The organism is Methanolobus halotolerans (assembly GCF_004745425.1).
Lineage (GTDB): Archaea > Halobacteriota > Methanosarcinia > Methanosarcinales > Methanosarcinaceae > Methanolobus > Methanolobus halotolerans.
Genome location: NZ_PGGK01000003.1, coordinates 1 through 57,671, shown reverse-complemented (window position 1 = coordinate 57,671; position 57,671 = coordinate 1). Strand labels below are relative to the sequence as shown.

The window sequence follows — 57,671 nt, the reverse complement described above, 5'->3', positions numbered from 1 at the left end:
TTATCTCTGCATCCGGCAGGGCATCATCCACTATCATGGAAGTGTCAACAGGTACCGCTATCTTTGATCTGCCTTTGCACTCGAAGGATGCAAAGATGGTCAGTAATTCGTCGCCTGAAACAAAATTCCCCTTCTCATCAACTGCCATCATCCTGTCAGCATCACCATCATGTGCTATACCAAGCCTGGCATCGAGCTCTTTAACTACTTTCATCAGCATCCAGAGGTTCTTCTCGTTCGGTTCCGAGTTTCTGGCAGGAAAATGGCCGTCGAGCTGGGAATTGAGCGTGATCACCTCACATCCCATCTCCCTGAGCAGGAACGGGGTTATCGTACCACCGGCACCGCATCCGCAATCAAGGACAACTCTCATGGATGAGTTGCCGACATTGCTGAGGATCATGTCCATATGGTCCCTAACAGCATTGTAGTATGATGTTATGGTACCGACCTCATTCCATTTTACGTGTACGAAGTCCCCATCCCTGATAATGGATTCTATATTTTCCTGCTGCCTGGAATCAAAGGCCATTCCGTCGGGGTTCCACAGTTTTATTCCTATATCTTGCGCAGGGTTGTGAGATGCCGTTATCATAACACCGCAATCATAATCCCGTGTTGCATATGCAAGTGTGGGTGTTGTCACAAGACCAACACGAACCACATTACAACCTGAAGAAACAAGTCCCGCAATCACTGCATGTTCTATCATCTGACCTGCAATCCGGGGGTCCCTGCCGATGACCGCGGTCTTTTTTATCTTTCCGAGGGCCATCCCTACTTTAAGAGCCAGGTCCACAGTGATATCTTTATTTGCCACTCCTCTTATTCCGGATGAACCAAACAATTTCATTCGATGCCTCTGTTTCATTTGATGCTTCATTATTTATTGTCAACAGTGATATTCATTCCACAGTTACGCTCTTTGCAAGGTTTCTGGGTTTGTCGATAGAACAATCCTTTGCAAGTGCAGTATAATATGCAAGCAGTTGGAGTACTACAGAAGAAAGCACAGGTGATGTCATTTCATGCGATGACGGTATCCTGAGGACTACGTCTGCATATTTCTCGATCTCGGTATCGTCATCATTTGCAACAGCTATCACGGTCGCGTTGCGAGCCTTCACTTCTTTGATATTGCTGAGTATTTTGTCATATGTGTGCCCTTTGGTTGCGATGGCTACGACAGGCGTATCTTCTGTGATCAATGCAAGAGGACCATGCTTGAGTTCTCCTGCTGCATATCCTTCAGCATGTATATATGATATCTCTTTGAGTTTCAGTGCCCCTTCAAGTGCTATAGGGAAATTGAGATAACGTCCGATAAAGAAATAGTCTCTCTTGTCGGCAAACTGCTCAGCACATTCCTTTATCTTTTTCTTCCTGTTAAGGATTTTCTGTATCTGTCCGGGAAGACGTTTTATATTCACTATCAGATTCTTCGAATCCTCTGCTGTGAGTACTCCTCTACCTCTCCCCAGATAGATGGCAAGCATGTAGAGCGTAATAAGTTGTGTTGTGAATGTCTTTGTTGCAGCGACCCCGATTTCGGGACCTGCACGTGTATAGACAACACTGTCTGATTCCCTGGTAATAGTACTTCCTACAACATTGGTGATGGCGATGGCTCTGCATCCGTAGGATTTCGAGCTTCTCACAGCTGCCAGTGTGTCTGCTGTCTCTCCTGACTGTGTGATGGCAATAGTTAGTTCCTCTCCGCAAAGGACCGGATTGCCATACCTGAACTCCGATGCAGTTTCAATATCCGTATGGATTCCGGTGAGCTTCTCAAAAAGGTATTTCCCCAGTATTCCTGCGTTCCAGGAGGTCCCACAGGCAATTATTGTTGCCCTGCGCAGTTGTTTGATCTGCTCCGGGGTCAGGTACAGTTCATCCATCTTTACCGTTCCCTCCAGTTCCAGCAGCTTTCCTGCGAACGTTTTCTGAATGGATGTGGGCTGTTCATGTATCTCCTTTAACATGAAATGTTCATATCCTGCCTTCTCTGCAGCTTCCAGATCCCACTCAACGATATGCGTATCCTTGGACAGCAGGTTTCCCTGAGGGTCGAATATTTCGATGCAGTCAGGACGAACAGCTCCTATCTCATAATCGTCCACATAAATTACATTTTTTGTATGTTTCAGGAAGGCTGTCACATCTGAAGCTGCATAATATTCGTTTTCACCAATTCCAATCACAAGGGGACTGTCCTTGCGTGCGAAGACCAGACTCCCCGGCTCGTCAGAACATAGCGCTGCTATAGCATAGGAACCTTCAAGTTCTCTTGTGGTTTCACGAATAGCGGTCAGAAGATCTGTTTTTTTTGCCCCGTTGTGCATCTTGTAGTTCAGCAGATGTGCGATGACCTCGGTATCTGTATCTGATTCAAAGACATATCCAAGTTCAATGAGATTTTCCTTGAGTTTAAGATAATTTTCGATGATACCGTTATGCACAACCGACACACCGGATGAAACGTGTGGATGGGCATTTCTGGTCTCGGGTTTCCCGTGAGTTGCCCATCTGGTATGGCCTATTCCTACGTTTGCAATTATCTCTTCAGGAAGAACCATTTCAAGGTCTGCTATCTTCCCAACTGTTTTGTAAGTTTCGAGCAATTCATTAAGGACTGTTATCCCTGCAGAATCATATCCTCGATACTCAAGTCTTTTAAGCGACTCTATTAAGATGGGCACTGCAGATTGCTTGCCTACGTACCCCACAATTCCACACATATCCCCTCACCTCAAATGACTATTGAATTTACCGGAAGTGCTTCTGATATGATCTTGCCCGAGTTGACCCGGCAGTTGGGAGAGATCATCATTCCTGCCTTTACAAGCACGTTGCTGCCGATCTCCGTATCATCACCGATGATGGTTCCTAACTTATCGGCAAAATACAGGCCTCCTTCAATATCAATCATCATCTTTTCTTTTTCCTCAGTAATAAAATGCGACTCTACTGATGTATTGCTCCCGATGATCGAGTTGGAGATGGTAGAATGTGTGCTTATACGGGCATCATTCATGATTATGCTGTTCTGTATGCTAGTGAAAGAAGCAATTGATACGTTATTACCTACACTTGTGGAAGGTAGTATGACCGTATTAGGGCCGATATCGCAATTATCGCCTATCATAACAGGACCTACAATGTAGCATCCTGAACGTACGGTCGTGTTCTTTCCTATGGAAACACTCCCTTTTATAATAGCACCTTCTTCTACTGTCCCATCCTTAATATCGGTTTCGAATTCTCCCAGGACAATTGGATTAGCCTTAAGGAGGTCCCATGAAAAAGCCGCATCCAGCCAATCAGAATAGGTATTTGTCATCATGACCTCCATTCCTTCATCTATCATTATCTGGAGAGTATCCGTTATGGCATATTCGCCGAATGTTGATAATGGTGTCCTTTCGATCAGGTCGAATATCTGGGGTTTGAAAAGATAGATGCCTGTATTAATTAAATGGCTCACCATCGACTGAGGCTTTTCTACGATCTTTTTGACACGCTGGCCTTCAGCAACAATTACGCCGTAACCGGTTACATTCTCTTTCTTACATGCCAGGATAGTTGCATCACCGTTTGCACCTTTTATCAGGTCACTGATAGTTTCAGGCTCGATGATATTATCTCCGTTAACAACCAAAAAAGCCTGATCATCCGTACTGATCTCTTTCCTGGCCTGGAGTATGGCATGAGCCGTACCGATCTGAGCTTTCTGCTCTATATAATGTATCTTTACTCCAAAGTCGATCCCATCCTCAAAATAGTCCATGATACGCTCTTTTTCGTATCCTACTATCAGGATTATGTCTTTAACATCGTTTTTGGCAAGAGCATTTATGACGTGTTCCAGAATTGGCTTGTTTGCCACGGGAAGCATTACCTTTGATCTGGTAAGGGTTAATGGGCGACATCTTCTCCCTTCTCCGGCTGCAAGAACGATAGCTTTCATGGAGTATACTATGTTCTTTATAACAATTTATAGCTTACCTTGCGGGAGAATATGCGCACTATGAAAATACAGTGATTATCCTTTTATAATGCAATATATAAAAAAAGAAGGGTTATGGCCTTACGGCCAGTTCTCAAAGGTCCTCTGTAGACCTTGTTCATCTTGTGAGCAGCATTTCAGCTGTCTCTGGTTTATATTTCCAGTCTCCGGGCAGTACTTTTGTGGACTGGTAGTACTTGACTAGCCTTCTGATCTTGGATTCAGTGTTCTGGAGAGAACGCTTGTTGTGGACGTCCTTGTGGTTGTCTCTGATGTGCTTTCGCATACCGATGGCCTTCACAAGGAGATTGTAAAGATCTTCAGGTAAAGCAGGTGCCTCATCTTTCTCTTTAAGGATACCGGTGATCTTTTTATCAGTGACTAATTTTACGTCAGGTACGCCATACTTGTCCCTGAGTATCATTCCTATTTCACTGGTAGTTATGCCCTGTTTCCACAGATCCATCACAACGTTTGTTACTTCTTCTTCATTCATTGTGGACCATGCAGGTGGTTCAGTACGAAGTGGTCTTGTAGACCCGGCTTGTCCTTTCTTCCGGGTGTGCATTTTTGCCATGCAATTCCTCCTTATAATTATTATATTTGATTAAATCAGTTAGTAGTTGACCGTACTCTTTCAGCCCATGTGAACGAACAGGAGAATCTTGATAGTACGGCAGTCAATTCTATGAGTGGCGAAGTGTGCTTAACAAAAAGCATTATCAAATATATATGTTGTGATTGAAATACAGTGGTCAGGTCAGGTGGACAAAAGCATGCTTTACTGCCACAGAAAAAGGATTATATCCGCCCCTCCCTGATTAACTCTTCTGTAGATAGACTCCATCTGCTCTTCATGTAACGATATCCTTGTTTTATTATCTGTTGCATTCATAATGTTTAAGACTGTTTGATCGATCTCACCGGACATGTCTTCTTTCAGGTAGGCGGATATCTCATCTTTATTCGTATCGATCATGTTGTCTTCAATAGTATCGATCAGGTCCAGTGATACACTTTCACTGTCGAGAGGTACGATGGTTTCCAGTCCGAAGACATCGTTTGCAATATATTTGGTGTTGTGCAGGGCGATAAGAATCTCTGGATTGCAACTGTTTATGCTGTCAGGACTTGAGATAAGGGATAACTGTTCACTTTTAAGGCTCATATCTGTAGTATTGAGAGTCTGCAGATATTCAGCAGGGAATATGATGGTTGTTATTGCCTCTGCAGCTCCCCGGGAAGCTGTATCGATGCTCTTATTGTATCCGTCATTCAGTTCTTTTTGTGTATCGGGTGAAGTAATAGCAGCAAGGAGAACAGAGTTATTCATGGACTTAAAGAATTCTTCTCTGGAAGGTGAGTAACCCGGAGGTAGTGAAAGTTTAGCACTTTGCTTAAATGAGTTGACAGGAGGTGTATCACCTATCTCGATCTCACTTCCCAAATGATATCCGCTGACCAGCTTCCAGTGAGCTTCAAACCTGTATTGGTAACGTTTTCCTATCATTGCATCAAGATATGATTCTATCGCCTCCTCTGTGCTCACAGAGTGGACCCTGGCCATGGGATTGAGGTATACGTTACTGCCATTTTTCTCAAGTGTGATTCCAAGAACAAGGTCTTCAGCAATAATGTCAGCAAAGGTCCGATGCTTCTGTTCTCTTCCGTAAAGTGTCTTTTCTGCATTGTTTGACATGGATCCTTCAGGCAATGTCAGGTTATAACCTGCAATCTCTGATGGTTCGAACATGTATTCGAATTCATCCGCTCTGGAGCTTAACAGGGAGCTAAGAATATGTGTATTGATGTCCTGTGTGGAAACGTAGCCTGCAGACTTATACTGCTCTTCTGCCATGAGGGCAGGCATAAGGATTACAGCTGATATGGAGATTAGAATTAGGAAGAATATTGAATCAAGATTTGACGAGAATGCGCTTTCATCATTCAGGAACTTCATTTGAACTTTCCTCCTTTTATTCATATCCACCTGTTCTTCCACATCCTCACACTAAGGGTGCCGGGTACACAACTGGTACTACTACCGAGCTCTATCACGACAGGGACAGAGGCTGCAATGATATCTCTCTGTTTGCTTCCGCTACCACTGCGTTCTATTATCCACTGGTGCTTTCCATCATTGGTGGTAATCTCCACATAAAAATCAAGGTTTCCTGAAAACCTCTGGAAGAACAGTTCGTGCATTTCCTGATCTATGACCGGCATACAGATTCGATCAAGGGATTCTGCTGAGATAAGGTCTGTACGGCTTCCTTGTATCTCCGGGTAATCTGCTATGTCCTTTGCTATCATCGAAGCCTGTCTGTAGTTCTCCATGGCAAATGAATTATCGTCAAAGGTAATGTATGCTTTTGAAACGATGGCAGCAAATACGACAAATCCTATGACTACCAATGCCGTTGATATTATGTCGTTATGCGGTTCCATGAAGGCCTTATCGTCATTGATAAACAAGGATATACTCAAGTTCTCTGACCTCACTGTTATTTACAACATATATTAAGCTTTTAACAATGTGGACTTTTGTACTTGTATTTAAATTTTTTTCTTTTGTTGCAAGAGATGTGAGCAAATCTGTGACATTGGAGTATGTGAATGGTGGCATTATGGGCTGAGTTCTGTTCCCGCTGGCTGAAAAATGATCAAGGAGCTCATTTCGTATCTCACTTTCATTATAAGGAAGGGTCTTATAGGCAAGCGGTTTCACGGCGTATATGAGCTTATCATCTTCTTCGTACGATATCCCTGCATATTCTCCGGACACTGACGCATTCAGCTGATCTGTGAATCGTCCGCTCCGGTCGTAAGTATCAAAGAAGTAACTTATATTTGCAGATGCCATCCCGTAGTGACTCTGTCCAACGGAGTCAATGGCAGACCTGAAGTCCTGTGCCATTGCATCAAGCTGTCTTTGCTTATCGGCTTGCTGGATCTCTGCAGTCAGATGATATACTGCAGCCAGTATGATAATGCTTGCAAATATCAGGGCTGTTTTTGAGAGAATGAGGTCGATCCATGCCGTGCTGTCATTTGTAAAATTTTTTAAAGTATTACATTGAAAGTTGTCAGGTGAATAATTATTGACCTTCTCTGGAATTTTCATATACTTTCACAAAAATTCTATTGTCAGAAGTCCTTTTAACACTTTCCAATGTTATCTTGTGACTGCCCGGACCAAGCACTGCAGTACCATTCAGATATTCATTGGAGTACGAGGCTGTGGATTCTCCCATGAACTGCCTGCTGTCCATCCTAAAGTAATAGTTTCGTGCATCTTCTGGCCATTTCTCTTCCCTGTCAGGTACGCCTCCCAGTACCAGGGTGACCTTTGCAGGTATATTGATATCAAGTGTTACCCGGCTACCTGCCCCATTGGCAGATATCATCCCGGCATTTGAATCTATGATTGATATCGCGGCTTCTGTGTCATGAATACTCTTTTTTTCCATTGTGGCAGAAATGGCTGTCCAAGACAGAAATACCAGGACAAGAAGTATGATCGCAGCGGCTGTGAATCTCATTGGCAGGGCATCTGAGGCCCTATCATCAACGAATATACTGGTATTGAGATTTTTCTTTTGCCACAGCGCCATTTTTCCGTTCCGGATCTAGCAGTTCATTTTTTGTATAACTTCTTCAATAGTCAGAAGTTCCTGTTTACCACTGTCCATGTTCTTGAGAGTGACCTTTCCGGCCTCTACCTCGCTCTCGCCTATGATCAATGCATAGTGGGCACCAATGTGATCAGCATAGGAGAGCTGCGCTTTGAAACTACGCTTCATCAGGTCTAAATAAACTGGCATATGAAAGCGCAGTTTTGTAGCTGTTTCAACAGCTTCAATACGTGTGGAATCCATTGCAATGATGACTACAGGCTTATCGTCATCCGGCTCTATATCACATATTTCCATGATCCTGTCAAAACCAAGTCCAAATCCTGTGGACGCTACATCCCCTCCTCCGAAAAGCTTGATGAGCTGGTAGGAGCCGCCTCCGCATACCTGGTTTTGGGCTCCCAGGCCTTCAGCATATATCTCGAATACCATACCTGTGTAATAGTCCAGACCCCTTGCAATGCCGAAATCTATGATATAATCAACTCCGTAAGCTTCCAGAAGTGTCAGCAATTCCTGGTATTCTTCAAGCTCTGGAATATCCCCTGTCAGTTGTCTCGCCTTCTCAATGGCTTCGCTTCCTGTAAGTGATATAAGCTCCATGAGTTCAAGCCGCAGGTGTCCCGGTGCATCGATTTCTTCAAGATAGTCTACCAGTCCTGTATCATCTTTCTTGTCCACGAGTCTCATTATTCTGCTCTGCTGCTCGGTCTTAAGTACACTGAGAAGATGTCTGATGATTCCAAGATGATTCACGTGCAGACTGCCTTTGATACCCACTGCCTTGAGCATTTCACTTGCAAGAGCGATCACTTCTGCATCAGCATCTATTTTGTTGCTGCCGATGAGTTCAACACCGAATTGCCAGAACTCTCGGAAGCGTCCTTTCTGCGGGCGCTCGTACCTGAAGCAGTTCTCAAAATAAAACAGTTTTAGGGGTCGCTGGTTTGCCTGCATCTCATTAACGTACATTCTCATAACAGGAGCTGTGAGTTCCGGACGAAGTGTCATTGCTCTGTTTCCTTTATCTGTGAAGTTGTAGAGCTCTCCTATAATACCATCTCCTGATTTCAGTGTGAAGAGTTCAAGGGCCTCGAAAGTCGGGGTTATTATTTCCGAAAATCCCCAGTTCCTGACAACTTTTCGCAATATGTTCTCAACATTTCTTCTTCGCCTGGTATCTTCCGGAAGGAAATCCCGTGTGCCCCTTGGTCTGCTTATCTTCATAATGGATCAACCTGATAGTAAAGATTTGATATTTATTCGTGATATTTATAATACATTCTTAGTTTTGATTGGATAGTATAAGATAGCCTATTTTAGATTTTCGATTAGTTTGAATCCAAGCCTTCTTTTTTGCCCGTTTAGTTCCCGGACCGATCTATAATTCAAATGTTATTCTCTATTTGTGCTATATGCAAGATAACTGTATGATACTCTAATAATTTATTTATTTAAGACAGAACAAAATAACAATATTTAAATATTCCTTTTCCATGTCTCTTTCAAATATTAACTAAGTACGGAGATATGATCATGGTGCCCGGAGCAGGAAGAGTAACAGGTTCTTTTTTCAAAGATACCAGGGCCTATGTGCCTTTTGCAGTGATCGGCGTCTTCATATTATTATGTTCGACATTTGTTTCCTTTTACATGGCAAAGACAGACTATGGCATTGCAGAGACTATCTTCGAGAATGATGTAAACAATATGGAAATGAAGGCTGCTGATATGGCTGCTGCGGATCTGTCAAGATGCCTTAACTATGCCGGCATGGAAGCTCTGCAGTGGCAGGGGGAACACCCTGTCATCAAGTCAGAAGATGCGGCATATGATGAATGGGGGGAGGACGGTTTTTCTGTGGACCCGGCTTCAAGGGATGTCGAGCCGGGCAGTAGTCTGAATGTTACGGTAAATTTACCTGCTGATGCATTTAAAGCCATATCTTGCTTTTTTGCCGACAAACCAAGAACTTTGATCATTAAGGGTCCTTCCGGGATAGAATACGGGGCTATCACCTACAATGAATTGCATTCCTTCTGGGGTCGCTCGGAGTTCGAAGAGGAGATAGCTATGCCGGAAAATGCGGAAGATGGTTATGCTTATCTGCTATTCATGTACGGGGATGAGGTCAAAGCAACGAACTGGTTCCGTGTGGGAAGCAATCCCCTGAAGGATGTTACAGCTTCTCATTTCAATGATCTTCTGGAGAGTAACTACCAGGGCGACCTGCATACTTTCAGTAACTATGCGATAAACGTGGAACAGAACATATCTGCGTCCAGAATAAAAATCGGGACCATCAACGGTACCCTGAAACGTGAGATAGGACGCTCTGAAGCGGAGAATACGGATTATATTCTCTATTATACCATGTCCATCAATGACCTTAACTATACGCTTGTTGACCTGAGCACCGGGGAAAGTCACAATCGTACAATGGATGTTTCAACAGTGATAACTTCCAGGGAACCTCTGCTTGCGGAACTGACATCCGAGTACGAGAGAGCCCTGAGCAGTGGAACGACCTCGGATATCGTGCTCGGGTCAACCAATATCAGGACGTTCACCTACGGTCCGTGGCAGCACTACCTGAACGGTCCCCTGAATATCGTCACGGGTCCTTCTCTCACATCCTCTGTGAATGCAGGTACACTTTATACCCAGAAACGTATATTCGACTCTGTAGATCCCTGGGCACTTACATACACCACTTACTACAGTGGGAAGGTACTCTACAATGATATCAAACAGGATACCAGCTCCTATGGTGAGGATAAGGGAAGCAACCTGAGTACCACATACGAGGATCTGTCAGATGACGGCATCTTCAATATGAGCGTTTCAGACGGGATTAACGAGTCCATGGAGGACGCAAATACTACTATGGAAGAAGTTGAAAACAACTCCTGGATAGTCGTCTCGGTCTCGAATTTCACAGATGAGGTTTACAGTAACTGGATTTACAACGATGCCGATGTGTGGACAGATGATGATTATCCGGATCTGATACATGATGTGACTCATGAAGTTTATAGTGGCACAATACAGGGTCAGGTTTTCAGGGATGGGTTTAATGAAATAACTCCTTATGATTTAAAGGCAGGGCCAAACACTTATGATTCTGTTACATATGAACCAGGGGAGTCGAAAACTGGTAAAGATATCAGCTGGAAAGGACACTACCCTGTCATTATTTCACATACCTGTGCTCTTACACCGGATTATAACTTTGCAGGTACCTTAAATGTAAATCACAATGTCAATATTGATGCTTCATCACACAAATGGTATTTCAATTCTGTGCAGGTGGAGCATGTGTCTACTGATATAGTCTGTGAAGGAGTGGATGTCACTTATACGTATCTTGGCAATGATAGTTTGATTGATTCTGAACGGGCAGATGCTTATCTTTCAAAAGAAAACCACTCATTCGATTGGCATGTTACCTATAATCTAAAGTTCAAAATTAAAACCCGCTGGAATATTAATTATGATTATCACTGGTCTTACAAAACCTACAGTACCGGTGCAGATGGTATGGGAAGCTGGAACTTTTATTCCGGTGATTCCTCCGGCTCACTGACAAACAAGCTTCTTGAGAATCGTGCTTTCGTTACTCACAGCCAAACTGAAAGCGAGAACATAACTATAATCTACCACCAATATCTCCCCTCGGGTGGTTACAACGGCATAAGCTCTCATGATCCGGGAAGTGCCAATGATTACAGGAAAAAAACAGTTTTGATTGATGGTGTTCCCAAGGAAGATACAGACTGCAGTGATGCGGCTGATAAGTACCGTGACGAGTTTGTAGATATATACAGCATAGAAAAAAATCATCTTTTATATCCTGATGGAACCAATCTCTCAGCCGAAAAGGTCTACTGCGATATCCCCGACTGGCTTCACAGGAATATGACTCAGGAAATGGAGAACATGTTCGATGCCATCAATGAAGACAATCCCACAAGGGAAGTTTCCCTGCTCGGTGAGAACCTTGGCAGGAATCCGACCACACTCATCAAGGATGCATCACTTGACCTGGCCGCAGAGATGGCAGGCGACACAAAACGCAGTTCATTCATCGATGAGTCCCAATACATGAATGGAAGCCAGTACAACACAAGCAGTGATGCCTGCCGTCTCATCGTAAAGAACGAAGGCTACGACCGCCTGCTCACAGAACTTGAGGAAAGGAACAAGAACGTAGAAGATTCATTTGAGAGCTACATCGATGATTCTTTCTCCAGCCAGCAGGGCCATTCCATCCTGGACCTTGTCAAGAATGCAGTCTCTACTGACGTGCTCTTTAACAACCCTGCAATGGATAAAGCATCCACAGCCCTTTCCAGCGAGATGGGCATCATCGGGACCATGGAGATCACCGGTGAGCCCCAAAGCAAGTACAACTGGACCGAGAACATGACACTCCTTGTGGACCAGTACCCGGATTATCTTTACCACGACCCGGAGTTTGATGTGCAGAGCCAGTATGAGTGGGTTGATGAATCCGGTAAGAAAGTGTATCCTCTGGGCGTGCGTAATGTCTGTGTTTTCTCAACAGGAATTGGTGATGACATTGCAGCAATGCTGGAGTCTGCTACATCACCTCTGAAAGATGCTGTCCTCAGTCCATGAGCCAGAGTATCTCTGACATGAATGTGGAGGTAGATTCATTGATAGAGGATATCGGTTCGGAGAGTGCAGCACTAATTGCTAATGATATATCTCCAGACATGACTCTTATAGAAGAGAATCGCACAAGACTGATGACTGAATATAGCACCAGTATCAGGGAACAGGTTCCTGATCTGGTTGCCGAAGAAGTCGCAAAAGATCCGGTTCTGGGCAAATGGATTGATAAGTCGGAGGTCTCTTCGATAACGGAATCTTATCTTTATACCCTTTCTGGTGAAGAGCTAATTGATATGGCTGCGAATAACACCTTGCAGGATGAGATACTCGTCAAGCTCAGTGAAAAAATCATAGTTGACAATCCCGCAGTAGCTTCTGATGAAATGGATGCGGTATTATACCGATTAGAAGCTGACATGAGGATAGGCGTAGCAAATGGAGTATGTGAGGCAGTCAGGCTCAGTCAGGAAATGATTGACGAGTGCTTCACAAACATAAACACCGGGCTACAGAACAAGCTTGACGAATCAACGGAGAAACTTTCTGGAGAGCTAGCCGAAAAAATGGAAAAAAGGCTGCAGAAGTCTATGAAACTTGTGCCGTGTGGTCTTCCGGTGATTCCTCCGCACTGGGTGTGTACTGTGAATGTGTGGGAGTATGAGGTTGTAGGGAAATACAAAACATTCGAAGTCATCGACAATGACAATGAGTGTATGTTCAATCCCTATTTTGGGCATGAAGCGCAGGTGTACGTGAGGACTGAAGAACGTATTCCACATCCATTTAAAAGAGACAATGGTGAAAATATCATTTGGATTGGATATAATTCTCCTATTGAATTTAGATTTAGTGGCTACGCTGCTACAATAGTAGGTCCAGGTCCAAAGGGTGTTGGTGATAAAACAGGCGATAGGGAAGAAAAATCAGAAGCTTATGAAGAATTACTGTCTGAATGGGAGATATAAGATGAAAACAAAAGTACTCATTATGATTTTTTTAATTAGTTTTGTGGCAACGCCTACGATTACTTCAGCTACTAGCTCTCATATTTCTATTGATGTTTATTACAATGATCAACTATATCCAGGTGCTTCAACTCCAAAACCATTCGTCAAAATTGGTGAACCATTCAAGGTTCGATTTGATGTAACATGTTTTAGTCCTGGAGTTCTATCAGTAAAACTAACAGAGTTAGCAGATGGTAGTTTTGAGATAATTGAAGGTCCAACTTTGAAAGTGGATAAATATACAGATGATAAATTTGAGATGAATGAAAATCTTTCTTATGAATGGATACTTAAAGCTACAGATGAGTGGGCAGGAGGTAGTATGCCTCTCGATTTTGTGAGGTAGTATGCCTCTCGATTTTGTCTATCAATTGAATGATTTTGATACTTTAAAAGTATTAACTAAAGGTGAATTCACCGCCGCCTACGTCACAATCTCTAACGAATATTACGACGGTCCCGAGATCACAGAAGTCTCCACTGTAGAATCACCACCCAACGCGAGCAGTTCTCCGGCAACTCCTGCATTCAGTGTTCTGTGTGCTGTGTTCGCTATAGCTTCAATTGTTGTTCTCAGGAAAAGACATGAATGAAAAAAATTGCTTATGTCGGGATATTGATATGTGTTTTATGCATGCGAAATCAAAACAATTAAATACCACGTCCAATGTACTCAGTTATACATTATTGATTGATTTTTTTACAGAGGTATAATTATGGACCATACAAAAATATTACTCGATGAAAACGAAATGCCAAAACAGTGGTATAATATCCTTGCGGACCTGAAGGTGGAGCCGCCGTTGAATCCGGCGACCAATGAGCCAATGGATCCTAAGGATCTTGAGCCCATATTTGCAAAAGCGCTCATAAAGCAGGAGATAAGTTCTGAGAAATATATTGATATTCCAGAGGAGATCAGGGAGATATACACACTCTGGAGACCATCACCTCTGCACAGGGCACACAGGCTTGAGAAGGTACTGGGTACTCCTGCAAAGATCTACTACAAGAATGAGAGTGTCAGTCCTGCGGGAAGCCACAAACCAAATACTGCGATCGCACAGGCATACTACAACATGAAGGAAGGCACTGAAAGGATTACAACCGAGACCGGTGCAGGCCAGTGGGGTAGCGCACTTTCACTTTCCTGCAACTATTTTGACATCGAGTGTAAGGTATACATGGTGCGCTCAAGTTTTTACCAGAAGCCATACCGCAAATCGCTTATAAACCTCTGGGGAGCTAATGTCGTACCATCTCCAAGCAATGAAACACAGTTCGGAAGAAAGATACTTGAGACGTACCCTGAAACCACAGGCAGTCTCGGTATAGCTATCAGTGAGGCAATTGAAGAAGCAGCGCTCAATGATAATACAAAGTATGCTCTTGGAAGTGTCCTCAATCACACCAGCCTGCACCAGACAGTTGTAGGCCTCGAGACCCAGGCACAGTTCGATAAGACCGAAGATTATCCCGACATCGTTATCGGATGCTGTGGTGGTGGGAGTAACCTTGCCGGCGTGAGCCTGCCTTACATCAGAGATAACATTGCCGGTAAGACCAATACCCGGTTCATAGCTGTGGAACCTTCCGCATGTCCGACCCTAACATCCGGACAATTCAGGTATGACTTCGGTGACATGGCACAGATGACACCACTGCTCAAGATGTACACTCTGGGATCAGAGTTTATACCACCAGCTATCCATGCAGGCGGTCTGAGATACCATGGAGCATCACCCATTGTAAGCAAACTCGTTGCAGACGGTATAATGGAAGCAATCTCCTACCACCAGGTAGAGGTATTCGATGCCGCGGTCACCTTTGCACGTAGTGAAGGAATAGCCCCTGCTCCTGAGTCATCCCATGCTATAAAATGTACCATTGACGAAGCCCTGAAGTGCAAACAGACAGGTGAAGAGAAAACTCTCCTTTTTAACCTGAGTGGTCACGGTCACTTCGACATGAGCTCATATGACAAGTATTTCTCAGGTGATCTGAGCAATGAGTGATTAACTTAGCAGACTTACAACTAAAACTATCCGTGGCATGTTTATCATGCCGCATAGTTCATTTTTTTCTCTGCTCTTAATGAAACTTATCACTGTACTTTTTATAGGATATAATGAACTCTGCATGTGGCCATATGAGCGGTATCGTGACATATGCAAGTCCGTCTTTCCACTTCGGATGCATTCTGACATCATCGATCAGTTTAATTTTGCTGTCCCTGAGAATCTTAGCATTAGTATAATCCTCGAGCCATAGTTCGAACCTCTCAATGGTGGATATATGCTCCGGAAGAGTATAATTGTGCGCCATATCCACAACCCAGCCCAGATACATCTCTGCCTTGTCCTGATCATCGATCTCGATGTAGTGATTTGCAAGTTCGCATGTGAAATGACACCATGGGCCATAACCACCATTGTTACGCCCCCAGTACTCAGGATACCTGTTAAGTCCGCCGATCTCGTTGTCCCACAGGAGCTTATGTATCCTTTTAACGGTAGTCATGACTTTGACATCGTTGTCCTTGATGAGTTCAAAATAGGCCGGAGCATACTCCGCCGCATCAATATCAAGTACCGTTGATGCAAAAGGGTCATATCCGATTGGCTTGCTGTTTTTATCCTTAACTCGGATACATTTGATAAAAGAACGTCTTCTTGGGCTGTAAAGCCGGGTAAGTATGGATTCTTTGATAATGTCCGCCTGCTGCTCCCATTCGGAAACATTTTTGCCCAGTACTTTACCCATACTGACAGCGGCATATATCCCGGCACAACATGCACAATTGGCGTATATCTCAAAACCATGTTCATAAGCGGGATATTCATGGATACTATTGATGGTATGGATCAGGTCAACTTCTTCATTCTTATTAAGCAGGATAAAACTCACTGCTTTTTCAATCGTCTCCCAGTATCTCTCTATAAAAGCAGTGTCAGCCATCTCTTTAAAGAATGAACCTCCGGTTGCCTGAAAGTATTTTCCAAGTACGAAGAGTACGAGACCGTTGCCGTCGATCTGCAGATCCTTATAGCTGGCATCGTTGCCATCGACATCGTACCTCTGTGAGAATTCTCCCAGGGGTTTCTGGGAGTTGAGTACGAACTCAAGTCCTTTTCTGGCTTCAGCCATCAACCCTGCATGTATACAGCCAAGGATTGATATGGAATGGTCTCTGGGATAGATGAAGGGGTAACGTGTACCTGGTGGGCTGGCATAAAAACCACCATTTTCATGCTGATTGCTTTTAAGTATACGAACACTGTTCTCGTATAATTTTTCCGCTTCTATCCGATTCAAATGACTCACTCCTTATCCGGATGTACTATCTTGTAAACATAGAATGACCTTTCAAGAAGCTCCTCTATAACCTCCTTTGCCATTCCTGCCTTTTCAAGAGCCTCTTCGTTATATTGCTTAAATTCGCCTTTTGGGGATTTCGAGCCAAGGTTGTATAATTCAGCTCCCGCAAGTGCTGCCCTCTTCGTGCTGTAGCTATGTTGCAACACTCCCATTACATGTGTCAGGGCAGGATATTTCCAGGGTTTGTCGGAAGCATTTTTCAGTTCATACATCTTATTGACGATATCGTTAAACTCGGCAGGGTATCCATATATTTCAATGAACTCGGTAATCTCACTGCCAAAGGGACATATGGGCAAATAGTTAATGCTGTTCTCTCTTGCACCCTCAAATCCCGGTCCTTCAAGAGTTGCAAGTTCTTCTCCGATTTCCTGCAGCCAGCGTATAGTCTCAAGTGGCCCGTCCTTATCCACCATTTTTACCACCCCTACCAAAAATGCCTGTGGAAACATATTTTCCAGTCTTATCATTTGATCACCCCTTCTTTGATGGCAGTTGATTGTTATAGTCAATCCTACAACAGATCTACCAGAAGTGTAAATATTTGATTTTTATTTTATAATAGAATATTGATTTTTGAGAGTATAAATACCTGTTCTATTTAGCATACTATTAACAAAAAACAAGTATGCAACTGATTATTCTATAATTTCCTCACTATAGTATTATCTCCTTTACAGCCATGTTCCACCCCACCGGTCCGATACCCTCTACCCTTTTTATTTCCGGGTCTTTGATCATCGGATCGTGTTCACCGTTCTGTTTCTGCACGAGCACGGGGACATCCACTGCCCGGAGCATAGGCAGGTCGTTCAGGCTGTCTCCCAATCCTACTGTCCTGATTTCCCCGTATTCTTTTTTATACAGCCGGGTAAGGATGTTGACTGCTTTTCCCTTGTCATTGTCACCCAGAATATGCCAGTATCTCCCTCCTCTGGTATAGTTGAGACCCTTTTCCTGTATTTCCTGTTTAAGCCGGTTTGCTGTATTTTCGTCTCCATTCAACCTGAAGGCTTCATCATACTCGCGCATCTTTGCCAGCCTTGCTGATGCGATATCAAGCCCGGTGTCTTCACTTACACCTTTGTCGTCCATGTCCCCGAAGCCCGTAATATCCATATTTTCGTAAGTACGGATGTCTGCCAGAACATGTCTTAGTGTACCATAGGCAGTTCCCAGTTCAATGATATCGTAATTGCCTTCTGTTTTAGAGGTGGGGACATCCCCGCTGAAATAGTCTTTTGGAATAAATATGGCTCCGCCGTTCTCGGATATGAATGGATGTGACGATTCAAGTTCATGTACATATACTTCGATCTCTGCACGGGTTTTGCTTGTACAGAAAATGAGTGGAATGTTTCTTTGTTTAAGCATTTCTATAGCTGGCCTGGCAGGTTCATAGGAGTATGTATTATGATCTATCAAAGTACCGTCAAGGTCGGTGAATACAATATACTTCATTCTTCCCTCTCCTTTAATAAAGGAATTATCCTGGCTGTGTAGCCACAGGATAGGTCATCTGTACAAGATATCAATAGTCGCAAAACCCTTTCTTCCTTAATCTTTGATCCAGTTATAGTATATATTATTTGATTCGTCTCATATAACCTTTTCAGGACTATCCTCATATAGTTTATGGGATAGAAAGTACGCATATTGCCTGACGGATATTTTCAGGACAGGTCCTTTTTTTCTGAAGATTCAGGACCTTACAAAGATGTAAGTATCGGGTAATTTTATTAGACATTATTCACCTTTTATTCGGATAACATGGAAATAAGATCTCTGGAGATTCCGGAAGAGGTCCTTAGATTTTACCTTGATTCCGGTATTGAACATTTATATCCTCCACAGGCGGAAGCAATCGAGAAAGGCTTACTTGACGGCAGGAACATCCTTGCTGCCATACCCACGGCATCGGGAAAGACACTTCTTGCAGAGCTTGCCATGCTCAAATCCATTTCAAAGGGTGGCAAGGCGTTATATATCGTACCTCTGAGGGCCCTGGCGTCCGAGAAGTTCGATCGCTTCAGGGAATTCTCATCCATAAATCTAAGAGACCATGGAAAGGACGGCGGGGTCAGGGTCGGTATATCTACAGGGGATTTTGAATCAAGAGATGAGTGGCTTGGCTCCAACGATATCATCGTGGCTACATCCGAGAAGACCGATTCTCTCCTACGTAACGAGACAGCATGGATGGAAGAGATTACCACTATTGTCGTGGATGAGGTACATCTTCTTGATTCTGCAAACAGGGGTCCTACGCTTGAAGTAACGCTCACCAAACTCATGAAGCTCAATCCCGAATGCCAGATTATCGCACTGTCCGCGACCATCGGAAATGCTTATGAGGTTGCAGACTGGCTCGGGGCAGGGCTCGTGCTCAGTGAGTGGAGGCCTACGGACCTGATGGAAGGTGTCTATTATGGTGGTAACATCAATTTCAGGGGTTCTCAAAAACTTATCGCGACCGCTTCAAAGGATGACACTATCAACATAATTCTCGACACCCTCGAGGAAGGGGGTCAGTGCCTTGTATTTGAAAGCAGCCGTAAGAACTGTGTCGGCTTTGCTAAAAAGGCAGGTTCTAAAGTATCGGAGTTGCTGGACAGGCCTACACGCAATGCGCTTGACGGGATAGTTGAAGAGGTTCTTGAGGCAGGTGAGACCGGGGCGTCAAAAGTGCTGGCCCAATGTATAAGGAACGGTACCGCTTTTCATCACGCTGGACTCAACTCTGCCCATCGTAAACTTGTGGAGGACGGTTTCCGTGCAAATATAATCAAGGTCATATGCAGTACTCCAACCCTTGCAGCAGGGCTTAATCTTCCTGCAAGACGCGTAATTATCAGAAGTTATAAACGTTTTGATCCGAATTTTGGCATGCAGCCAATTCCGGTCCTTGAATATAAGCAGATGGCAGGCAGGGCAGGGCGTCCTCACCTTGATCCATATGGTGAAGCGGTCCTTATTGCTAGATCATATGGTGAGATGCAACAGCTTTTTGACAACTATATTGATGCGGGTGCGGAGGACGTCTGGTCAAAGCTTGGTGCTGAGAATGCCCTGAGGACCCATGTACTGTCCACTATAGTTAACGGTTTTGCGACTACACGCGACGGGCTCATGGAGTTTATAGAAGCAACGTTCTTTGCACATCAGAACGACACCAGGGGCCTGATGGAAGTTGTCGATGACTGCCTTGATTTCCTTAAAGACCATGGTATGCTCGAGGGCGATATTCAGCTTATGGCGACACCCCTTGGAAAACTGGTGTCAATGCTTTACATCGACCCCCTCTCGGCAGCTATCATGAATGAAGGCCTGGATAAAGCAAAGGATATAACAGAACTTACGTTGATGCATCTTATCTGTAAGACACCTGACATGCGGCAGCTTTACCTGAGATCGGGTGATTACGAATTGATAAATGATTTTGTACTGTCACATGCAGAGGAGTTCACAGAGGTGCCGAATCAATTTAAGGATACGGATTATGAATGGTTCCTTGGCGAGGTCAAGACTGCTCTTCTTATACTGGACTGGATCAATGAGAGATCCATGGATGACATAAGCAAGAGCTTTAATGTGGGTGAGGGGGATATCCATGCCTTCGCCGAACTTGCGGAATGGCTTATGCATTCCCTTTCGCGCCTTGCCAGAGTCCGGGGACACACTGTTGCGGACATGGCAGGTGTGATCGAGAAAAGGATACATTACGGTGCACGTCCCGAGCTGATGGAACTGGCGGGAATACGCGGTATCGGCAGGGTACGTGCACGCAGGCTCTATGATAGTGGTCTTCGGACCATCGATGATATCAGAAAGGCCGATCCTGTCATTATCGGTAGCCTCATAGGTACAAAGACGGCAGAGAAACTTCTCATGGAGATAGGTATGCACATAAACATGGTATCTGACAATTCCGGACGAGCAGAATCAAGGACTATGGACTCTCTTCTCGGGAATGAACAGAGTACCTTCAGCGATTTTGAAAAGTGAGCTTTTCAGGATAAGCTCTTTTGAATAATCTATATATAATGAACTGGTATAGTCTGGAAAATAGTGTATTCTAAATGACAATTACATTTAATGAAATTACATTCAAGGGATTATCATGCTTTACAAAAGACTATCGCAACTAAGCAGGGAAGAAAAGGATAAGCTCATCAATCGTGGAGGAGAGCTTGCAGATGTAGGGGAAACGGTAGCTTCCATTATCAGGGATGTAAGGGACAATGGAGACGAGGCCCTTCGAAGCTACACAAAGAAGTTTGACAGGGCTGAAATCGAAGATATCGAGGTTTCCCCTGAAGAGGTGGATGAAGCGATCAGCAGTATTGATGGGTCGTTACTGGAACATCTCAAATTTGCCGCAGAAAATATCCGCAAGTTCCATCAGGCACAGATGCCGGAAGGGATGTGGTTCATGGAACTTTCTCCGGGTATAGAGCTTGGACAGAAGTTCACACCCCTGGAAAGTGTGGGAGCTTACGTGCCCGGTGGAAGGGCTTCCTATCCATCCACTGCCCTGATGACGATCATACCTGCCAGAGTTGCAGGTGTGAAACATGTTGCGATGTGTACTCCTCCCGGGCCCGACGGGAAGATAAACTCTTTAGCCCTTGCGGCAGCCAGGATTGCAGGTGCAGACCATATTTACAAACTGGGTGGTGTGCAGGCTGTTGCTGCAATGGCATACGGCACTGAGAGTGTTCGCCCGGTGTCCAAGATAGTCGGTCCCGGAAATGTTTTTGTCACCGCTGCAAAGATGCAGGTGCGGGACAAGGCCGAAATAGATTTCCCTGCAGGTCCCAGTGAAGTTCTCATCATTGCCGACGATTCTTCTGATGCTGTAATGGCGGCATCGGATATCATCGCACAGGCAGAACATGACCCGAACGCGGTTTCCGTGTTTGTGACTCCATCGAAAGAACTCGCTGAACAGGTTTACAGGGAAGTGCTGGAACAGGCTGCAAGGGCTGTAAGGTCCGATATAGTAAATGCTTCTCTGGAAAATGCTGCGGTACTGATAGCCGATTCTATGGAAAGCTGTATTGAGTTTTCCAATGATTTTGCACCTGAGCATCTTGAGATTATGGTGGCTGACACGGACTCTGTCCTTAATTATATAGATAACGCAGGATCTGTGTTTGTGGGTAACTATGCACCTGTTCCCGTTGGGGACTATGCATCCGGGACAAATCACGTTCTTCCGACGGCAGGTTACGCAAAGATATATTCCGGGCTAAATATCCTCCACTTTCTGAAGTGCTCCAGTATACAGAAGATCAGCAAAAAAGGTCTTGAGACTTTGAAAGATGCAGTTATTTCCATTGCTGAGGAAGAAGGTCTCATGGCACATGCTGAGTCAATAAGAACTAGGTTCAGGAACTAACATTCTTCTTTTTTTACCTCTTAAATAGATAATTATTTAATAGGTAAGCACATACACTAATTTAGTAAGTTCTTTGTATGAAGAACTCAATGTGAGGGAGTTTCATGAAGATTAGAGTTGTAAGTTCGCGAGAGGAAATACCAAATCTGAATCCAAGTGAGAAGGTTATTCATCTTGCTTTCAGGCCATCAAATAGAGATATTTTTTCCCTGGTACAGACATGTCCGAAAGTTGAGGTCATACAGATACCAAGCTCTTATCGCCGTACGGTTTCCAAGTCAATAGAAATGTTCTTGGAAATGCAGGGCATAAAGCTCATAGAAGGGGATGTATGGGGACATAGAAAAGATATAAATGAGTACTACAGCGTATCTCCTGCCCTCCTTGATAAGATAAAGGAGCTCAAGTCCGAGGGTATGTCTGATGAGGAGATAGTGAACAAACTGGAACGTGAGGGCAAACTGAACAGGGATATGCTCTTTTACATATTGGGCAAGAAATGACCTGAGTTCAGTATGGCCGTTGTATTATTGCCTGGTATTGTTGCGATATGCAAGTATCGGTTGATGCTCATCCGGTCATCACATGCAAAGCCAAAAGAGCAAACCGGCAAAGCAGGGATGGGGATATAGAGGATTTTTGCAATTTATTTTCAGAAACACTCTTTTTATCTTTTTCATAAATCATCTGAAGACTTGTCCATGGGTTTATCCATGTTATTTATGCCGGCATACATGACTTTGAATGGTTCTTTTCTGAGGCCTTTGTGATAATGTTTTCAAAAATAAGGAATAGTTTTACTTTAGTGCGCTTTGATGCTATGGATATATTTTCGAATGAATGGGGAAGGATGAGGGTATTTGGCTCATTCTCCTGCAAGGAGTAAGCAGGTAGCTCATGGAATTGATTGGTATATTTTCCCCTGACATTTATGATATTGGTTTATTTTACCTCGGAATTGTAATTTTAATTGCAATACTAATCCCGAGGTTCTTAACGGATTATATGATCACAGCGCCAATTGCCTATTTGTTAATATCTGCCAGTGTATTCTTCTTTTTCCCGGAAGGCGTGCTGCCTCATCCTGAAGAAAGTCCTTTTCTGGGTAAAAGGCTCACAGAGATGGGAGTAATTATTTCGCTTACTGCTGCCGGACTCAAATTAACCCGGCCTTTCGCCTGGCAAAGCTGGCGTTATGCCGCACGACTTTTGATTATAACAATGCCTTTGACCATTGCTCTGATAGCACTGTTCGGATGGAGGTTTTTAGGATTTGCACCTGCTACTGCTATGCTTCTGGGAGCTGTCCTGGCTCCCACTGATCCTGTCCTGGCCTCAGATATACAGACCACTCCTCCGCACAAGGAGGACACTTCAAGTACCAGGCTGGCACTGACCTCCGAAGCAGGACTAAATGACGGGTTAGCTTTCCCCTTTACCAATATGGCCATTGCAATGGCGCTGGTGGGAATCGATCCTTCCATGTGGTTCACTGACTGGCTGGTTACCGACTTCTTTTACAAGATCATTATGGGTACCCTTGTGGGGCTGGTCACCGGCTGGTTACTGGCAAAAGTGATTTTCAGCTGCCCAAAACCTCAATGTCACAGCTCAGCAATATCTACCAGTTTATTAGCAATTAGTCTTACACTGTTGCCTTATGGTCTGGCTGAAATGCTCAATTCATATGGTTTCATTACCGTTTTTGTGGCGGCATGTGCTTTCAGATATCAGGAAACAACACATGAATACCTGAATGTACTGCATGATTTCTCTGAAGAGATCGAGAGGACTTTGGTAGTTATTCTGTTTACAATGCTGGGAATATATATCAGTCACGGATTACTGGATGATTTCCAATGGTACATGATTCCTGCTGCCCTTTTGATCGTACTGGTCATACGGCCTTTAACAGGGCTCATCGGTCTGACTGGCACGAGTCTCCAAAGGTCCAGGAAATATCTTATCTCGTTCTATGGTATTCGGGGAATAGGCTCCATCTACTACGTGCTCTATGCCTTTGATCATGCCGGATTTGAACAAAGCAAGGAGGCTCTTGCCCTGGTTACCACGGTGATCATCCTCTCCATATTCATACATGGTCTTTCATCAAGACCTGTTATGAAGCGATGGGACCCTGAGTAAAAGTTTTAAGGAAAAACGGTTCAGGCCTAACCTGAATGTATGTCATTCAGGTCGGCATGAACTGCATCTCTTAACTGCTCACGCAGGTCTGGTATCGCAGACAGTGCACGTTCCCAGTCCGGGAGAAGGGTGGCAGATGGATCATTCAGATAGCGGGTACCTGCCTCCATGAGTATTTCGGCAAACATGTCCACATATTTCTCTTCCAGATGCCTGCTGTACTGAAGCCCGTTACAGATAGCATCCGCATTGTACTGTCTGATCAGGTCCTGCGCAGATCGTATGTATTTGACCTGTATTCCCCTGAGAAAAGTTTCAGAGATATTGGTGCTTGTTGTTTCATTCACTACGCGCAGAAAGGTGACCATGATGTCGTTCACCATTTTTCCCAGACCTTCTGAACTGGTCTTCCCCATTTCCTTGTGTTTATGGTCATAGAAACCAAGGTCTGTCTGGCATATTTTTTTCAAGGTTGTGTTCCTGTACACTTCTGCAAGCAGGCCAACCTCCAGTCCCCAGTCGGAAGGTACCCTGATATTAAGTGCAAGGTCCCTTGTAAATGCAAACTCGCCTGAGAGCGTGTACCTGAAACCCTGCAGGTATTCGAGTACATCTGATTCATACTGAACATCCTTTACAAGCATATCAAGCAGGGGGCGAACAAACAGGCGGTACACACGCCCATGCATTGTCTTCTTATCAAGATTGATCCTTGCATAGTATCCCTTATTGAAATAGAAGTTAAGCTGAGGATTCATTATCGGATAAAGCATTTTTGCAGGGAAATCCTTGTTATAGGTCACAATGTCCGCATCATGAAGCACTATTGCATATGCGTACAGGCTTGCTATCCCGACTGCTAACCAGGCGTCTTTTCCCTTTCCGCTGAACTCGGTGATATCGAGCTCACTATCTTTCATCTCCCTGATGATCGCTGAGATACGCGGCCCGTTGCACCATACGATCATATGGTCCAGATCAAGATGCTTAAAAAAGTCCACAGTTCTCTCATACTGGTCTTTATCATCTGCAGCAAGCGCGACAACAACTTTTTTAATATATGAACATTTGTTCAGTTCAGTTATGATGTGGGCCAGAGGTGGATTCTCTATCTCTTCGTACAACATCGGTATAACCACAACAGCAGGCCTGATAAAAGACAAGTCATGCAGATGTTGCGACATTCTTTCAGTGTCGCTATAAAAATTATGTATAGTCGTTATCTTCTCCTGATAAAAGTCCATTATTCTCCCCCGGAACACTTAACTATGACATTTTATGGTGTTACTGTAAATAATATTGTTGTCAAAGGACATAAAATATATCTCTGTAAAAAGTTGGCTGGAACAATTAATATATAAGTTGACAAGTTCATTACAATCAAAGTAAGACAGACAGGATTTCGCTAACATGACCCAATATGGAAAAGTATATCTGGTCGGCTCAGGACCCGGAGACCCCGAGCTTCTGACAATGAAAGCCCGCAGGTTGATCGATTCGGTTGATGTTGTGGTCTATGACCAGCTTCCGGGAAAGGTAATAATAGATTCCATTCCTGCCGGCACGGAAAAGATAGATGCGGGAAAGTATGCAGGAAATCATACTTTGAAGCAGGATGAGATAAATGTCCTCATAATCGAAAAGGCCAAACAAGGAAAGAGTGTGGTCCGCCTTAAAGGCGGGGACCCTTACATGTTCGGACGCGGTGGTGAGGAAGCACAGGAGCTCATTGAAGCGGGAATTGAGTTCGAAGTAGTGCCTGGCATTACCTCCGCAATAGCGGCACCTGCATATGCCGGAATACCCATAACGCACAGAGATCATGCTTCCATGGTAACATTCGTCACCGGTCATGAAGACCCTACAAAGGACGAGAGTGCTCTTGACTGGGAGACCCTTGCGAGATTTGAAGGGACACTTGTGATATTCATGGGTGTCCGGATGCTCCAAAGGAATGTAGGCGAGCTTATTAAATACGGCAAAGATCCAAAGACCCCGGTCGCACTTATAGAAAGGGGTACTCGTCCCGATCAGAGAGTTACTGTGGGTGTACTTGAGAATATCGCAACCCTCGCAACAGAAAGAGGTGTGATGGCACCTGCCATCACGGTCATAGGGGATGTTGTGCAGCTCCACGGAGAACTCGGAGAGCAGATACTGTCTGTTTTTGAGTGAGGTGTACACATGAGTGAACTGCTTGGTAAACCAAAAATCGCAATCATGAGGCCTAAGAGGTATGTGGAGGAATCAAGGGAACTGGCCGAATCCATGGGTTTTGAAGCTATCATGGTGCCTATGGTAGAGATCGCTGAGATGAAAGATGCCGGCTTTGAAGATTTTGTGGAAAGGATACTTGAAGGCAAATCCGATTATGTAATCTTCACCAGTGCCAATGGTATAGATTTCACCCTGGGGAAGATACCTCCGGAATCCAGAGGGAAGTTTATAGCAGCTCTCAATTCTACAAATGTGGTGGCTATAGGACCTACTACCTGCAAGGCACTGGAAAAGCTGGGCATAGAGGTCATGGGAATGCCAGGTGTCTACAGTTCCGAGGGTATTGTTGATTACCTGTGTGCTGATGTGGCCGGCAAGATAATAGATACTGCAAGAAGCTTTTATGGTTCTGCTCATCTGATAGAAGGCCTGCGTAAGTGCGGTGCCATGGTCTACGAGACGAATGTCTATACCCTGGAAAAGCCTGAAGGGAGCGAGCAGGACATGCTAATGGATGCTACTTTAAAAGGTGACATATCTGTTTTTGCATTCACAAGTTCCATGATGGTACGCAACTTCTTTGAACACGCCAGAAACTGTGGCTCGGAGGAGGATGCCGTTCTGGCATTGAACAACTCCATGGTGGCTGCAATAGGAGGTCCGACTGCTAGGACTCTTGAGAGTTACGGTGTGAATGTGTCCGTTATACCCGGAAAGTTTACTTTTAAAGAGGTATTGAAAAAGGTTCAGGAAGAACTTTCCTGAACATACTATATTGCTAATTAAACAATGTCTATTCCCTTTGAAGGATATCGGGAAGTATACCATAGATATAATATAGTATTACCATATAGGTGGGCGCATATTATATTATAGTAGATTCACTTTTGTTCTTTTAAGTCGGGAGCACTCATCATGATAGGTATTTCAAAACTATATTGCAGGACCGTAGAACCTTCTGACGCATTGCGCTACGGGCGTGACTCAAAAAAGCTTCCATCTCATCTGCTCCAGTTTTCCAGGGATAAGAAACCCGTTGTTGTGTGGAATGTCACCCAGCGCTGTAATCTTCGTTGTGTCCACTGTTATGCTAAGTCAAAGGATATGGAATACCAGAATGAGCTTAGCACCGAACAGGGGAAGGAACTCATAGACGATCTCGCAGACTTTGGTACTCCTGTCATTCTCTTTTCAGGCGGGGAACCCCTGATGCGTAAAGACCTTACGGAACTTGCGGCATATGCTACCTCAAAGGGCATCCGGGCGGTCATTTCCACCAACGGTACTCTGATCACCGGGAAAAAAGCCCGTGAGCTTAAAGATATCGGCCTTTCCTATGTAGGAATATCTCTGGATGGTATGAGGGAGACCAATGACAGGTTCAGGGGAATGGAAGGAGCTTTTGATAAAGCCTTGCAGGGAGTACGTAACTGCCAGGCTGCAGGCATAAAAGTTGGGTTGCGTTTCACTATCAACCGGCATAATGTAAGCGATATACCTGCCATATTCGACCTGCTTGAAAAAGAAAATATTCCTCGAATATGTTTCTATCACCTTGTCTATTCAGGCAGAGGTTCCGGGATGCGGGATGAGGACCTCTCTCTGGAAGAATCCCGGAGTACAGTGGACATGTTGATGGACCGGACACGGGAACTCCATGATAAAGGTAGGCAAGTCGAAGTGCTGACAGTTGACAACCACTGTGATGGCCCGTTCATATATCTGCGTCTACTGAAAGAGGATCCGGAACGTGCGGAAGAGGTATTAGAACTGCTTCAGATGAACCGCGGCAATTCCACCGGTATAGGTATAGGATGCGTATCATGGGATGGTTCCGTTCACCCGGACCAGTTCTGGCGGCATTACAGTTTTGGTAACGTAAAGGAACGCAGGTTCAGTGAGATATGGACTGATGTATCTGACCCGCTCATGTCAGGTCTGAAGGAACGTAAATCCTGGATAAGGTCTAATGCTGACAGGTGTGCTAAATGTAAATGGTTCGATATCTGTAATGGAAACTTCCGTGTGCGGGCAGAAGCTGTGTATGATGACACCTGGGCCGATGATCCGGCATGTTACCTAACCGATGAAGAGATCGGGTACAGTAAAAATGAATAATTCCTAATCTATTCTTTTTTTTTTTTGTTTTTTCTATTACATATACGGTGCCATGTAACTGAGATATACATATGTCAGTATACCGGCTATAATAGCAAGTAATGCCATCTTCATGGCAAGCTGTACCAGCATTGGATTCACCTTCCTGTTGATGTTTTTATGCAAAGCCTGTTATATTAATGCTGGTCTGTCCACGTATAAAAGAGATATGGCAGTGATTGTGACACAATAGAAACAGCCTTGTTCAGATCTCAATACAGTTCTGCCATACGCCGTGTATATTACAGTATTCAAGTGCACAGAAAGCCTTGAAATCATCGATGTTGTTCACATGGAAATTTGCAACAGGGTTCGTATGGACAGGTTCAAACTCCATTCTACCTAGATCTATCGTCCTGCCTTCCTTTGTAATACCATAAAGCTCAATCCACTCGATGTGATGTTCGACCGTATTTGGATGTGGCACTTCCTTTCCTACGATCACACGTACAAAATCCGTTTTTGCCTGTCCATGTTCCCTGATGATCTCTATTTCAGGAACATGATTCTCTTTACCTTCTTCTTCTCTTCCTTTGAGCATTTCTCCAAAATTCATTTTCTAATCCTCTTTTAGTCTCTTAATATTTTCTAATATTTTGCTCAGTGTTCATTCAAGGTTGGATAGATTTAGATAAAGTGTTTTCGGTATCTCACTTTATTACAGAAGTTTTTTGTGTTTCCTTTTTCCCTGTTTATGGGCGTTATTTGGACCGGATTCGTAAAGTTAATATAGAATCATGTAAAACTCAAAATACGGGCACAAAGCCTGTCATAGGTAGGACTATAATAGCTTAATTGTCAGTATCTGTTTGCCATCCCATCCAGCATGCTTCATTCGTACACCAATTGCTTGCTACTGACTCCATCGGAATACATATTTTCCGGGAACGGTTATGTGGCTGCACTGCCTGCCTATAATCCTTCGTACAGGCATGTGCTCTACGTAAGGTCATAGAGTGTTCGCTTTCAAGTCAGCTCTTTCTCGTATAGATCACAGGAAGTAACCGGAATCCTCACGTATCCACTGTTAAGCTCCGGTTCACATATCCCTGCTATCCTGTTAGATAAACGGTTGCAAGCGTGCAACCATATGTTTAAATAATCTTAGACCACTGTAAGATAAAATGCGTTATCACTTTATCATATTTATCGGAGAGTTCTAATGACGGTTCCCAAAGAATATGTTTCCCATGAGATCGAACCAAAATGGAAAAAAGCATGGGATATGTCTATGTATCATTTCGACTGGAATGAAACGACAAGACCCCAGTACATTATTGACACCCCTCCTCCATACCCGACCGGGAATTTCCATATTGGTAACTCCCTTAATTGGTGTTATATCGATTTTGTGGCACGTTATAAGAGAATGTGCGGATATAATGTAATGTTCCCGCAGGGCTGGGACTGCCACGGTCTTCCGACCGAAGTTAAGGTTGAGGAGATCCACGGAATAACCAAGAATGAGGTCCCAAGGGAAGAATTCAGGCAGATGTGCCGGGAACTCACCCGGGGCAATATCGAGAAGATGCGGGAAACTATGCTGAATCTCGGTTTCTCGACCGACTGGAGCAATGAGTTCGTCACAATGGAGCCTGCATACTATTCCAAGACTCAGAGGTCTTTCCGGAAGATGTATGATATGGGTCGCGTGTATCAGGCAGAACATCCTGTCAACTGGTGTCCGAGATGTGAAACAGCAATTGCATTTGCTGAAGTTGAGTATGAAGCAAGGGGCACCATGCTCAATTTCCTGAACTTCGATAAACTCAAGATTGCTACTACAAGGCCTGAACTGCTTGCTGCATGTGTTGCTGTTGCCATCAACCCGGAAGATGACCGCTACAATGAATATGTGGGCATCAATATGAAAGTCCCTCTATTCGGACACGAGGTCCCGGTCATAGGTGACAGGGAAGTTGATCCGGCATTCGGTACCGGTGTTGTCATGATCTGTACATTTGGTGATAAACAGGATGTCCGCTGGTGGATGGAACATGATCTCCCGCTTCGTAAATCAATTGATAGGAACGGTCTCATGACATCTATTGCCGGTAAGTATGAAGGGATGGCGATCCCGGAGTGCAAAGATGCTATCATCGAGGATCTCCGGGCAGAAGGTTATCTTTTAGAGCAAAAGACCCTTGACCAGAATGTAGGCATGTGCTGGCGTTGTGATACTCCCATTGAGATCCTTTCAGAGCGTCAATGGTTCGCTAAGATCGATACTGATGCGGTCTCAAAGGCTGCGGACGAAGTCATGTGGCTTCCCCCCTATATGAAAGTAAGACTCAATAACTGGATAGGGACCATGGAATGGGACTGGTGCATTTCCCGGCAGAGGCTCTTCGCGACTCCGATACCTGTTTGGTATTGTAAGGACTGCGATGAGGTACTGGTCGCAAAGGAAGAGTGGATGCCAATTGATCCGACCAGACAACAACCTCCGGAAGCATGTGGATGCGGATGTACTGAATTTGAAGCTGAGGAGGATGTGCTGGATACGTGGATGGACTCGTCTATAACCGCATTGCATGTATCGGGATGGCTATCAGACCATGATATGAAGCTGCCTACCCAGCTACGTCCGCAGGGTCATGATATTATTCGTACCTGGGCATTCTATACAATACTGCGCTCCATGGCACTGACGGGCAAGAGGCCATGGGATTCAATTCTGATCAACGGTATGGTCCTGGGTGAGGACGGTCACAAGATGAGTAAGTCCCTGGGTAACGTTATCTCTCCTGAGGAGGTCATTAAGGATTACAGTGCTGATTCATTCAGACAGTGGGCTGCTATAGGCGGTTCCCCCGGTTCTGATGTGATGTTCCGCTGGAAGGATGTTGTCTCAGCATCTCGTTTCTTCACCAAGGCATGGAGCATCTACAGGTTCGCAATGTCCCATCTTGAGGATTATGAACACACTGATATGGAAGTCAGCGAGCTGAAAGTGGTCGACAGGTGGCTCCTGAGCAATCTCAATAGGCTGATACTGTCAGTAACTGACAGTATGGATGCATACCAGTTCGATGAGGTTTTCAAGGCAATACGCGGATTCACATGGGATGTCCTTGCAGATAATTATATAGAACTTATCAAGTCCCGTCTTTACGGAGATGATGAAACAGCAAAGAAGGCTGCAAAGTACACCTTGTTCGTGACCATGGATTCCCTAGCAAGATTACTGGCTCCGTTCGCTCCATTCTTCTCGGAGGAGATGTTCTCTCGCATAGGGGAGAGAAGTGTGCATTTACAGGCATGGCCTGTGAGCAGAGAAGAACTGATAGACCCGGATATTGAAAAATCAGGTGATTTCATAAAAGAGGTTGCAAGCAATGTCCGAAGATACAAGTCAGAGAAAGGTATGGCATTGAACACTTCTCTTGAGAAAATAGAGATATACGGCACCACCATGGACACAAGTGATCTGGCCGGTGTGACGAATTCACCAATTGAGATGATTGAAGGTGAACCGGATTTCGAACACGTGCCCGTGAACGTAAAACCTAATATGGGTAAAATAGGTCCTCTTTTCAGAGGAAAGGCGAAGGCTATAATCGATGCTTTGCTGGATGAAAATCCTAAGAAGATAGCCGATGGGATCTCAAAAGGTAAGATCGTGATCACAGTTGACGGTGAACCTGTCGAACTTGAACCTGATTATGTAGAGGTCGAGAAGGAAGTCGTATCGGCGGGAAGATCGGTAGATGTGCTTGATGTTTGCGGAGTTCCTGTCGTTATCGTAAGGTGATACACGTAAATACAAGGAAGTCAGGTCCGCCCTTTGGACGTATGTCTCTCCGCGCAACATTTAAAAGTCACGCGACCATATCAAGTTCAGTTACAATAACCTGCTTCCAGGTGGTCAGTTGAAAGTAAAATCCAGGGTGCAAATAAGGAAATCAGATAAGATTAAATTACTAAAGGAATTAAGTTCCACATTCGGTGATGTGGTTGACACATTTGCGGACAGGAAGTTTGAAACAGCGACGGCAGATGAGGTCCCTATTGTCATAATAGAGGGTGATGTGCTTCTTTTTAAGATCGGGGACACTTACTTTCCGACTGTGAAGGGAGTACTTCAACTTGGCCTGAGGAAGAACATCGTCGTGGTGGATGCAGGAGCCGTGCGTTTTGTTGTCAATGGTGCTGATGTCATGTGTCCCGGAATAGTATCTGCGGATGATGATATCGAAACAGGTGACCCTGTAATAATTGTTGAGGAGACTCACAGTAAACCACTTGCAATAGGCACTGCCATGATTCCCGGAGCCCGGATGCAGGCAAGTTCCGGTAAGGCTATAAAGTCTGTTCATTACGTCGGTGACAAGTTGTGGAACCTTGACATCTAAAAGAAATCATTAATATACAATGACAGGGAATATAATTAAAAGCAACAGTCTGAAGCATCTGTCCGGTAACAATTTAAGTAGTATCGATATTATTAACAAGCATCAATGTTTTTGAATACATGAGGGTGTATTATGGCAAAGATCATGAATAAGTTATTTGGTGGCAGTACCAAAACCACAACCGTTGAGGATGAATATACGGAACTCGATCTCACTAAGTATGAAGAAGTGCTTGACGACGAACCTGCAGAAACCTATATCAGGGTTGCCGAACTGACAAACCTGAATGAGCTGACCGCGCTTAAGAGAGAGATATACGACGGTAATATTGTAATGATCGACATCTCAACTATAAAGGCCGATAAACTCCTGCTTGACCGCGCACTAAAGGATCTCAAGGACGTAGTGATCGATGTTCACGGCGATATTGCAGGAATTAAGGATGATCAGGTGCTTGTCACGCCAACCGGCATAAAAATCGACAGATCGAAGATACTTGGTGGAAGATATTGAGTGAAGAAAGTTCCTGCCACGATTTTGTAACCGCAACTTCCTGTCCTCTTTGTCAGAAGGAGTTGATCATCAACTGGCAGGGTGATGATATTCCTTATTTTGGTGAGATAATGTATGTTGCCGCAAGGTGTGAGTGCGGCTTCAGGTTCACTGATACTATTATTCTTACGCAGAGCGATCCTGTAAGATATGAGCTGAAGATCGGTAAACTTGGGGATCTTGGCAGCAGGGTAGTTCGTTCTACTTCTGGAACCATACGCATACCAGAGTTGGGGATTGATGTGGAACCGGGCTCTATGTCCGATTCATACGTAACGAATATCGAAGGTGTACTGGACAGGATCCTGAATGTGGTGGTCACTGCAACCAGGTGGGCAGAAGATGAAGGCGATGATGAGAAATATTCCAGAGGGCTTGAAATCCAGCAGATTCTCAGGGATGCCATGGATGGCACAAAAGAGCTCACTGTAGTCATCGAAGATCCTCTTGGCAACAGCGCGATCATTTCCGAAAAGGCAATATCAAGGCCGCTGACACCAGAGGAAGCTGCAGAGCTCAATACCGGGATGATAATCTTCGATACATCTTCCTCCGGGACGCAGTCAGATGTGTGTGATTCAGACCATTCGGCCACTGACTGAAGTTCCTGTTCACTTCTGTGAATTGTCCTTAATATTCCCAGTTCCTTTTATTATTTAAATTAATTTTTTGTTAAAGATGCCGATACCTTAAATTATATTGCAAGCTGATACCTGTCTATTAGCAATTTTAATCAATTGTGGGAGAAGTCAGATTTGCCAGCGGAAGACTGCCGACCGGTACAAATGCCCCTGATAGGGGATGATGCGCCCTCTTTCAGGGCCAGGACCACATTAGGGGTGGTCGATTTTCCAGAGGACTATAAGGGAAAATGGGTAATATTCTTCAGCCATCCCGGCGACTTCACACCGGTCTGTACTACCGAGTTCATAAGATTTGCGACCATGCAGCAGGAATTCAGGGAACTTAATGCTGAACTGCTTGGACTATCCGTTGACAGCAACCAGTCACATATAGCCTGGCTTGAGGCTATCCGGGAGAAGATTGAGTACAAGGACCTGAAGAATATAGATGTGATGTTCCCTGTAATTGAGGATATGAGCCTGGAGGTTGCCAGGAACTATGGTATGATCCATCCCCATTCTAATAACACTCCCGAGGAGTTGCTTGAGAGATTTGAACGTTCGGGTGGAAAACTTAGCCTGCAGCAGTTCAGCACTGAAACGATTCGTGCAACATTTATCATTGACCCACAGGCAAAGATACGTGCAATGCTATACTATCCGTTCTCCAATGGGAGAAACATATATGAGATCAAGAGATTGCTGCAGGCCATACAGAAATTCGATAATGATCACGTGTACACCCCGGAAAACTGGCATCCTGGTGAGGATGTGATCGTTCCCAATCCGTCCACGTGGGTTGAAACAAAAGAACGGCAAGAACGTGTAAAAGAAAGCGACAGTTGTAAGCCCTGGTTCCTTTGTATGAAAAAAGATAAACAGGAATGACCATTCGTGTCATATTCCTGTTTCTGCAGATTCTTCTGTCTGAAGTTCCGAAGGAAACGCCTATAAGCAATGTACTTGTTTATGTAGCCAAAATCAAGTTATCATATCAGGTGATCTATATGGCAGAACAAGAGAAAGAGGCTGCACTTCCTTCGAAGGCAAGTTTTAGTGAATGGTATAACGACATCCTGCATAAAGGAGAGATAATGGATGTGCGTTATCCTGTCAAGGGATTGTACGTATGGTATCCTTTTGGTTTCAACCTTCGGCGAAATGTCTATGATCTTATTCGGGAATTGCTTGATAAGGATCATCAGGAAACTTTATTCCCTCTTCTGATCCCGGAAAACGAGTTCATGAAAGAGGCTGAACACATTAAGGGTTTCGAAGATGAAGTGTACTGGGTGACCCATGGGGGTATGTCTCCGCTTGACGTTAAACTGGCACTGCGCCCGACAAGTGAAACTGCGATCTACCCGATGTACAAGTTGTGGGTCCGCTCTCATGCCGACCTTCCTCTTAAATTATACCAGATCGTCAATACATTCAGGTATGAGACAAAGCATACACGTCCTCTTATAAGGTTGCGGGAGATCACATCCTTCAAGGAGGCACACACTGTCCACGCTACATGGGAGGATGCAGCGGTTCAGGTCGATGAAGCCATCAGGCTGTATACTGAATTTTATCGTAAGCTTGCCATTCCGGTCCTGCCTTCGAAAAGGCCTGACTGGGACAAGTTCCCGGGGGCGGATTATACCATAGCCACTGATGCACTCATGCCTGACGGCAAGACTCTTCAGGTTGGTACCGCCCATCACCTGGGTGACAATTTTGCCAAGACATTCGATATCCAGTACGAGAATCCGGAAGGTGAACAGGTGTATGTTCATCAGACATGTTATGGTATCTCGGAACGCTCTGTTGCGGCACTGATATCCATACATGGGGATGACAAGGGACTTGTAATACCTCCTGAGGTGGCTCCTGTGCAAGTTGTGATCATTCCTATTATTTTCAAAGAAGCAGCAGATGTCCTTCAGGCATGTGAAAGCGTAAAAGGGAAACTGGAGGCTGCAGGCATACGTGTTAAACTGGATGCAAGTGATAACCGTCCGGGTGCCAAATACTACAAATGGGAATTGAAAGGAGTTCCTGTAAGGCTGGAAATCGGTCCCAGGGACCTTAAGAACAATGCAGCTATGATGGTGCGCCGTGATACCGGTGAAAAGCAGCAGATATCTCTTGATAATATCAGAGATGAAGTCCTTTCAATGTTCTCTGTTATTCAGGACAATCTTTATGAGAAGGCAAAGCAGGGACTTGATCAGCGTATAATGGAATGTATAAGCCTTGCTGATATCAAAGAGAATCTGAGCAAGGGTATTTCGAAGGTATTCTGGTGTGGCGACAAGGACTGCGGACTCAGGCTCGAGGATGAGGTCGGTGCAGGTATACTTGGTATTCCTTCCCCACAGGAAAGTTGCCGGGGTAAATGTGTAGTATGTGAAACTGATACCGACACCAAGGTATATGTTGCGAGGACCTACTGATTCCCTCACTGTCCGGAAAATAACATATATACCCTCTAAAATAGGTTAGTTGATAATTATGGACTCCCTATCACCAGAGAATGTCAGGTTACCTGAAAAGCCATTGTTCGTATGTGTTCTTGCAAATACCGCGACTGCCTATATAGAGGGACTTTCGGCAGCAGGAAAAACTGCAAAGCTTACCGACTATACTCCTGCAGGGGATGCGGAGGTTTTGCATAAGGGGACGATAATTGATATTCCCGTTCTGCCTATGACGCCTCCATATGACACTCCTACTCCTGCACTCATCACAAGGGCTGCCCTTCAGCTGACGGGTGTGCCTCAACTGCTGGTTAACGCCGGCCTGAGGGTCCTGCCTGCAAAAGAGGTTCCTCTTGTGGACATAGGGGGTAAGCCCGGTGAAGATATCCGTGGGTCTGCTGCTGTGAAAGATGTTGAAAAAGTATTCAGAAATGCTTTTAATCTGGGGCAGGGACTTGCTCAGAAGCACGATCTGATCATGATCGGCGAGAGTATACCTGCAGGAACAACAACAGCAAATGCGGTGCTACAATCGCTTGGTTATGACGGGAATGTAAGCAGTAGCTCATCGTCGAATCCACTTAAGCTTAAAAGGGATGTAGTTGAGGCTGCTCTGAAGTCATCAGGCATCACATTCGGTTCACTGCGTGATGATCCTTTCAAGGCTATCGGCTGTGTGGGTGATCCCATGATGGTTGCAGTTGCAGGCATTGCCGCAGGCCTTGGCAACACGCGCCTGATGCTGGCAGGTGGTACTCAAATGGAAGCCATCTACGCTTTGATCAAGCACCTGGGATACCCAACTGATAATATCATGATCGTGACAACGAGCTATGTTGCAGCTGACGGGTCTGCCAATTTCGGGGAAATTGCCGGGCAGCTGGGTGCCCGATGCTACGGTGTCGACCCTGGTTTTGGTGAATCCGAATCTCCTGGCTTAAAGCAATACGAACGTGGTTTTGTCAAGGAAGGGGTCGGTGCCGGAGGTGCAGTCTATCTTGCTCTTATGCACGGATATTCCAGGATCGACATACGTATGGAAATTGAAAAACTCTGTCTGGAGCTTTGCAGGCTGGGAGACCTTGACAGGATAAAATGTGAGCAGAGTTAACTCCGGTCATCTGTATAATACTCCAGACTGTCGGAGTACCGCCAAATATATCATGGATAAGATTTATTCTGGGGGTACTACCTGAATACAAGGGGCTGTGGCCTAGCCCGGCATGGCGATGGGCTCCAGCGGATAAATGATGAACAACGGGTCTACTGAGGCTTACCCGACGGGGTCGGCCTGTGAGGAACCGTTGGAGCACTGATAAATGCTCTTTAACAAATGCTGTATTTTGCAGCAGTTCGGAGATACCCGTCGATCGTGAGTTCAAATCTCACCAGCCCCATTTTGTTTTTTCTTATCCTGACTTACCGGGCCTGATTTGCCTAAAATTTTATATGCTGACAATTCTAATATATTACCGGACATATGTTTTTGTCAGAACATAAATGCAGAAAAGGTCGAATAACCATCATATTTATATCGAGACGCATTTATTAATCTGGAATGTGCAGTAAAATGGAGTATTGGTGCATGCAGAAAAAAGATAAAGTACTCATAGTGGATGATGAACAGGCCATAGTGGAGTTAATGGGACTCTATCTGAAATCAGATTATGATGTTATCAATGCTTATAATGGCAGAGAGGCACTGGAAAGGATAAAAGCCGACAAGCCAGATATAGTCCTTCTCGATGTGATGATGCCTGACATGAATGGTTATGAGGTCTGCCGAATCCTGAAAACCTCCGTTAAAACTCAATTCCTGCCTGTGGTTATGGTTACGGCATTGTCAGGCAAGGATGATCGCATAAAAGGCATTGAGGCAGGGGCTGATGAATTCCTCGGTAAGCCTGTCAACAGGCTGGAGCTTGTTACAAGAGTAAGGTCACTGCTTCGTATAAAGCATCTTCAGGATAAAATACTGGCTGAAAGGAATGATGCCATGAACTATCTTGATGGGGCTGGTTTTATTGCTGTTGTTGTTGATCCGCAGTTGAAAATAAACCTGATCAATAAAAAGGGCAACGAAACCTTTGGTTATGGAGAGTTTGAACTGATCGGTCAGGATTTCCTGAGTACTCTCATAAAGGAAGATGTGAGGTCCGATGTAAGAGCTACTCTTGAAGCGGCTGTTTCGGGCGAAGCTGCCCTGCCTGTGTATTCCGAATCAAAAGTGCAATGCAAGGATGGAAGAGAAATACTGGTCCGCTGGTACGATTCTCTGCTTACGGATGATGATGGCAATGTGACCGGTATCATGTGTTCCGGTGAAGATCTGAGCATATTGATGACTGAACAGAAGTAGACACGCATGCTGATGATAATCTCTTCACCTTGAATCTGCTTTTTAACATAATACTTTTTATTGTTTTTATTAGTAAATTTTTTATTAGTAAATACGTCTGCTGTGAGCAAAATGTCTTTTTTGTGCAGTGGTGGCCTGGGATATTCTGACTCTGTTGATGTAGCCTGATTATGGCAACATGTATAATTATTTTGTTTATGAGCGGGCAAAAAAGTTTAAATCATATCAGGTTGGTACTAGTCCTGTTTCATTGTCGGGATCTGTCCCGTGGGAATGTGGCTTCTAAGAAAGCTGAACCGTGAAACAAGAAAATGAAACAGGTGAATATATTGTCCAGATCATTTTACGGATATATCAGAGATGCATGGAAAGACCCTGGCGACACTTATGTCAGTGAGCTTCGGTGGGAAAGACTTCAGGAATGGAGAAAGGAAGGGTCGGTAACAAAAATCAGACGGCCTACTCGTATTGACCGCGCCCGCTCACTCGGCTACAAGGCAAAGCAAGGAATAGTGGTTGCCCGCGTACAGGTACGCAGAGGCGGTCTCAGAAAGTCAAGGTATGTGCGCGGAAGGCGTACACACAATATGGGTAAGAACAAGATCACTGCAGGCAAGAGCATTCAGAGGATCGCTGAAGAGCGTGCAGGAAGAAAGTTCCCTAATATGGAAGTACTGAACTCCTACTGGGTAGGAGAGGATGGTAAACTGAAGTGGTACGAAGTAATCCTCGTAGACCCCAGCCATCCGGTTATCAAAAGCGATAAGAACCTCAACTGGATCTGCAACAGTTCCCACAAGGGACGTGCTCCGCGTGGTAAGACAAGTGCAGGTCGCAAGGGTAGAGGTATGATGACACGTGGTACCGGTACCGAGAAGACCAGGCCAAGTATCAGGTCAAACCAAAACAGAGGCAAGTGATTCATTATATCGGCTTGCGTGTGATCGCGCATTCGACTGAAGACCCTTCCAGGGTCAGAAAGGCCCTGGATTTCTTTTTACTCAATTCCACTGGCAGAGGGGAAGATAACAATATCTCTGCTGCTGTGGAGATTATTGATGCGGAAGGTCACTACGGCAATCCCATTAGGATTTTCAGTGCGCAGATCTCACGCAAACAGGATTCAAAAGCTCTTGCAGTATTCATCAGGCAGCATATGTCTGATGACGATGTGGAGCTTCTTAGGTCAGAGATGCCGGACCGTCTTGACGATGAGCAGGTATTTCATATGAGGTTTGACAAACAGGCAGCCTTTGAGGGCCGGGTGGAACTGACCTCTTCCTCGGATGCCATTGCAAGTCATGTGAAAATAGCTACCTATCCCAAGAACCGGGAAAACGCCGGAAGGATCGTGGAGGAATTATTTGGTTGAATCCGGATTCTATGACCTTAATGTTTATTCTGTTCCTGACGACAGTGACAAGGTCTGTGAATTAGCTGCGATAGCAAAACATCTGGGATACAGTGGAATTGCTATCAATGATCCTGATCCTTCTATAGATCGGAGCTATCCTGCTGGTCTTGCTGGTATCGGAATTTTCTCAGGGGTGCAAATAAAGATCCAAAATTCCTCGAAGCTACATGGTATTGTTGAAAAGTTCCGCAATAGGGTAGACATCATTACAGTGCACGGTGGCAATGAGAGCATTAACCGCGCTGCTGTTGAAAACCCGAAAGTGGACATTTTAACACAAATGAACGTAGGCACAGAAAGCGGGTTCAATCATGTGCTGGCAAAAGAGGCGAGCGATAATAAGGTAGCTATTTCTTTTGATCTTGGAGACCTTATAAGGCTCAGGGGGGGAAGCAGGGTGCATGTGCTTAGTAATTTTCGGAAGGACCTGCAGCTCGTAAGGAAATATGATGTGCCTTTTCTCCTGACTAGCAGCCCCCGCTCATGGTATGATATGCGTGCTCCCCGGGAACTTATCGCTCTGGCATCACTGTTTGGCATGTCCCGTGAGGAAGCTATATCAGGCCTGACTGTAATTCCTCAAATGCTTATTTCAAGAAGCTGTCCTCCTGTGGGATACCTCTGTGAGGGTGTGCAGGTAATCAGAACCGAACTTATAAGCGAAGGAAGCGAAGGACTGAACGGGGATGATGTCAGGTGAAGATACTCCCTCCGACACTGCGTGCCAGGAAAAGATATCTGGCATTCGAGATCATTGCTGAAGAGCCTGTCAGAAGAGATGACCTGATAAGGGAATTATTCTCCGCTGCCGGTTCCCTTCTTGGCGATGTCGGTGCAAGCGAGTGTGCTATCAGACTACTTGCCTTTGAGGATTCCAGGGGAGTTGTCCGATGCTCGCCTGAAAGGACAGATAACACCCGTGCTGTGCTTGCAACTATCCGGGATGTAAAAGGTACCAGAATTATATGTCATGTTCTCGGGATCTCGGGAACTGTGCAGGGTGCAACAAAAAAGTATTTAGCGGGTGCGGATGTATTTAATCCGAAAGAACAGTCACATATAAATGAGTAGAATGCATATTTCAATTAGTAAGACTACAAGTTACTGTTTACTATTCTAATACAGGAGATGAACTTAAGATGCAAATGACACCACAAATGGGTTATGATCGTGCAATTACTGTTTTCAGTCCCGATGGGCGTCTTTTTCAGGTCGAGTATGCCCGGGAGGCAGTTAAGAGGGGTACGACTGCGGCGGGTGTGAAGTCGAAGGAAGGGGTTGTCCTTCTTGTCGATAAAAGGATCACAAGCAAATTGATCGAAGCAGAATCAATCGAGAAGATATTCCAGATAGATGATCACATAGGTGCTGCTACATCCGGTCTGGTTGCAGATGCCCGTGCGCTGGTAGACAGGGCAAGGGTAGAGGCTCAGATCAACAGGGTATCTTATGATGAGCAGGTAGGTGTAGAGGTGCTTTCAAAGAAGATATGCGATCACAAACAAAGTTACACTCAATATGGTGGTGCCCGTCCCTATGGTACCGCTCTTCTGATCGCAGGTGTGGATGTTTCCAGGCCCCGCTTGTTTGAAACGGATCCAAGCGGAGCACTTCTCGAATACAAGGCAACTGCGATCGGTGCCGGAAGGAATTCTTTCATGGAGATATTCGAGTCTGACTATGATGACGATATGGACATGGATGCCGCTATCATGCTTGGTATGAAAGCGCTTTACAAGTCCACTGAAGGTAAGCTCAATGCAGCTACGCTGGAAGTAGGCCTTGTGACTCTTGAAGAAAGGCAGTTCAGGAAACTCTCTGAGGATGAGGTCGAAACATATGTAGGCCGAATCCAGGAAGAATTGAAAGATGAATTCAAGGGTGAAGAAGAAGAGGACGAAAATACAGAGAACCCGGAAGAAGGGTCCGAAGAATAATAGTTATTAAGGTTTAGGTCAGGGTGAAAAAAAATGGTGTCACTTGATGAGGCAGTAATAGCAAGGCTCAAGAAAGGTAAGAATCAGTTCGAGGTACTGGTGGATCCTGATAAGGCGTTTGCGCTGAAAAGGGGCGAAGATATTAAGATCGAAGATATACTCGCTGTTGAATCTGTATTCTCCGATGCTCATCAAGGAGACCATGCAGCTGAATCCGACCTTGAGAATACTTTTGGCAGTTCTAATGTCATGGAGGCTGCCAGCCAGATCCTGGAGAATGGTGAGCTTCAGTTAACTACGGAGCAGCGAAAATTCCTGCTTGAAGAAAAGACCCGACAGGTTGTAACTGTCATAGTACAGAATGCGATCAATCCTCAGACAAAGACCCCTCATCCGCGGGCAAGGATCGAGAAAGCTATGGAGGAGGCAAAGGTCCATATCGATCTTTTGAAGAGTGTGGATGAACAGGTCAATATAGTCATGAAGGCCATTCGTCCTATCATCCCCATCAGGTTTGAGGAGGTCGATGTGGCAGTAAGGATACCTGCAGAGTATGCTGCAAAATCCTATGGGGATATCTCCAAGTTCTCAACCCTTTTAAAGAACGAATGGCAGAGTGATGGTTCCTGGGTTGCGGTTGTAAGGATGCCTGCTGGTTTGCAGAATGATTTCTACGGTCTGGTAAATCACCTGACCAAAGGGGATGCTGAAACAAAATTATTATGAGGATGGATAATGGAGCGAGATATTGTATTTCCGGGCCAGTTTTTGTCTGAGAACAAGGCAGACTCAGGACCTGGTACATATGTGAAGGATGGAAAGGTCTATTCTCTTTTATACGGGATCAAGAATGCAAGAAACAGGATATCTGTGGTCCCGTTCGCAGGAAAGTATATTCCTTCGAGCAAGGATTTTGTAATTGGTACTGTGATCGAGCTAACCCCCTCAAACTGGATATTTGACATCTGTTCTCCTTATGATGGTCTGCTACATGTCTCAGAATATCCGAAAAGGGTGGAATCTGGCAAGATGCCCGGGATAATGGATGTCGGAGATTCTGTACTGCTGCGTGTTAAAGATGTAAATCCATCCATGAAGGTGGAACTTTCAATGCGTGAGAGGGGATTAAAACCTCTTAATGTGGGAAGGATTATCAAAGTTGTTCCTGCAAAGGTTCCCCGGATCATAGGTCATGGCGGTTCAATGGTCTCAATGCTTAAAAAAGAAACAGACTGTGAGATATTTGTTGGTCAGAACGGGCGCATCTGGATAAATGGAAAAGACAGCGATATGGATCGTCTTACCGAAGCCATAGATATGATCATGCAACAGTCACATACAACAGGGTTGACTGACAGGGTTTGCCGGTTCCTGAGGAACAAGGAAGATGCTGATACTGATGAAGATCTTGCCGAGGCCGAAGAAGTAGAAGAAGATGAGAGCGGGATTCCTGAGGATACCTACAGAAAAGTAGATGCACTTCTGGAAGAAACGGATGAATGATCCGGGTAGTCCTTTTTGCAAAATGCGACCAGCCGATTTCTTGAATATTGGAGAATTAGTATGAATGATAAACCTGAAAAGTTCATTGATGAGAATGGTTTACGCCTCGATGGCAGGCAAATTGATGAAATAAGACCGATGACGATCAAGATAGGGGTGCTTTCCCGTGCGGATGGCTCCTGCTATATGGAATGGGGCAACAATAAGATCCTGGTGGCGGTTTATGGCCCCAGGGAACTTCATCCGAGAAGACTGCAGAAATCAGATTCTGCCCTGATAAGATACAGATATAATATGGCGGCTTTTTCTGTTGAGGACCGTATACGTCCGGGTCCGAGCAGAAGAAGTACTGAAATATCAAAAGTAAGCCGCGAGGCATTCGAACCTGTGGTGATGACAAACCTTTATCCAAGTGCAGTTATCGATGTCTTTGCGGAAGTACTGCAGGCTGATGCCGGTACAAGGACCGCTGCGATCAATGCAGCTTCAATTGCACTTGCAGATGCCGGAATCCCTATGAAAAGCCTTGTTGCTGCATGTGCTGTCGGAAAGGTCGATGGCAAGCTGGTACTCGATCTAAACAAACCTGAAGACAACTATGGTCAGGCTGACCTCCCGATAGCAATGACCCAGGACGGGGAGATCACACTCCTTCAGATGGATGGGAACCTTACACAGGAAGAGTTCAAGCAGGCTCTTGAAATGTGCAAGAAAGGTTGTCTCCAGATTCTCGAGATGCAGAAAGAAGCTCTCAAGGGCAAGTTTGGTGAAGACGCTGCAATCGAAGTGCCTGAGGATATCGATGAAGAGATCGATATTGAGGTCATGGTCGAATGCGACATAGGGGAATCAGAAGATGAGGATCTTGAAGAGGCCGATGTTTCCGGTGAATCAGGGGAAGATGAGGACTCGGAAGACACAGAGGCTGAGGAAGAAGATCATGAGGTTATAGAAGAAGAATTTGTCGACCTCGTTGAAGAAGAAACGGCCGATGAAGAGGAGATTACTGAGGGAAGTGAGATCCGTGAGCAATGAAGTAATGTCTGTGTTGAAAAGAGATTATATTTACAATCTGATGCTCAAGGGAAAACGCACCGATGGTCGTTCCTTTGACCAGGTTAGGGATAGTGAAGTAAAAACAAACGTTATTGATAAGGCTGAGGGCTCTGCATGGGTCAAGCTGGGAGAAACAGAGGTCCTTGTGGGAGTGAAACTCCAGGCCGGCTCTCCTTTCCCGGATTCAAAGGGCGAAGGGGTCATTATCACGAGTCTCGAACTCAATCCCATAGCTTCTCCTGATTTCGAGGCGGGTCCTCCCAGGGAGAATGCCATTGAGATGGCTCGTGTGACCGACCGCGGTGTCCGTGAGTCAGGCGCAATTGATTTAAGCAAGCTGTGTATTACGGAAGGAGAAGAAGTATGGATAGTGTTCATTGACATCCATGTTCTCAATAATGCCGGAAACATCCAGGATGCTTCTTCCATGGGTGCTATTGCAGCCCTGCTGACCACCACTATACCTGCAGAACGTGCAGGAAAAGGTGAAGATACACCTCTGCCCGTCAAGGATATGCCTCTGTCAGTCACAGTGATTAACATTGGTGGTTCACTGATGGTCGATCCGGGGCTTGATGAGGAAACAGTGTGTGATACCAAAATAACTGTTATCTCAAATCAGGACGGCTCGATCTCAGGGATGCAAAAGAGTGGTGACGGAGCATTGACAGATGAACAGTTGCTCAAGGCTGTGGAAATGGCATGTGAGAAAGCAGCCCAGTTACGTGAGGTTCATCTCTCGAACATCCGGGATTGATCATTAATATCGCAATTTCATATTTGATTCAAGGAGATTAGATTCATGGCTAAAAAATATACGAGAAAAGGACGTGTATCCAGATCTGCAGGCAGGTTTGGTGTACGATATGGTAGGAAGGACCGTAAACTGGTAGCGGATCTTGAAGAAAAGATGCGTATGCCCCATACATGTGCAAGATGTGCACGTCCGACAGTTGGCAGGGTTGGTACGGGTATCTGGAAGTGCAGTAAGTGTGACTACACATTTGCAGGCGGTACGTACCTTCCTCAAACCAGTGTTGGTAAGACAGTCACTCGCTCCGTAAGAAAAGCTACTGAAAAAATAGAGTAAGGTGAGCATGGATTATAAGTGTACCAGATGCAAACGAATTGTCGAGATAGATTACGAGTATACGGGTATTCGCTGTCCTTACTGCGGGCACAGGATACTTGTAAAAGAGCGTCCGACATCAATCAAACGCATCAAAGCTGAGTAGAAGTAGATGCAAATTACTTCTTCTCGCAAACCTTCAGCCAGCACGCGTAGTTTATGTAAGTTGCTGGCATCTTTTTTCCGTTGCGATTATTTCAATCGCGGTAAGATGAGTATGGGTGAGGTCCTGGGTCATGCAGATGATTCCTCTCTCATGATCGTGGGTGAGTATCACGGGAATCCCGGCAGCATCACTATATATGATCCAGAGGGGTTCTGCGCTCTCTCATTACATATCTCATTATCGACATCCGGGAAGCCTTATCCACGCTCCCGGCAGGCAGGACCTTCTATAACAGGAGAAGGGGAGCTTGCTTCGATATTCTCCGAATTGGTCAAGTCGGATGTGGATAATGGGTCTTCCGGCTTATTGAAGATGGTGATCTCGGACGACCTGATCAATTTCACTGAGGATGATACAATACTTTTTTCCCTGAAGGTCAGAACTTACAGGATACTGGAGGGTGATGGCAATTGCAGTTGATCGCCGAATCTGTTTTTGAGTTCGACACTGCCTGTTCAATATATCGTTCACTGAAGCCTGAGATAGAAACTGCGGTGACTGACCGGTCCAGAATTGAACTCCGGGTCGATGGTTCACATCTGTATCTTATAGTAGAGGCAGATGATCTAGTATCTATGAGGTCCACACTGAATACCTGGTTGAGGTTGATACAGGTATCCAATGAAGTGTCTGTTCTTACAGATAGTAAGTAATAGTTGCAATCAGTTTTACTTAGGGTATTGATTAATTTTACCTGAAAACGAACCTGTACTCACTGTTTTATCGTTGCGTCTCTTATGGAAACATTAAAATCACTTTAAGTTTATTGGTATGCCAGGTGAAACCAAATGAGTACACAAATACCCCCACAGATACAGAACCAGCTGGCTCAGTTGCAGCAAGTTCAGCAACAGGCACAGTCACTTGCAATGCAGAAAGCCCAGATGGAATCTTTACAGAAGGAGTCCGAGAGGGCACTTGAGGAACTTGAGAATCTCTCCGAAGATGCGGTGATCTACCGGACGGTAGGTGAACTGCAGATAAAAGCCAACAAAGAGGAAACAGTTGGCAAGATGAAAGAAAAGGTAGAGACACTTACCCTGAGGCTTCAGTCCGTCTCAAGACAGGAAGAGCGTATCTCCAAGCGTTTTACACAACTTCAGGAACAAATAGAACAGGCAATGGGGAATCAGGCAGAATAAAGCCTTTTTCCTCAATGCTGACATACTCGGATTATCTTTTGAGATGATAATCAGAGGTTTCTATGGAAGTTCAAGAACTGGAGTTTTACAATAGACTTCTGGATTATCCGCAAGTTCTTTATTTGTGTCATCGTAATGCAGATCCAGATGCTGTGAGCAGCGCTTTTGCACTATCTGAGGCCATTGGCGGAACTATCGGACTCGTGGATGGCTGTAATCGCGTTGCCTCTCTTCTAATTGAAAAGCTTAATATAGACGTGGTTATCGATCCCGATCCGTCACAATATGATATCACCCTGGTGGTGGACACATCTACCAGCTCACAGTTGAATGATATCAAACTTGGTAAGTACTGCGTGATTGACCATCACGCTACCACTGCACTCATTGAAAATGCCGAATTCTACCTGCATCGCCATGCCACCTCGACTGCAGAGATGGTCTTTGATATTCTCCGTATTATGGGTGCTCCCATAATGCGCAGGACGGCACTTGGCCTTCTTACCGGTATTATTACAGATACCGGCCATTTCAAACATGCATCATACGATACTTTCAGGACCGTCTCGGAGATCATAGAGTCAAGCGGAGTGGAATATGCCGAGGTTCTGGAAATGATGGCATCTACCCCGCAGGATATATCCATGCGTATAGCCATGTTGAAATGTGCTACAAGGGCTAATATCGAGCGCGTCGATGACTGGCTGGTCGTGGACTCTCATGTGAATTCCTTCGGTGGTGCGGCATCCTCGATGTTCCTTAATATCGGAGCTGACGTGGCCTTGATAGGCACTTCACGTGACAGGAATGTAAGGGTAAGTGGAAGAGCAAAGCGCGATGCAGTGAATTCCGGTGTGAACCTCGGTAAAATCATGGAGGACATAAGCTCCAATTACCAGGGCACCGGAGGAGGCCACGCAGGTGCGGCCGGGATCGATGTTGTAGCTGACATGGATGTTATAATCCAGGAATGCAGGAAAAGGATACGTAATGTCCTTCAGGGAAAGCCGAATCCTTCTATCTGCGAGGCGTTACAGGAGAATTCGGAATAAACAAAAAACGGGATGATAAAAATGTTAGAGTACTGGAACCCATTGATGGAGCGCATGCCGGTTGAAGAACTGGAAAAAATGCAGGAGAGGAAGTTAAAAAACCTGGTGAATTATGTTTACCAGCACTCGGAGTTCTACAAAAAGCGATTTGATGATGCGGGTGTCAGGCCGGAGGAGATTCAGACGCTTGATGATCTGAAAAAATTACCTTTTACATATAAGGGTGATCTCCGGGACACATATCCTACCGGTATGTTCTGCGTCCCTAACGAGCAGCTTGTACGTTTCCATGTCTCATCCGGGACGACAGGAAAACCAACAGTTGTGGGTTATACCAAGAGCGACATTGATGGATGGACCACCTCTCTTGCAAGGGCGATGACATCTATTGGTGTCGGAAGGGGTGACATCATACAGGTAGGCTATGGATATGGCCTGTTCACAGGTGGTCTCGGGGCTCATTACGGTGCGGAAGAAATAGGTGCGACTGTCCTTCCGGCAAGCTCGGGTAACACTGAAAGGCAGATCGAACTGATGCAGGACCTGAACTCAAGCATTATTGCCTGCACTCCGTCTTACTTCCTTTTCATGAACGAGGTTGCTGACAAGGCAAATATCAGCATAGAGAAGGACACTAACCTGCGTGTCGGCATATTCGGTGCGGAACCATGGTCAGAGGAGATGCGTGCAAGGATAGAACAGGCAACCGGCATCAAGGCATATGATATCTATGGTACGTCCGAGCTTAGCGGTCCGCTTTTCACGGAATGCCAGTTCCAGGATGGTATACATATCTGGGCTGACCAGTTCCTGATAGAGGTGATCGATCCGGAGACTGGTGAACAGCTCAAGGAAGGCGAAAGGGGTGAACTTGTCATCACCACTCTGTTCAAGGAAGCACTCCCTCTTATAAGGTACAGGATCGGTGATATCACTGTCATCAACAAGCAGCCATGCAGGTGCGGAAGAACTCATCCACGTATTATGCGTGTGCTCGGGCGTGCCGATGATATGCTTATCATCCGTGGTATCAACGTATTCCCCGGTCAGATCGAGTCCGTGCTCATGAACATTCCTGAGGTCGGTGAGCATTTTATGATAGTTGTGGACAGGGTGAATGAGCTCGATGTCATGAAGGTACAGATAGAGATGACAGACGAAGCCTTCAGTGATAAGGTGAACGACATCATCATACTGGAGAAGAAGGTATCATCCGCTCTTAAAAGCGTCTTGAACATTACTGTTAAGGTCGAGCTGGTAGAAAGCGGAACTATCCCGCGTTCCATGGGAAAGGCTAAGAGAGTGACAGACAACAGGAAATTATAATAACATAGGACATAATTTTATAGGTAACAGGTGGTTTCATGGAAGACAAGATTATCAAACAGATATCCCTTTTTGCTGAGAACAAGCCTGGAAGGCTTGCTAATATTGCCAGCAATTTCCGCAAAGCCGGCATCAACATAAGGGCATTTACCATAGCTGAAGCCGGTGATTTTGGTATCATCAGGATGGTTGTGGACAGGCCGGATATCGCACATAACGTGTTGCATGATGCAGGTTTCACAGTATCCGAAACAAGTGTGCTCGGGATAGAGATGGAAGATGTGCCGGGTGGTCTGGGAAAGATAGCCGATGTCCTTGGTGAAAAGAACATAAACATAGACTATGCCTATGCCTTTGTCACAAAGACGGAGAAGGCATTGCTCATTCTCAGGGTCAACAATATCGAGGTTGCTATCAATGTACTGCAGGGCTCCGGTATAAAGCTCATCGATATGGCGGATATCCAGCAGATATGATCTTCCGAAATCATTCTTTCCCTTTTCGATCGTTCGACCACCAATAATTTATACTCCGTACTATTATTTTCTGCAAATGAATGCCGGCACACCTGTAAACGGAGTCAGTAAGCCAAAAAGCAAGATTGGTGGTTCGCACACGACCATCATTGGCAATCGACATGGTAAAAAACTTGTAGCTATGATAAGCCAGCATCCCGAAGTCAAAAAAATAATCCCTTCGGTTATTTCTGTTAAAGGAAAAAGCAATTCAGGCGGGACCCTATCTGCAAAGGTACTTCGTCCGGATGATAGGGGAAACCTCAGAATGCTCATATCACATGGTACTTCTTCACAGGAAATCCGGATTATAACAACTGTATCAAATGTTATAGAGGGTGGACGTTTGATGGAAGAGCTTAATTCAATGCTTACAGACGGCTGACCAAATAAAAAGAGTGCTTGTTATGTTCATCGGAATAGATCACGGTACAACAGCAATGCGTTTTGCATCTGTTGATAAAGAAGATTCTATAGTCAGTAAGCTGGAGATCCCCAGGCAGGATATCGCTGCAATGAGTGAAACTCAGGTTATATCCCTGATAGAGGATAAGCTTGATGTAGCCCGAAATGACATCCGGATGATAGCTGTTACCTATTCCATGGGGGACAGTATCACATCCATTGAAAGCATTAACTCCGTAGAGAACCGGGGTGTCAGGAGTATTGAAGGAGCAGGTAAGAAGACGGGTGGTGGTAGTCGTGTTTTCGATGCTATAAGGAACTCAGGTATTCCTGCGGTTGTAATCCCTGGTATACATGACAGTAGCCAGACGGACCCGCGTATGAATGTTTTTTCTCATTCCACGAGCCCAGAAAAAATAGGTATTGCATATCACGCTTTCTGCATGGGTTTTAAGGATTTTGTCCTGTCGGATATAAGTTCCAATACTGTGACCCTTGGAGTTGCAAATGGTAAGGTGATCGGTGCGATAGATGCCTGCATATTTGCCCCGGGATTGAATCACGGACCACTTGATGTCCAGGCCTTGAGGGATGTGGATGCAGGTAAACTCAGTGCCAACCAGGCATTCACCAATGCAGGCGTTCTGAAACACACTTCTTTTTCGGACAGGCATGAACTGCTCAGGGCTGCAAAGAACGATGATCAGAATGCACTACTTGCGCTGGATACGATTGCGCTTTTTGCAGCAATGGAGATTTCCTGCATGCAGATCCTGCTGAAAGATTACGGTTGTGAGGGCGAGGTTATACTAGAAGGCTCTATTGTTGAGATGCCTTTTGTAGCAGAAAAGATAGATTGGCATCTGGGCCTGAGCTGCCATGTGCTTGACAGGTGGAGCGCTGCGGTTGGGTGTGCGGAGATCGCGCGGGATATTGCCACAGGCAGCAGGGAGATACTTGGTATTCCTGTGAACCTGTGAACCCATATCATATGTGCGTTTATTGTATTAAATACCAAACATTCTGTTATGAAATAATGGTCCTTAAAACCACACGCTATTTTTCTATTTCTTGCCACAGCCCCAGTATATTCCCTTCAGAATCCCTGATTTCTGCAAACAGGCCAAGATTACCTGCAGGTTCAACAGGTCTTAGGATATGTCCGCCTGCCTTCTCAACATTTTCAAGACTGCCATAGATGTCCTGAACGGTAACGACAATAGACGGGCCTTCATCAGGTCTTCTTCTCAGGAACAGCGCCCCGTTTATGGCGCCGGGTTCTGCAGGTATCTGTTTCTGATCTGTCTTCACAGTAGTTGTCAGTGTATAGTCCTGATCCATTTCTGTTATTTTGAATTCCCATCCAAACATATTCCTGTAGAACATTTTTGCACGTCTCATATTATCTGCAGGTATGTGAAAATGTGTCACTTTATCCATATCAAAACCCCCCAAAAACAATTGTTCTTCAGGTTGATATATGTTGGGAATATCGCTTTGACCGGCTCAGTATAGTATACATTTGCCTTTTAGATACAATACCGAGACACCTTTCTCCCTGAGCTTTTTCCTGATGATGTCCTCCAGCTCGTTCCGAGTTTCCTGGTATCCATTCAGGTTTATTTTATCATCGATGTCAAGAATGCTCATATCAGGAACAATTGTTCGTATCGTTTCCGTGAGGTCTGGTGTTTCCTGCCCGCCGGTCATGGCTGCAACTCTGTTATCAAGGATTATGGCAAAGAGCTCGAAACCGGAGTTCACTGCATTAATGAGTCCTACAATTCCCGAATGAGCAAGCCCGAAATCACCGATGACTGCGACACCCTTCTCCCTGAAACCACAGGCTGTGGATATGGCTCCTCCCAGTGAGAATCCGGTATCGACAGCGTCAAGTGGTTCGGGAGCCGTGCGTATGGAGCATCCCATGTCGCCTGCAACCATAATATCGAGCTCGCGCAGGATATTGTAGAGCGGCATGTATGGGCATTTATCGCATATGGGACGTGCCCCTCTTTTCTCAGTGGTCTGAATTTCGGTGTACTTTGTTATGCTGTCTTTACCGATATTTTTTAGTGCAAACTGTATATGCTCTTTACTCACAAGTCCTACTGGCACGTGTCCGCTGGCTTTGCCCTTTATCTTCTCCAGTATATTCAGGTGGGATTCGATGAAGTCTTCGCTTTCCTCGATGACAAGAATGTGCCTGTGTTCATGAAAGAACTTTCTCACCAATTTAAAAGGGAAAGGCGATACTATGTTGAGTGTCAGATTCGATGCATCCGAGAACTCTGGGTAAGAGGATATTAGTTTGTCAACAATTGCTGAAGGGTATCCTGATGAAATAATCCCGATCTCTTTGCCATTTCCTTTTATCCTGTTCAACGGGCTGGTTTCAGACTCCCTGGTAAGAAGGGGATACGATTCCCGGTGGAAACGCTGGTGTTTGCCGTGCATGGTGAGTTTCCATATGGAACCGTCAAATTGATATTTGATCCGGGCTTCCGTTTTTTTTTCACATCTTTCAAATCTTCCCTTACTACTTTCGAGCCTTTCAGTTATTCTTACAATGACGGGCACCTTCGCTTCTTCAGACAGATCGAATGCCCTTTTCAAACAGTTATATGCGTCCTCCGGTGTCGAAGGGTCCATAACAGCAAGTTCGGATATCTTTCCGTACCAGCGTGAGTCCTGTTCATTCTGGGATGCGGCTGCTGCAGGGTCATCCCCGGCAAGGATCACAAGACCTGCTCCGATAGTGTGCAGGACGGATGTCATGAGGGGGTCTGCAAGTATGTTCATTCCCACATGTTTGACCAGTACCATGGACCTGCGGCCGGTTATTGAAGCACCCAGCGCAGTTTCAAGGGCGGACTTCTCGTTCGTTATCCAGTGAATATCGTAGTTTTCCGTTAATTTCTCCCGGAAGAATTTCTCGGCAACTGCGGTTATGGGAAAGCCGGCAACAGCAGTAATAAGTTCTACATCGGAATCGACAGCTGCAAGATACAGTGCTTCAAGTCCGGTAATATGGGAGTTGTCCTTCATTGTCTCATCTATTCAATTTCGGCTTCCAGACGGATGGATTCGTCGGGTCTTGCGAACCATGCGAGTGCCGCAAGCGCGCCAATGACTCCGTTCCCGTTCATCCATATCTCTACGCTGTGTTCATTTGCATACTGTATTGCATAGTCCTTCGTGAGTTCTCCTTGACGGCATTGTTTGCTGTACCTGTAAACCTCTTTTGCGTCAAAGTCCGACAGTACGACCATCCCGGTCTGGTCAGAAACGCTGTATTTCAGGAGTGCCCCTCTGATGCTTTCCAGTAATTCTTCTTTTGCCGCATTGTCTGTGCAACCGAACTCAAGCACTGTTGAAACACAGTTCTGTGTCTTTGCAGCTACCGGATAGAGCTGTACCAGGGTATGTGAAATGTAAACGGATCCGGGGCAATTGAGTTCCTTTGCTATATTGTGAGTTAGGGTCCATGTTGCTCCTGTTTCTTTTGTGTCGGTGTCGTCGATGCCGATAAGAACCCTCTCTCTTCTGGGAACAACTATGCTGCCCTTAGCAGCACGTCCACCTCCGGATTCTGTGCATTCGTAACGCAGCACACCTTCGGCCAGGGCCCTGCATTTGGTCGCACCGACGCCCCCGCCGCCAAGTCCTGCATAGGTTATGTGTACTTCATCATCACTGACAACAACCGACTCAATGCCTGCAGCTGATCTGGAAGGTTTTAAGTCGAGGTCCGATGTCCCGGTCCTTACAAGGTAGCGTATAATGTTCCCAATGGATCTTGTATTAAGGACAAGGGATGAGTGTGAATAATGGAACTTCGACCAGGCAGCTCCCCCGTAGCAATCGGTATGCTCGATGATCTCCGCATATTGGTTATTTTTATCGCATACTGCGTATATTCCTTTATATGGAATAGTGTATGGATCCTTAAGTTCAATTTCTTTCATCTGACTGCTTAATTGCCGGACTGTACTTTAAATGTTTTGTTCATAGATCCTTTGTACAAGGTATGGTTACGTGACTTGCCTACTTATGTTTCCATAGGACCTTGTTTACTATCCTGATGGGTTTGTTCGATCCCTCAATATTTATCACCGTTGGAGTAAGAAGACCACCGTTTTCAAACTCGCATTAAATCGAAGATTTAATGGGAGTTCCATTTCTATGAAATGGAACAGGTGGATGAATTACGTCTATTCTCCAAAACAACTATTTTGTTTAACTTGACGTAAACTGTATATTGTGACAAATCCTATAATGAATTGTATGTTAAAAGCTTACAAATATAGAATGTATCCTACAAAAGAGCGCATGAAGAGATGTTCTTTCAGCACTTTGGATGTGTTAGGGTAATCTATAATTGGGCTTTAGAACAGAAAATTAAGATATATGAACAAGATGGAAAATAAATCTCAAGGTTTTCGTTAAATAAAATGATTCCAGAATTATATGAGGATAAAGAATGGTTGAAGGATGTTAATTCTCAATCATTGCGTGGTGTCACACTAAATTTGGATAATGCTTTTACAAATTTTTTTAGAGAAAAAAAAGGTTTTCCAAAATTCAAGTCCAAAAAGAATCCTGTACAATCGTTTTCTGTTCCTCAACACTATAAGGTAGATTTCGATGCTAATAAAGTAAAACTTCCTAAAATTGGTTGGGTGGGTATAAAACTACATCGTACATATGCTGGAATTGAAAAAACCGCTACCGTATCCAAAACGCCAACTGGAAAATTCTATATCAGTATCCTTGTGGATGATGAACAGGAATTACCTGTTAAATCCATTTTTAACGAAAAAGTGACTGTTGGTATTGATGTGAGGATTAAAGATTTCGCTGTTCTATCCAATGGTGAAAAAATAGAGAATCCTAAACATCTTAAAAATTCGATGAAACGCCTTGTAGTCCTTCAAAGAAGATTATCAAAGAAGCAGAAGGGTTCAAAGAACAAAGCAAAGGCACGTTTAGCAGTATCAAAACTTCATGAGAAAATAAGCAATCAAAGAAATGATTTTCAGCATAAAGTATCCTCTAAGCTCATAAGCGAGAATCAAGCGGTAGCATTGGAAACATTGAATGTTAGCGGTATGTTGGAAAATCATTGTCTTGCACAAAGTATAGCAGATGCATCATGGAGTTCTTTTCTAACAAAACTCGAATATAAAGCCGAATGGTACGGAAAAACGATACTTCGCATAGGGCAATTTGAGCCATCTGCCAAAATATGTAGTGTATGTGGATTCCACAATGGAAAATTAACGTTAGCAGATAGGGAATGGAAATGTCCTGAATGTGAAACCAATCATGAAAGAGATATTAATGCCGCTATTAATATCAAAAAGTTTGCTTTAGATAAGCAGAACTTAATAGGAATTTAGCACCGTAGGGACTACGGGAAGAGCTTGTGGACTTACTGACAGTGGTCAGGAGAATGAAGCAGGAAGCCACCCATCTTAATGGGTGGTAGTTCACCAACGTGTATATCAGTAATTAAACAAATGAATTCTCAAACGGACCTCAAATGAATTACAGTTCTATTGGATGATACGGGAAGTAACATGAAGCTGCAGTACCTGCTTTACAAGGATGGCAACTTCAATGAACCCAACCATGACCTGCATCTGTGGATTAACGTTGCGGAGGCAGAAGGTGCCATATGAAGGGGATTCAGGACAGCAGATCAGATATGTTTTATCGAGTTTCAATCCTTAGTGGCAGTCGGGTCATAATCCTTCCTGTTGTACTGATTATGGTAGCTGAAATGCTCATATACTTCAGGCATGCTGAGGCAGGTTTCATATTCCATACCCTGGCATTACTTTTACTGACGCTTTTTGTTATGTGGATTCCGGATTCACATATTTCCAGGTCCATGCAGATGCTTTTACTGCTCCCTATATTTCGGTTTCTGAATCTAACTATGCCTGTATTCTCAGAAACGACGCTTGATGTTCTTTTTTATATATACCTGCCGATGCTGTTGCCTGCATATCTGGTCATCAGGCATCAGGATCTAGAACTCTCTGGAGTCAGCATGAGAGTGTTCCTGAAAAGCCTTCCTGGCTACCTGCTTCTTTCGTGTGTTGTAGGAGCTATTATTGCATGGGGGGAGTTCCAGATAATAGAACCTGAGAGTCTTATACCAGATCTTTCTTTGATCAATCTCTTAAAATTATCTCTGATAATGATATTTATTGTGGGTTTTGTAGAAGAACTTATATTCAGATTCCTTTTGCAGGGTCGGATGGAGATTTCCTTTGGGAGATCAGAAGGATTGATTATAGTTAGTCTGCTATTTGGGTTCATGCACTCAGGCTATGGAACTCTGTATGAGATTGTGTATGTATCCTGTGTGGGACTTGTTCTGGGTTACATGTTCCAGAAGACTGGAAGTTTATCTCTGGTCAGTCTGACACACGGCTTTGCAAATATTTTCCTGTTTGGCCTGATACCTCTTCTGCCATATTTTAATGTTTGAAATTCATTGAGATATTTTTTTGAAACAAATAATTCATTATTTTTTACTGACCTACTGTATTATTTGTATTATATACTTACTGCTGTAAATATGGTTTATGCGAAAAAATATCGGAAGTATATATCTCAAGTGTAGTAATATTGAAGAATCAGTTTAAGTGTGATAACTTAAAAACAACGATTGCCACAAATTCTATAATTAGTGGTGTAATTGCCATTTTTAGGGTACAGTCAAGCGACTTGCTCCATTTTGCAGATGCTGATAGCACGAACTTTGCAGATAGCAGCGTGATAAGCATGATTACAGCTATAACTCCATATTCTGGGATACCTGTGGTTGTTGTCATTGACTGAATTCCTGTTACACTACCTGTCGTAGTAGTTGTTGATAATACACTTGTAAGCATAACCTCTCCCATACTTTCTATGTGTTCATTCTATTAAAAATTGCTGTGAAATGGGCTCTGTAGAAATCCTCATTTGAATCAAACAAACAATTTTGGCATACCTGCCAAGGTTGTTTACTATTAGCTTTATTTTAATCTCTTTTACCTGATTCCAGTGCTTCCTAGCCTTTATTTCCTCAC

59 protein-coding genes, 1 tRNA gene and 1 pseudogene (1 of these 61 running past the window's edge) are annotated in these 57,671 nt (G+C 44.6%); 43 read left to right on the top strand and 18 right to left on the bottom strand.

From position 1 onward, the window contains the following. The 9 genes from glmM to hisS all read right to left on the bottom strand — a co-directional run. On the bottom strand, positions 1-853 hold the 5' portion of the coding sequence (gene glmM / locus CUN85_RS03535) for a phosphoglucosamine mutase (RefSeq protein ID WP_135388959.1). The gene continues 449 nt to the left of window position 1, outside the view; the window shows 853 of its 1,302 coding nt (coding positions 1-853); its start codon is at positions 851-853; its stop codon lies off the left edge, out of view. A 52-nt stretch (positions 854-905) separates the two neighbouring features. Next, positions 906-2,738, bottom strand: a complete 1,833-nt coding sequence (gene glmS, locus CUN85_RS03530; protein ID WP_135388958.1) for a glutamine--fructose-6-phosphate transaminase (isomerizing) — start codon at positions 2,736-2,738, stop codon at positions 906-908. Positions 2,739-2,749: 11 nt separating this feature from the next. Continuing rightward, complete coding sequence (gene glmU / locus CUN85_RS03525; protein WP_135388957.1) at positions 2,750-3,967, bottom strand: bifunctional sugar-1-phosphate nucleotidylyltransferase/acetyltransferase; 1,218 nt, start codon at positions 3,965-3,967, stop codon at positions 2,750-2,752. 157 nt (positions 3,968-4,124) lie between these two features. Continuing rightward, complete coding sequence (locus CUN85_RS03520; protein ID WP_135388956.1) at positions 4,125-4,583, bottom strand: 30S ribosomal protein S15; 459 nt, start codon at positions 4,581-4,583, stop codon at positions 4,125-4,127. Positions 4,584-4,787: 204 nt separating this feature from the next. Further along, the gene (locus tag CUN85_RS03515; RefSeq protein ID WP_135388955.1) at positions 4,788-5,966 is read right to left on the bottom strand and encodes a DUF7284 family protein; all 1,179 of its coding nucleotides are present in this window, start codon (positions 5,964-5,966) and stop codon (positions 4,788-4,790) included. Between the two features lie 20 nt (positions 5,967-5,986). Then, on the bottom strand, positions 5,987-6,493 hold the full coding sequence (locus CUN85_RS03510) for a hypothetical protein (protein WP_135388954.1): 507 nt from the start codon (positions 6,491-6,493) through the stop codon (positions 5,987-5,989). Continuing rightward, positions 6,468-7,130 carry a hypothetical protein gene (locus CUN85_RS03505; protein ID WP_135388953.1) on the bottom strand — a complete coding sequence of 221 codons (663 nt, stop codon included), beginning with the start codon at positions 7,128-7,130 and terminating at the stop codon, positions 6,468-6,470. The genes CUN85_RS03510 and CUN85_RS03505 overlap by 26 nt, the downstream gene beginning before the upstream one ends. Then, positions 7,105-7,620, bottom strand: a complete 516-nt coding sequence (locus CUN85_RS03500) for a hypothetical protein (protein ID WP_135388952.1) — start codon at positions 7,618-7,620, stop codon at positions 7,105-7,107. Before CUN85_RS03500 ends, CUN85_RS03505 begins: the two co-directional genes overlap by 26 nt. Positions 7,621-7,635: 15 nt before the next feature. Next, positions 7,636-8,868: a histidine--tRNA ligase gene (gene hisS / locus CUN85_RS03495; protein WP_135388951.1), complete on the bottom strand. Its 1,233-nt coding sequence runs from the start codon at positions 8,866-8,868 to the stop codon at positions 7,636-7,638. 309 nt (positions 8,869-9,177) lie between these two features. On the opposite strand from hisS, the gene CUN85_RS03490 reads away from it, so the two are divergent. From CUN85_RS03490 to CUN85_RS03470, 5 genes are all read left to right on the top strand, one after another. Next, the gene (locus CUN85_RS03490; protein ID WP_135388950.1) at positions 9,178-12,282 is read left to right on the top strand and encodes a hypothetical protein; all 3,105 of its coding nucleotides are present in this window, start codon (positions 9,178-9,180) and stop codon (positions 12,280-12,282) included. Positions 12,283-12,299: 17 nt separating this feature from the next. Beyond that, the gene (locus CUN85_RS03485; RefSeq protein ID WP_135388949.1) at positions 12,300-13,244 is read left to right on the top strand and encodes a DUF7286 family protein; all 945 of its coding nucleotides are present in this window, start codon (positions 12,300-12,302) and stop codon (positions 13,242-13,244) included. A gap of 1 nt (position 13,245) precedes the next feature. Further along, entirely contained in the window at positions 13,246-13,632 is a 387-nt protein-coding gene (locus CUN85_RS03480; RefSeq protein WP_167848772.1) for a sarcinarray family MAST domain-containing protein, read from the top strand. A 1-nt stretch (position 13,633) separates the two neighbouring features. Next, entirely contained in the window at positions 13,634-13,879 is a 246-nt protein-coding gene (locus CUN85_RS03475) for a hypothetical protein (RefSeq protein ID WP_135388947.1), read from the top strand. A gap of 123 nt (positions 13,880-14,002) precedes the next feature. Then, the gene (locus CUN85_RS03470) at positions 14,003-15,301 is read left to right on the top strand and encodes a TrpB-like pyridoxal phosphate-dependent enzyme (RefSeq protein WP_135388946.1); all 1,299 of its coding nucleotides are present in this window, start codon (positions 14,003-14,005) and stop codon (positions 15,299-15,301) included. A 76-nt stretch (positions 15,302-15,377) separates the two neighbouring features. On the opposite strand, the gene CUN85_RS03465 is transcribed toward CUN85_RS03470, so the two are convergent. The 3 genes from CUN85_RS03465 to mpgP form a co-directional block, all read right to left on the bottom strand. After that, positions 15,378-16,601 (bottom strand): glucoamylase, encoded by a 1,224-nt coding sequence (locus CUN85_RS03465; protein ID WP_135388945.1) that lies wholly within the window; start codon positions 16,599-16,601, stop codon positions 15,378-15,380. 5 nt (positions 16,602-16,606) lie between these two features. Continuing rightward, positions 16,607-17,134, bottom strand: a complete 528-nt coding sequence (locus CUN85_RS03460) for a hypothetical protein (protein WP_135388944.1) — start codon at positions 17,132-17,134, stop codon at positions 16,607-16,609. A 187-nt stretch (positions 17,135-17,321) separates the two neighbouring features. Then, positions 17,322-18,125 (bottom strand): mannosyl-3-phosphoglycerate phosphatase, encoded by an 804-nt coding sequence (gene mpgP, locus CUN85_RS03455; RefSeq protein ID WP_135388943.1) that lies wholly within the window; start codon positions 18,123-18,125, stop codon positions 17,322-17,324. Positions 18,126-18,434: 309 nt separating this feature from the next. Here mpgP and CUN85_RS03450 point away from each other — a divergent pair, with 309 nt between their 5' ends. The 4 genes from CUN85_RS03450 to CUN85_RS03435 all read left to right on the top strand — a co-directional run bounded on the left by CUN85_RS03450 (position 18,435) and on the right by CUN85_RS03435 (position 24,210). Then, positions 18,435-20,669: an ATP-dependent DNA helicase gene (locus tag CUN85_RS03450; RefSeq protein WP_135388942.1), complete on the top strand. Its 2,235-nt coding sequence runs from the start codon at positions 18,435-18,437 to the stop codon at positions 20,667-20,669. A 115-nt stretch (positions 20,670-20,784) separates the two neighbouring features. Beyond that, positions 20,785-22,065, top strand: a complete 1,281-nt coding sequence (gene hisD / locus CUN85_RS03445) for a histidinol dehydrogenase (protein WP_135388941.1) — start codon at positions 20,785-20,787, stop codon at positions 22,063-22,065. Between the two features lie 104 nt (positions 22,066-22,169). After that, the gene (locus CUN85_RS03440) at positions 22,170-22,568 is read left to right on the top strand and encodes a DUF1699 family protein (protein WP_135388940.1); all 399 of its coding nucleotides are present in this window, start codon (positions 22,170-22,172) and stop codon (positions 22,566-22,568) included. Between the two features lie 394 nt (positions 22,569-22,962). Beyond that, positions 22,963-24,210: a cation:proton antiporter gene (locus CUN85_RS03435; protein ID WP_135388939.1), complete on the top strand. Its 1,248-nt coding sequence runs from the start codon at positions 22,963-22,965 to the stop codon at positions 24,208-24,210. Between the two features lie 26 nt (positions 24,211-24,236). Here CUN85_RS03435 and gpgS read toward each other — a convergent pair whose 3' ends face one another. Then, on the bottom strand, positions 24,237-25,454 hold the full coding sequence (gene gpgS, locus CUN85_RS03430; RefSeq protein ID WP_135388938.1) for a glucosyl-3-phosphoglycerate synthase: 1,218 nt from the start codon (positions 25,452-25,454) through the stop codon (positions 24,237-24,239). 166 nt (positions 25,455-25,620) lie between these two features. Between gpgS and cobA the strand changes: the two genes are divergently transcribed. From cobA to ahbC, 3 genes are all read left to right on the top strand, one after another. Next, positions 25,621-26,385 carry a uroporphyrinogen-III C-methyltransferase gene (gene cobA, locus CUN85_RS03425; RefSeq protein ID WP_135388937.1) on the top strand — a complete coding sequence of 255 codons (765 nt, stop codon included), beginning with the start codon at positions 25,621-25,623 and terminating at the stop codon, positions 26,383-26,385. A gap of 9 nt (positions 26,386-26,394) precedes the next feature. Beyond that, complete coding sequence (locus CUN85_RS03420) at positions 26,395-27,192, top strand: uroporphyrinogen-III synthase (protein ID WP_135388936.1); 798 nt, start codon at positions 26,395-26,397, stop codon at positions 27,190-27,192. Between the two features lie 150 nt (positions 27,193-27,342). Continuing rightward, positions 27,343-28,545 (top strand): 12,18-didecarboxysiroheme deacetylase, encoded by a 1,203-nt coding sequence (ahbC, locus tag CUN85_RS03415; protein ID WP_135388935.1) that lies wholly within the window; start codon positions 27,343-27,345, stop codon positions 28,543-28,545. 244 nt (positions 28,546-28,789) lie between these two features. Here the strand turns inward: ahbC and CUN85_RS03410 are convergent, their stop codons facing one another. Beyond that, on the bottom strand, positions 28,790-29,140 hold the full coding sequence (locus CUN85_RS03410; RefSeq protein WP_135388934.1) for a desulfoferrodoxin family protein: 351 nt from the start codon (positions 29,138-29,140) through the stop codon (positions 28,790-28,792). A 606-nt stretch (positions 29,141-29,746) separates the two neighbouring features. Here CUN85_RS03410 and CUN85_RS03405 point away from each other — a divergent pair. From CUN85_RS03405 to CUN85_RS03275, 28 genes are all read left to right on the top strand, one after another. After that, positions 29,747-32,338, top strand: a complete 2,592-nt coding sequence (locus CUN85_RS03405; protein WP_135388933.1) for a valine--tRNA ligase — start codon at positions 29,747-29,749, stop codon at positions 32,336-32,338. Positions 32,339-32,456: 118 nt separating this feature from the next. Next, the gene (locus CUN85_RS03400; protein WP_135388932.1) at positions 32,457-32,939 is read left to right on the top strand and encodes an RNA-binding protein; all 483 of its coding nucleotides are present in this window, start codon (positions 32,457-32,459) and stop codon (positions 32,937-32,939) included. A gap of 132 nt (positions 32,940-33,071) precedes the next feature. Next, entirely contained in the window at positions 33,072-33,452 is a 381-nt protein-coding gene (locus CUN85_RS03395; RefSeq protein ID WP_135388931.1) for a cell division protein SepF, read from the top strand. Further along, on the top strand, positions 33,449-34,093 hold the full coding sequence (locus CUN85_RS03390; protein WP_135388930.1) for a ZPR1 zinc finger domain-containing protein: 645 nt from the start codon (positions 33,449-33,451) through the stop codon (positions 34,091-34,093). The genes CUN85_RS03395 and CUN85_RS03390 overlap by 4 nt, the downstream gene beginning before the upstream one ends. 183 nt (positions 34,094-34,276) lie before the next feature. Beyond that, the gene (locus CUN85_RS03385; RefSeq protein ID WP_135389121.1) at positions 34,277-35,002 is read left to right on the top strand and encodes a redoxin domain-containing protein; all 726 of its coding nucleotides are present in this window, start codon (positions 34,277-34,279) and stop codon (positions 35,000-35,002) included. Positions 35,003-35,121: 119 nt separating this feature from the next. Beyond that, positions 35,122-36,555, top strand: a complete 1,434-nt coding sequence (gene proS / locus CUN85_RS03380; RefSeq protein ID WP_135388929.1) for a proline--tRNA ligase — start codon at positions 35,122-35,124, stop codon at positions 36,553-36,555. A gap of 58 nt (positions 36,556-36,613) precedes the next feature. After that, positions 36,614-37,690 (top strand): nicotinate mononucleotide-dependent phosphoribosyltransferase CobT, encoded by a 1,077-nt coding sequence (gene cobT, locus CUN85_RS03375; RefSeq protein WP_135388928.1) that lies wholly within the window; start codon positions 36,614-36,616, stop codon positions 37,688-37,690. A 91-nt stretch (positions 37,691-37,781) separates the two neighbouring features. Further along, positions 37,782-37,976 (top strand) — tRNA-Trp (locus CUN85_RS12920). A 188-nt stretch (positions 37,977-38,164) separates the two neighbouring features. Then, positions 38,165-38,938 (top strand): response regulator, encoded by a 774-nt coding sequence (locus CUN85_RS03370; protein WP_135388927.1) that lies wholly within the window; start codon positions 38,165-38,167, stop codon positions 38,936-38,938. A gap of 329 nt (positions 38,939-39,267) precedes the next feature. Continuing rightward, positions 39,268-39,858 carry a 50S ribosomal protein L15e gene (locus CUN85_RS03365; protein WP_135388926.1) on the top strand — a complete coding sequence of 197 codons (591 nt, stop codon included), beginning with the start codon at positions 39,268-39,270 and terminating at the stop codon, positions 39,856-39,858. Further along, positions 39,855-40,310 (top strand): RNA-binding protein, encoded by a 456-nt coding sequence (locus CUN85_RS03360; RefSeq protein ID WP_135388925.1) that lies wholly within the window; start codon positions 39,855-39,857, stop codon positions 40,308-40,310. Before CUN85_RS03365 ends, CUN85_RS03360 begins: the two co-directional genes overlap by 4 nt. Further along, the gene (rnp3, locus tag CUN85_RS03355; RefSeq protein ID WP_135388924.1) at positions 40,303-41,052 is read left to right on the top strand and encodes a ribonuclease P protein component 3; all 750 of its coding nucleotides are present in this window, start codon (positions 40,303-40,305) and stop codon (positions 41,050-41,052) included. The genes CUN85_RS03360 and rnp3 overlap by 8 nt, the downstream gene beginning before the upstream one ends. Further along, entirely contained in the window at positions 41,049-41,423 is a 375-nt protein-coding gene (locus tag CUN85_RS03350; protein ID WP_135388923.1) for an Rpp14/Pop5 family protein, read from the top strand. The genes rnp3 and CUN85_RS03350 overlap by 4 nt, the downstream gene beginning before the upstream one ends. 68 nt (positions 41,424-41,491) lie before the next feature. Further along, on the top strand, positions 41,492-42,289 hold the full coding sequence (gene psmA / locus CUN85_RS03345; protein WP_135388922.1) for an archaeal proteasome endopeptidase complex subunit alpha: 798 nt from the start codon (positions 41,492-41,494) through the stop codon (positions 42,287-42,289). 33 nt (positions 42,290-42,322) lie between these two features. After that, the gene (locus CUN85_RS03340) at positions 42,323-43,015 is read left to right on the top strand and encodes a ribosome assembly factor SBDS (protein ID WP_135388921.1); all 693 of its coding nucleotides are present in this window, start codon (positions 42,323-42,325) and stop codon (positions 43,013-43,015) included. Between the two features lie 9 nt (positions 43,016-43,024). Then, positions 43,025-43,792 carry an exosome complex RNA-binding protein Rrp4 gene (gene rrp4, locus CUN85_RS03335; RefSeq protein WP_135388920.1) on the top strand — a complete coding sequence of 256 codons (768 nt, stop codon included), beginning with the start codon at positions 43,025-43,027 and terminating at the stop codon, positions 43,790-43,792. Positions 43,793-43,852: 60 nt separating this feature from the next. Then, positions 43,853-44,827 carry an exosome complex exonuclease Rrp41 gene (rrp41, locus tag CUN85_RS03330; protein WP_135388919.1) on the top strand — a complete coding sequence of 325 codons (975 nt, stop codon included), beginning with the start codon at positions 43,853-43,855 and terminating at the stop codon, positions 44,825-44,827. After that, entirely contained in the window at positions 44,784-45,605 is an 822-nt protein-coding gene (rrp42, locus tag CUN85_RS03325) for an exosome complex protein Rrp42 (protein ID WP_135388918.1), read from the top strand. The genes rrp41 and rrp42 overlap by 44 nt, the downstream gene beginning before the upstream one ends. A 45-nt stretch (positions 45,606-45,650) precedes the next feature. Further along, a complete protein-coding gene (locus CUN85_RS03320; RefSeq protein WP_135388917.1) occupies positions 45,651-45,938 on the top strand; it encodes a 50S ribosomal protein L37ae in 288 nt (95 codons plus the stop codon). A 7-nt stretch (positions 45,939-45,945) separates the two neighbouring features. Continuing rightward, positions 45,946-46,083: a DNA-directed RNA polymerase subunit P gene (locus CUN85_RS03315; RefSeq protein WP_135388916.1), complete on the top strand. Its 138-nt coding sequence runs from the start codon at positions 45,946-45,948 to the stop codon at positions 46,081-46,083. Between the two features lie 6 nt (positions 46,084-46,089). Then, on the top strand, positions 46,090-46,563 hold the full coding sequence (locus CUN85_RS03310; RefSeq protein WP_135388915.1) for a hypothetical protein: 474 nt from the start codon (positions 46,090-46,092) through the stop codon (positions 46,561-46,563). After that, the gene (locus tag CUN85_RS03305) at positions 46,554-46,796 is read left to right on the top strand and encodes a KEOPS complex subunit Pcc1 (protein ID WP_135388914.1); all 243 of its coding nucleotides are present in this window, start codon (positions 46,554-46,556) and stop codon (positions 46,794-46,796) included. The genes CUN85_RS03310 and CUN85_RS03305 overlap by 10 nt, the downstream gene beginning before the upstream one ends. A 135-nt stretch (positions 46,797-46,931) precedes the next feature. Then, positions 46,932-47,285, top strand: coding sequence for a prefoldin subunit beta (locus CUN85_RS03300; RefSeq protein WP_135388913.1), 354 nt, complete (start codon positions 46,932-46,934; stop codon positions 47,283-47,285). Between the two features lie 62 nt (positions 47,286-47,347). After that, positions 47,348-48,337, top strand: a complete 990-nt coding sequence (locus CUN85_RS03295; RefSeq protein ID WP_135388912.1) for a DHH family phosphoesterase — start codon at positions 47,348-47,350, stop codon at positions 48,335-48,337. A gap of 21 nt (positions 48,338-48,358) precedes the next feature. Then, entirely contained in the window at positions 48,359-49,663 is a 1,305-nt protein-coding gene (locus CUN85_RS03290) for a phenylacetate--CoA ligase family protein (RefSeq protein ID WP_135388911.1), read from the top strand. Positions 49,664-49,701: 38 nt separating this feature from the next. Then, the gene (locus CUN85_RS03285) at positions 49,702-50,139 is read left to right on the top strand and encodes an ACT domain-containing protein (protein WP_135388910.1); all 438 of its coding nucleotides are present in this window, start codon (positions 49,702-49,704) and stop codon (positions 50,137-50,139) included. A 76-nt stretch (positions 50,140-50,215) separates the two neighbouring features. Beyond that, on the top strand, positions 50,216-50,563 hold the full coding sequence (locus CUN85_RS03280; RefSeq protein WP_135388909.1) for a DUF2103 domain-containing protein: 348 nt from the start codon (positions 50,216-50,218) through the stop codon (positions 50,561-50,563). 22 nt (positions 50,564-50,585) lie between these two features. Then, complete coding sequence (locus CUN85_RS03275) at positions 50,586-51,563, top strand: methanogenesis marker 12 protein (RefSeq protein ID WP_135388908.1); 978 nt, start codon at positions 50,586-50,588, stop codon at positions 51,561-51,563. A gap of 76 nt (positions 51,564-51,639) precedes the next feature. Here CUN85_RS03275 and CUN85_RS03270 read toward each other — a convergent pair whose 3' ends face one another. From CUN85_RS03270 to mmp11, 3 genes are all read right to left on the bottom strand, one after another. Continuing rightward, complete coding sequence (locus CUN85_RS03270) at positions 51,640-52,023, bottom strand: VOC family protein (protein WP_135388907.1); 384 nt, start codon at positions 52,021-52,023, stop codon at positions 51,640-51,642. A gap of 66 nt (positions 52,024-52,089) precedes the next feature. Beyond that, a complete protein-coding gene (locus CUN85_RS03265) occupies positions 52,090-53,631 on the bottom strand; it encodes a thiamine pyrophosphate-dependent enzyme (RefSeq protein WP_135388906.1) in 1,542 nt (513 codons plus the stop codon). Positions 53,632-53,639: 8 nt separating this feature from the next. After that, positions 53,640-54,551, bottom strand: coding sequence for a methanogenesis marker protein 11 (gene mmp11, locus CUN85_RS03260; RefSeq protein ID WP_135388905.1), 912 nt, complete (start codon positions 54,549-54,551; stop codon positions 53,640-53,642). Positions 54,552-54,870: 319 nt separating this feature from the next. On the opposite strand from mmp11, the pseudogene tnpB reads away from it, so the two are divergent. From tnpB to CUN85_RS03250, 3 genes and pseudogenes are all read left to right on the top strand, one after another. Beyond that, a pseudogene (tnpB, locus tag CUN85_RS03255) lies at positions 54,871-55,985 on the top strand (IS200/IS605 family element RNA-guided endonuclease TnpB). Positions 55,986-56,144: 159 nt separating this feature from the next. Continuing rightward, positions 56,145-56,267 (top strand): DUF1616 domain-containing protein, encoded by a 123-nt coding sequence (locus tag CUN85_RS13255; protein ID WP_235856174.1) that lies wholly within the window; start codon positions 56,145-56,147, stop codon positions 56,265-56,267. Beyond that, positions 56,264-57,085 carry a CPBP family intramembrane glutamic endopeptidase gene (locus CUN85_RS03250; RefSeq protein ID WP_135388904.1) on the top strand — a complete coding sequence of 274 codons (822 nt, stop codon included), beginning with the start codon at positions 56,264-56,266 and terminating at the stop codon, positions 57,083-57,085. The genes CUN85_RS13255 and CUN85_RS03250 overlap by 4 nt, the downstream gene beginning before the upstream one ends. A gap of 148 nt (positions 57,086-57,233) precedes the next feature. Here the strand turns inward: CUN85_RS03250 and CUN85_RS03245 are convergent, their stop codons facing one another. Then, complete coding sequence (locus CUN85_RS03245) at positions 57,234-57,491, bottom strand: hypothetical protein (RefSeq protein ID WP_135388903.1); 258 nt, start codon at positions 57,489-57,491, stop codon at positions 57,234-57,236. Between the last annotated feature and the right edge of the window lie 180 nt (positions 57,492-57,671).

Coding starts and splice junctions, on each gene's coding strand:
- CUN85_RS03280 (WP_135388909.1), top strand. CDS start 50,216: ATGAATGCCGGCACACCTGTAAACGGAGTCAGTAAGCCAAAAAGCAAG.
- CUN85_RS03320 (WP_135388917.1), top strand. CDS start 45,651: ATGGCTAAAAAATATACGAGAAAAGGACGTGTATCCAGATCTGCAGGC.
- CUN85_RS03395 (WP_135388931.1), top strand. CDS start 33,072: ATGGCAAAGATCATGAATAAGTTATTTGGTGGCAGTACCAAAACCACA.
- CUN85_RS03310 (WP_135388915.1), top strand. CDS start 46,090: ATGCAAATTACTTCTTCTCGCAAACCTTCAGCCAGCACGCGTAGTTTA.
- CUN85_RS03515 (WP_135388955.1), bottom strand. CDS start 5,966: ATGAAGTTCCTGAATGATGAAAGCGCATTCTCGTCAAATCTTGATTCA.
- CUN85_RS03295 (WP_135388912.1), top strand. CDS start 47,348: ATGGAAGTTCAAGAACTGGAGTTTTACAATAGACTTCTGGATTATCCG.
- glmU (WP_135388957.1), bottom strand. CDS start 3,967: ATGAAAGCTATCGTTCTTGCAGCCGGAGAAGGGAGAAGATGTCGCCCA.
- CUN85_RS03265 (WP_135388906.1), bottom strand. CDS start 53,631: ATGAAGGACAACTCCCATATTACCGGACTTGAAGCACTGTATCTTGCA.
- CUN85_RS03520 (WP_135388956.1), bottom strand. CDS start 4,583: ATGGCAAAAATGCACACCCGGAAGAAAGGACAAGCCGGGTCTACAAGA.
- CUN85_RS03315 (WP_135388916.1), top strand. CDS start 45,946: ATGGATTATAAGTGTACCAGATGCAAACGAATTGTCGAGATAGATTAC.
- CUN85_RS03470 (WP_135388946.1), top strand. CDS start 14,003: ATGGACCATACAAAAATATTACTCGATGAAAACGAAATGCCAAAACAG.
- CUN85_RS03285 (WP_135388910.1), top strand. CDS start 49,702: ATGGAAGACAAGATTATCAAACAGATATCCCTTTTTGCTGAGAACAAG.
- CUN85_RS03435 (WP_135388939.1), top strand. CDS start 22,963: ATGGAATTGATTGGTATATTTTCCCCTGACATTTATGATATTGGTTTA.
- rrp42 (WP_135388918.1), top strand. CDS start 44,784: ATGAAGAGGAGATTACTGAGGGAAGTGAGATCCGTGAGCAATGAAGTA.
- CUN85_RS03275 (WP_135388908.1), top strand. CDS start 50,586: ATGTTCATCGGAATAGATCACGGTACAACAGCAATGCGTTTTGCATCT.
- CUN85_RS03370 (WP_135388927.1), top strand. CDS start 38,165: ATGCAGAAAAAAGATAAAGTACTCATAGTGGATGATGAACAGGCCATA.
- CUN85_RS03480 (WP_167848772.1), top strand. CDS start 13,246: ATGAAAACAAAAGTACTCATTATGATTTTTTTAATTAGTTTTGTGGCA.
- mpgP (WP_135388943.1), bottom strand. CDS start 18,125: ATGAAGTATATTGTATTCACCGACCTTGACGGTACTTTGATAGATCAT.
- cobT (WP_135388928.1), top strand. CDS start 36,614: ATGGACTCCCTATCACCAGAGAATGTCAGGTTACCTGAAAAGCCATTG.
- CUN85_RS03300 (WP_135388913.1), top strand. CDS start 46,932: ATGAGTACACAAATACCCCCACAGATACAGAACCAGCTGGCTCAGTTG.
- CUN85_RS03500 (WP_135388952.1), bottom strand. CDS start 7,620: ATGGCGCTGTGGCAAAAGAAAAATCTCAATACCAGTATATTCGTTGAT.
- CUN85_RS03485 (WP_135388949.1), top strand. CDS start 12,300: ATGAATGTGGAGGTAGATTCATTGATAGAGGATATCGGTTCGGAGAGT.
- CUN85_RS03490 (WP_135388950.1), top strand. CDS start 9,178: ATGGTGCCCGGAGCAGGAAGAGTAACAGGTTCTTTTTTCAAAGATACC.
- psmA (WP_135388922.1), top strand. CDS start 41,492: ATGCAAATGACACCACAAATGGGTTATGATCGTGCAATTACTGTTTTC.
- CUN85_RS03245 (WP_135388903.1), bottom strand. CDS start 57,491: ATGCTTACAAGTGTATTATCAACAACTACTACGACAGGTAGTGTAACA.
- glmS (WP_135388958.1), bottom strand. CDS start 2,738: ATGTGTGGAATTGTGGGGTACGTAGGCAAGCAATCTGCAGTGCCCATC.
- rrp41 (WP_135388919.1), top strand. CDS start 43,853: ATGAATGATAAACCTGAAAAGTTCATTGATGAGAATGGTTTACGCCTC.
- hisS (WP_135388951.1), bottom strand. CDS start 8,868: ATGAAGATAAGCAGACCAAGGGGCACACGGGATTTCCTTCCGGAAGAT.
- CUN85_RS03405 (WP_135388933.1), top strand. CDS start 29,747: ATGACGGTTCCCAAAGAATATGTTTCCCATGAGATCGAACCAAAATGG.
- CUN85_RS03450 (WP_135388942.1), top strand. CDS start 18,435: ATGGAAATAAGATCTCTGGAGATTCCGGAAGAGGTCCTTAGATTTTAC.
- CUN85_RS03440 (WP_135388940.1), top strand. CDS start 22,170: ATGAAGATTAGAGTTGTAAGTTCGCGAGAGGAAATACCAAATCTGAAT.
- CUN85_RS03270 (WP_135388907.1), bottom strand. CDS start 52,023: ATGGATAAAGTGACACATTTTCACATACCTGCAGATAATATGAGACGT.
- CUN85_RS03505 (WP_135388953.1), bottom strand. CDS start 7,130: ATGAAAATTCCAGAGAAGGTCAATAATTATTCACCTGACAACTTTCAA.
- proS (WP_135388929.1), top strand. CDS start 35,122: ATGGCAGAACAAGAGAAAGAGGCTGCACTTCCTTCGAAGGCAAGTTTT.
- CUN85_RS03340 (WP_135388921.1), top strand. CDS start 42,323: ATGGTGTCACTTGATGAGGCAGTAATAGCAAGGCTCAAGAAAGGTAAG.
- ahbC (WP_135388935.1), top strand. CDS start 27,343: ATGATAGGTATTTCAAAACTATATTGCAGGACCGTAGAACCTTCTGAC.
- CUN85_RS03250 (WP_135388904.1), top strand. CDS start 56,264: ATGAAGGGGATTCAGGACAGCAGATCAGATATGTTTTATCGAGTTTCA.
- hisD (WP_135388941.1), top strand. CDS start 20,785: ATGCTTTACAAAAGACTATCGCAACTAAGCAGGGAAGAAAAGGATAAG.
- CUN85_RS03410 (WP_135388934.1), bottom strand. CDS start 29,140: ATGAATTTTGGAGAAATGCTCAAAGGAAGAGAAGAAGAAGGTAAAGAG.
- CUN85_RS03475 (WP_135388947.1), top strand. CDS start 13,634: ATGCCTCTCGATTTTGTCTATCAATTGAATGATTTTGATACTTTAAAA.
- CUN85_RS03460 (WP_135388944.1), bottom strand. CDS start 17,134: ATGATAAGACTGGAAAATATGTTTCCACAGGCATTTTTGGTAGGGGTG.
- cobA (WP_135388937.1), top strand. CDS start 25,621: ATGACCCAATATGGAAAAGTATATCTGGTCGGCTCAGGACCCGGAGAC.
- rrp4 (WP_135388920.1), top strand. CDS start 43,025: ATGGAGCGAGATATTGTATTTCCGGGCCAGTTTTTGTCTGAGAACAAG.
- CUN85_RS03385 (WP_135389121.1), top strand. CDS start 34,277: ATGCCCCTGATAGGGGATGATGCGCCCTCTTTCAGGGCCAGGACCACA.
- CUN85_RS03420 (WP_135388936.1), top strand. CDS start 26,395: ATGAGTGAACTGCTTGGTAAACCAAAAATCGCAATCATGAGGCCTAAG.
- CUN85_RS03290 (WP_135388911.1), top strand. CDS start 48,359: ATGTTAGAGTACTGGAACCCATTGATGGAGCGCATGCCGGTTGAAGAA.
- mmp11 (WP_135388905.1), bottom strand. CDS start 54,551: ATGAAAGAAATTGAACTTAAGGATCCATACACTATTCCATATAAAGGA.
- gpgS (WP_135388938.1), bottom strand. CDS start 25,454: ATGGACTTTTATCAGGAGAAGATAACGACTATACATAATTTTTATAGC.